This window comes from Psychrobacter sp. L7 (genome assembly GCF_002810365.1).
Taxonomy (GTDB): Bacteria; Pseudomonadota; Gammaproteobacteria; order Pseudomonadales; family Moraxellaceae; genus Psychrobacter; species Psychrobacter celer.
The window spans coordinates 519,045-576,715 of sequence record NZ_NEXR01000001.1 but is presented as its reverse complement, the minus strand read 5'-3'; the positions used below and the strand labels follow the sequence as shown (position 1 = coordinate 576,715).

Genomic DNA, 57,671 nt, shown 5'->3' with positions numbered 1-57,671 from the left:
TAAATTGTCGACGTGAGTGCGCTGCAACTGCAAGCGCAGCTCATAAATCGGTGCGATCCAGCGTTTTGAGTAAATGTTTAAACTCAACAGCAAAATCAGGATGGTAAACAACCCCGTAATCACCAGCGCCATGGCGATGCGATAACGCGCGATATAAAGCGGCTCGTTGTCCATATCGACGAGCAACCACAGCCGCTGCCCTTCAAACTCACCAAGCACGCTGCCATAAGCGGTGCCGATCGGTGTGGGCTTTTGCGAGATAAATTGCGCTGAAGCATCAATCATTGGCCAAGGCTCATTGAGCCCATAACCGACCGTGGCCAGCACCTTATTGTCTTCATTAACAATCGCGATGCGCTGCACGTGCTGCTCGGATTGCATGCGGCCTAACCTGTCACGAATGCCCTCTAGGGTCGAGACGGCAGCCTTGGAGGCACTGCCCGCCTGCTGGCGCTCTTGCTCTAACAGCTCAGGAATCAGATCTGCAATCTCTGGGGTATAACGAATCAGCACCGCCTCGGCCAACACTTCTTGCTCAGAGTCGCTGGCACGCATGGTCTCATGAAACACCAAAATACCGCCGACAGCGGCCAATATACATATCGGCAAAAACACCAATATGATCAGCTGACCATAGGCGCTACTGGTATCAAAACGTTTTTTGTGTGCCATGCAAGCTCGCTCTCATCTCAATGTTTTGCTAGGGCGTGTCCTCATTTTAAAATAATGATAAAAACAAGATAAGATGACTATCAATTGAATGGAGGACATACGCTAGATTTATCACAGCGACTTTGCGCCATCGCGTCCTGTACTATAGCGCTATCGTTATCACTTGGCTATAGCTATCAGTCGTTGGGTATCAGTCATGGCGATAAGTGTGGTGGCTGCATCATAACGCCTCTGAATCATACAAGTATTTTAACAGTATTTGTCTCAACTACCATTTATAAGCACCATTCATTTACCAAAATCTCTGCATGCATTCAGCGTAGGCAAAAACAAAATGATATAATGGCGCAGCTTTTTACTTGCCGCTATTTTTGCGCGCTGTGTCACGCTTTGCAAGTGCATAAATCAGGTTTGAACATTCATATTAACAATAAGGGTATCTTATGTCAGCTACGGCCACGTCAAACGCCACCTTCATCTCTCAAGTTACCGCCCTTGCCGATTGCGTCGGGCAGACACCCTTGGTGAAATTGCAGCGCCTGCCTGAGCAAGAGCAGATTGCGGGTGGCACGGCGGTCTTGGCCAAGCTAGAAGGCAATAACCCAGCAGGCTCGGTAAAAGATCGCCCAGCATTTAATATGATTTATCAAGCAGAGCGGCGCGGTGATATCAAACCAGGTGATATGCTGATTGAGGCCACCAGCGGCAATACGGGCATCGCGCTCGCCATGGTTGCCGCCATGCGCGGCTATCCGATGACGCTACTCATGCCGACCAACTCAACCCAAGAGCGCAAAGACGCAATGACGGCTTATGGTGCCACCCTCATCGAGGTCGATGAAGGCATGGAAGCGGCGCGCGACTTGGCTCTGCAGATGCAAGCCGATGGCAAAGGGATTGTGCTGGACCAGTTCAACAACCCTGACAATAGCCAAGCGCATTATCTCACCACAGGCCCTGAGCTTTGGACACAAACAGACGGTAAAATCACTCACTTTATCAGCTCTATGGGGACCACAGGCACGATCACTGGAGTGTCTCGCTATCTAAAAGAGCAAAACCCAGATATCAAAGTGATTGGTCTACAGCCTGATGAAGACGCCTCTATCGCAGGCATCCGCCGCTGGCCTGCTGAGTATATGCCGGGTATCTTTGAGGCTGATTTGGTCGATGAGGTGATGGATGTCGATCAACGTATCGCCGAAGTCTATATGCGCAAACTGGCCAAAACCGAAGGCATTTTCGCTGGGGTGTCATCTGGGGCAGCAGCATGGGCGGCGCTACAAGTCGCCAAAGCCAATCCAGACGCCGTCATCGCCTTTATCGTCTGCGACCGCGGTGATCGTTATTTATCGACTGGCTTATACAATGTAGATGACGACAAGGTTAATGACGACAATGTTAATGACAACAATGTCGTTAAAGGTACAGAAAACGCCGCACAATAAGCTAACAATTAATTAGGTTTACCTATGTCACAAGCCTTACCATCCGACCCGATACTGGTCTTCGATATCGAGACCGTTGCCGATACTGATGCGGCGCGCCGTATCTATCCACAGTTGGCTGAGCTTAACGATGCCGATGCCCTCAGCGCACTGACAGCGATACGCACACAAGAAGCAGGACATGATTTTATGCGTCTGCCGCTGCAGCGTATCGTCTGTATATCAGCGCTGTATATCAAAGACGGTCAGTTTTCTTTGTTTTCTTTGACGGCGGACAAATTTAGCGAAAAAGACATTCTTGCTAAGTTTTTTCGGGCATTTAATGATCTTGAAAAACTGCCGCAACTGATCAGTTGGAACGGCTCTGGCTTTGATATTCCGGTGCTTATTTATCGCGCCATGCAGTATGACTTGGCAGCGCCGTGGCTATTTGAAGAAGGCGAGCGTATCAAAAACATGCGTTTTGATAATTATGTCAATCGCTTTCATACTCGCCATCTAGACTTGATGGATAGATTTAGCCAGTATGGTGCCAGTCGCCGCGAAGCCATGGATGTGGTCGCAAGCCTCTACGGTCTGCCTGGCAAGACCAGTGTCGATGGTAGCATGGTGGGCGATCTGGTTAATGAGGCAGATTGGCAGACACTGTCGATATACTGCGAGTCTGATGTCATGAATACGTGGCTGATTTATTTGCGCTGGTTACGACTAACTGGACAGCTGTCTTTGCAGGATTTTGATATATGGCAGCAGCAGAGCCTGACTTATTTAAGACAATATACCCAAGCAGATGGTCGCCCACGTCATCATGAGTTTATCGCTGATTGGTCGTCGGCACCCGACGCTTAAACCCTGTGATTGACCATCCGATATTACCGCAGTGCTATGAGCAGAGCTATACACAGTAGCACTCACCCTTATCTTATTTTTCGTTATTTATCATTTATTATTAAGGCAGGTTTATGCAGCCCACCGATTCAAAGACTTCTGCGGCACCCGAGGCGACGACGCCTGAGAGCGCTCGCCAAACAATCACCATTCCGCCCAACAAAAAAAAATCCAAACCCTCTTCAAAGACACGTCGACGGTTAAAAGAAGCCAAGCCGCTGCCTTTTTCGATTGATGGTCTATCACATGATGGTCGCGGCGTGGCGATATATGGTAATGGCTTTGGCGTAGATGACGGCCATATCGAAGACAAGCACGGCAAAAAAGTCTTTGTCAGCTTTGCCTTACCAGGTGAGAGCGCTTTAGTGAAGCTGACCAACAGTCGTGCCAGCTTTGAAGAAGGCGACGCTGTGAGTATTACGGCCAATCCAAATCCTGAGCGCGCGGTTCCGCCCTGCCCGCATTTCGGCGTCTGCGGCGGCTGTAGCTTGCAGCATTGGCAGCCAGATGGGCAAATCAATTTTAAACAGTCTGTACTGGCAGAGATGCTCATCCATCAGGCTAATGCCGAGCCTGATACTTGGCTGGCGCCTGTGGTCGGTGATCGCCTCGGCTATCGCACCAAAGCGCGCTTGGGCGTACGCTATGTCGCCAAAAAAGAAACAGCGTTGGTCGGATTTCGAGAGCGCTCTAGTAACTTTTTGGCGGAGCTAAATGAGTGTCATATTCTAGACCCGCGTATCGGTTTTGAGATTGAAAACCTAAAAGCGCTGATTAGTACTTTAGAGAGCCGTGACAAGATTGCCCAGCTTGAGCTGGCGATGGGTGAACAAATAGATGGACTACCAGACGGCAATCAGCCCGTTGCTTTGATCGTACGCAATTTAGCGCCGTTGTCAGAGGCGGATGTAGAAAAACTAAAGGCGTTTTTTGCAGCGCGCAGCTGGCAGTTGTATCTACAGCCCAAAGGTGCTGATAGCATTCAGCGTATCGCCTTGAGCGCTGATGATGATATGAGTCAGCAGTTTGGACGCTTGTATTATCAGCTACCCGAGTTTGACCTGACGTATGAATTTATTCCAACTGACTTTACGCAAGTGAACTTATCCGTCAACCGTCAAATGACCAAGCTTGCTTGCGACTTGTTGGATTTAAAAGCAGGCGAACGGGTACTGGATTTGTTTAGTGGACTGGGCAACTTTAGTCTGCCCTTAGCGCGGCTTGTCGGAGAGACAGGCTCGGTGGTTGGCGTAGAAGGCAGTGACGCAATGACCGCGCGCGCCGCAGACAACGCTCGCCGTAATGGCCTTAACAACACAGAATTTTATAGTCAGGATTTGACGCATGATTGCTCAGATCAGCCGTGGGCCAACCAAGGCTTTGATGCGCTCTTGATCGACCCACCACGCTCTGGCGCGTGGGAAATTATGCAGTATCTGCCCAAGTTCAACGCTGAGCGCATCGTTTATGTCTCTTGTAACCCAGCGACGCTCGCGCGCGACACCAAGGCTTTATTAGAGCAAGGCTATCGCCTGACGCATGCTGGGGTGATGGATATGTTTTGTCATACCGGTCATGTAGAGTCCATTGCCCGTTTTGAGAAGGTTGCGGTTTGATATTACCGGCGTGTCCTTATCAAAAAAGAACACGCTGTCTTTATTAAAACTATAGATAATATCGCGAGGCAAACCCGCTAGTTCAACCTATCAACAACAGACATTACATAGCCTCGCTTGATTTGTCGCCTCAAAATGAGATAATAATAAACAATCTTCCTATGTCTACTCTATCAGCACATGGCGAAGACTTGCACTCATAGCTTTATATATTTTACTTGCATTTTATAGCTGCTAAAAAAGGATTTTTTAGCAGTTGTATTGGTTTATAGCTGACACTTTGTGATCTCATCCAAAGTGCGTGCAGAGTAGATGAAGTTATAATCAATTCAAGATAGCTAAGAGGAGTCGGCTATGGTCAAAATTCGTGAAGGATTGCCGTTGGTGGATGGACAAACCACTCAAGCTGACAGTGCCACACTAGCGGCGCAACTGGTTGCGAGCCAGCGCTCTCACCAATCTGCCAATAGCTATGCCCAAATTCCTCTCGATATCAAATACCAACTGGCCACTCATAAGCTGCACACCACCTTTGATCGCTCCGCCGATCATGCGCTGCATACACATGACCCAAAACTTGCCAATGAGTATGCAAACAATCTGCTTTTGGACAAAAACAACACTTTAACCAAAAAAGAGCTGGAGGCGATTAATCTAGATCAAGTCAACATCGACGTCCCAACGTGGCTGGACAATGTCGCCAAACGTATCGGCCAAGATGCGGTGCCCAATCTCAGCGCGGCTTGTGAGTTTATTCGCAGCCATATGAATACCAGTGAGTCCGAGCGCTCAGGCGCTTATGTCACAGGTATTGGCATGACCGATATTTTAACGTACCTGTATCAAGACGAAGATGCCTTGGTGGCAGCGATGCTTTATCGTAGCGCGCGCAAGTCTATCATTAGCCTGACAGATATCGAAAAAAACTTCGGAGCAGACATCGCCACCTTGGTCAAAGATACCTTGGCGATGGGTAAGCTGTCGGAGATCATCGAGAGCAACAAGCGTTTAGAAGACCACTTTGTCAACAACCAGCGTGACCAGCTCTCTAACATCTACAGCATGCTCATCTCGGTCACCAACGATGTCCGTGTTGTACTGATAAAGCTTGCCGAGCGTACCTTTGCCATGCGTGAGCTGACGTTTTCTAGTGAAGAGCGGCAAAATCGCGTGGCGCGAGAAGTCATGACCATCTATGCCCCACTAGCGCACCGATTGGGTATCGCTCAATTAAAGTGGGAGCTAGAAGACTTGGCTTTTCGCTATCTGGCACCTGAGCGCTACAAAGAAATCGCTAAGCTGCTGTCAGAAAAACGCAGTGAGCGCGAGTCTTATATCCAGCGCGTGCAAGACAAGCTCAATGAGGCGCTGGCAGACGCCGGTATCGAAGGAGAAGTGTCGGGACGCGTCAAACACATCTACTCGATTTATCGAAAAATGAAGCTCAAAGGCTTATCGTTTGATCAGCTTTATGATATTCGGGCGCTACGGGTTTTGGTCACCAGCCCCTCAGATTGCTATCACGTACTTGGGCTCGTCCATGGCTTATGGCGTTATATTCCTGAGCAGTTTGACGACTATATCACCAACCCGAAGTCCAACGGCTATCGCTCGCTGCATACTGCCGTCATTGCCGAAAACAAATCGCTGGAAGTACAGATTCGAACGCACGAGATGCACTTTGAGGCCGAGCTTGGCATGTGCGCGCATGTCAATTATAAAGAAGGCCTAAAAAACAAAAAAGACAACTACCTCAATCAAAGAATCAGCTCGCTGCGGCAGCTTTTGTCCATTAATAACGAAACCCGCAATCAGCCGCGCTCGGCAGTTTTAGCAGGCGAAGAAATAGAAGAGCTGGAGCTTGATGAAGAAGAACAGTTAGTCGATTTCGATGAGCTGGAGCGCATTTATATCTTTAGTCGTGATGGCGATATCACCGAGCTGCCAAAAGGCGCGACCGTCCTTGATTTTGCCTATTATGTCCATACGCAGGTGGGCAACCGCGCACAGGCAGCGCGGGTCAATCAGCGCTATGTGCCGCTGACCTACCAGCTCAAAACGGGCGAGCAAGTAGAGATCATCACCAAAGCCTCACGTGAGCCTAATCGTGATTGGCTGGTGGCCTCGCTTGGTTATATCCATACCAACCGTGCACGCTCAAAACTACGCCAATGGTTTAACAAGCAAGACCGTGACAAAAACATCGAGATTGGGCGGCAAATGCTCAGCAAAGAGCTTGAGCGCTTGTCCGTACATCCCAACAGCATCGATCTCAATGACTATACCCAGTATTTTAATGTCAATAATACCGATGATATCATCGTCGGATTGGTCACCGGTGACATCGGCTTAAATCAGCTCACCAGTCATATCTCGCGTCAGCTACAGCTAGAGCCGGAGCGACCGCCAGAGGATTTTGTACCCAGCATCGATACCAAAGACACAAGCAAGCTCGATGCCTATAAGATACGAATCGATGGACTGGATAATATCGAGATTAACTTGGCGGGCTGCTGTCACCCTATCCATGGCGAACCCATCGCCGGCTATATCACCTTGTCACGCGGTGTCAGTGTCCACAATCGTGGCTGTCCAGAATACCTGCGTCTCATCGAGCGTGATCCTGAGCGCGAGGTAGAGGCCAGCTGGCGCGTCCAACCTGGTCGCTATCAACCAGTCGATATACATGTAGAGGCCTATGACAGACGAGGGTTATTACGCGATTTGACACAGATTATTGACAAAGAAAACGTCAATATTCGCCAAGTTGAGACGTTAAGTAATGACGACAATATCGCTTTTTTGAAGTTCCATATCGAAGTATCAGGACTGGCGCACTTGTCTAAACTATTGGCCAAGCTCGAACAGCAGCATGGTATCTTGCATGCCAGACGTGCCGTCGCATAAGGCGCGTATTTTTATAGCCTGTCCCTTGACCGGAGCTTACAAACTTACCTTAATCATAGAGTTATCATAAAACATCATGCCAGAATTGCCTGAAGTAGAAACCACCAAGACCAGCCTAAGCCCCTTACATGGTCAGCAAGTCATTGACATACAAGTGTTTCAGCCAAAACTGCGCTGGGCTATGCCAGATGATTTGGGAAGTTTGATTCATCATACCTTAGTCAGTGTGGAGCGCCGCGCCAAATACTTGATCCTAAACTTCTCACCCTCTACTTCTGATGATGGCTCTCAGCACGCTCATATAAAGGAGCCAAAAAAGCTATTGGTGCATTTGGGTATGTCAGGCAGCCTGCAACAACACGAGCATACGACCGAAAAACGCAAACACGATCATCTGGTGATCACATTTCGCGATACTGACAACAACAAAACCCAGCTGCACTACTATGACCCTAGACGGTTTGGCTCGGTGCTCTGGTATCGAGACTATCGCACCAAGCTGCTTGATCACTTAGGCCCTGAGCCTTTGTCAGAGGCGTTCACCGCTGACTATCTGTACCATCTGATTCAGCGGACAACTGCACCTAACGACAGCAATGATACAGCGGCTGCCAGTACCAGCAAATCAAAGAAACAGCCGATTGCCCGCGCAATTAAATCAGTGATTATGGAGCAGCAGGTCGTCGTTGGTGTGGGCAATATCTATGCGACAGAAAGCCTATATTTATCAGGTATTCACCCTGCCACCCCAGCCCATCAGCTCTCCCATGAGCAGCTATTGGTTTTAGTCGCTCATATCAAAGATATTTTATTAAAAGCCATAGAGCTTGGTGGCTCGACTCTACGCGACTTTACGGTGGCAAGCGGCACCACGGGCTATTTTCAGCAAACACTCAATGTTTATGGCAGACAAGGAGAAGCTTGTCCACACTGCAATACACCCCTCAAAAACATCAAACTTAACGGCCGAGCAAGTGTCTATTGTGCCAACTGTCAGCCTCTAAATCCTTAAGTGGTACTCACCTGTTAGCAGCTCAGCTGACTGTTATCTCATAGGCTTTAAACAACCACTCATAATGCTCTACTGTTTATCGATAATACAATCGCCGTTTCTATTTCCGTCGCGCGATTGTACGCATTTTTGTTGCTTATTGACGCACATCTTGCTTTAATAGTGCTAGCACTTACATAAGTTGTGCAAATCATTCATCTATCTGTAATATTCAAGCTATCTATTATTGCGATAACTTTATAGAGACGCGGTTTCCTAGTTGCTTTAAAAGCACCAGCAAACCATATTAATCATGAGTTTTAGGATATCATTATGACTGTTAGAGCCAATAACCAACGCGCCGTTAAGCAGAAACTTTTTACAGCAGTCGCAAGCTTAGGTTTTATGGCGGCTAGCATGCAGCCTGCGTTGGCAGCGATAGAGATTGATGAAAGCGACTTTGGCCCCTCTTATGAAACCATGGTCGTGGATACCGTCGTAGGCAAGCCTTTGCAACTGGTCAATGCAGTTGCTGGCACTGCCGCTTATATCGTCAGTTTGCCATTTTCTATCATCGGGGGTAACCCAGATCAAGCGCAGCAAAAGCTGTTCGTTGAGCCGTGGAGTGCCATGGGTCGCTGCTTAGGCTGTACCGTCGCCGAGGATAACTATTATAAATCACAAGCCGTCAATGATAACGTCGTACGTATCGTCGTAGACCAGCCATCAGAGATCTTAATCAATACCAATGATTATGTGGTCGTAACCCCTTAGTCTTTGCTTCTTTGCTCTAATCCCCTTACCTTAGTCTTTGCTCTAAATCTCATTATCTTTGTCCTAACGCATATGCAAAAAAAATGGCTAACCCTAGGGTTAGCCATTTTTTTACTGAATTTTTAGCTTAAACAAACTTTCGTACTATATGTGAGCACTGAATGTTTAAGCTCTGGTTTGTCTTACCCTTTTTTGCTACGGCTGTGACGCTTACGATCACTTTCCGTCAAATAACGCTTACGGATACGAATGGCTTTTGGTGTCACCTCGACCAACTCATCATCTTGAATAAATTCAAGCGCTTGCTCAAGGGTGAACTTCACAGCTGGCGTCAATGTCAACGCTTCATCAGTACCACTAGCACGAACGTTGGTTAGCTGTTTTGCCGTCGTTGGGTTAACGGTCATATCATCACTACGTGAGTTTAGACCGACAATCATGCCTTCGTAGACTTCTAGCTGTGGCTCAGCAAATAGCTTACCGCGTTTTTGTAGGTTAAATAGTGCAAAACCTAGACATACGCCATTGGCCATAGACACCAATACACCATTAGCGCGGCCACCGACATCACCAATTTTTTGAGGACCATAGTGAGAAAAGCTCGATGTCATGATGCCCGTGCCTGAGGTTAGTGTTAAAAACTCAGAACGGAAACCAATCAAACCGCGCGCAGGCATCGTTGCCTCAATACGCATACGACCTTTACCATCAAGCTCCATATTGGTCATCTCGCCTTTACGTAGACCAACTTGCTCCATGATAGGGCCTTGATGCTCTTCTTCGATATCAAAAACCACGTTTTCATACGGTTCTTGTAGCTTACCATCGACTTCTTTTACGATAACTTCAGGACCTGATACCCCAAGCTCAAAACCTTCACGGCGCATGTTTTCGATCAATACTGAAAGGTGTAGCTCACCGCGACCTGATACTTTAAATTTATCAGGAGATTCTGTATCTTCTACGCGCAGGGCGACGTTATGAATCAGTTCGCGCTCTAGACGCTCACGAATATTACGTGACGTCACAAACTTACCATCACGACCAGCAAACGGTGAATTGTTTACTTGGAAGTTCATAGATACCGTTGGCTCATCAACCGTCAACGCTGGTAGTGCTTCTACATGGTTTGGATCACAGATGGTGTCTGAGATATTTAATGCATCGATACCCGTGATACAAACAATATCACCTGCTTGAGCATCTTCTACATCGATACGCTCAAGACCGTGGTAACCCATGATTTTTAAAATACGGCCGTTACGTGTTTTGCCGTTTTTATCAATAATCGTGACCTGTGTGTTGGTCTTTACTTTACCGCGCTGGATACGACCAACCCCGATAACACCAACAAAGCTGTTGTAATCAAGGCTTGAGATTTGCATACGGAATGGCGCATCTACATCTACTTGAGGTGGCTGTACCACATCAACGATGGTTTTAAACAGTGGCGTCATGTCTTCTGCCAAATCATCAGCATCTAAACCTGCAATACCGTTTAGCGCTGAAGCATATACTACTGGGAAGTCAAGCTGCTCATCGGTTGCACCCAAGTTATCAAATAGATCAAAAATTTGATCCATGACCCAGTCAGGACGCGCGCCTGGACGGTCGATTTTATTGATAACCACGATCGGCTTTAGACCTTGCTCAAATGCTTTTTGCGTCACAAAACGAGTTTGTGGCATTGGGCCATCAACCGCGTCCACTACCAACAATACACAGTCAACCATTGACATAACACGCTCGACTTCACCGCCAAAATCGGCGTGACCTGGGGTGTCTACAATGTTGATACGGTATTCGGTACCATCAGTCTGATCTGTCCAGCGGATGGCTGTGTTTTTAGCCAAAATAGTAATACCACGTTCTTGCTCAATATCACCTGAGTCCATCGCACGCTCAGCAATGTTTGCACGGTCGCCAAAAGTACCAGACTGATGTAATAACTTATCAACCAAAGTGGTTTTACCGTGGTCAACGTGGGCAATAATTGCAATGTTACGCAGGTGTTTGATATCGTTCGCCATATAAAATGCTCGTTTCGTCTTAAAAAAATGCAGTAGCAATAAGCGCCGCTGGATAAACTTTTATCATCAATCAGACAGGTATTTAATACTGATTTAAAAAGTCGTCCAATAAGTACCGACTTTCTAATTATTTCAAGAGAATCAAATATCTACACTGATAAATTCATCATACAGATAGCTATGCTAATGTACACTCTGTCAATTTACAGAATGTTTGGGCTGCTAGTATAACATTATTGCCCGATAAATTTATGTAATTACTTGCTTTTCTCAATACATAAATAAAAAAAAGCCATCCTATGGGCGGCTTTTTTTGTAACTATATATGAGTGTTTTTCAATCAAGACTTAAGTCTATCAGTTATTATTTACTGAACAACCATGTCTTTAGTTTGCTCAACAGTCATTGTTTTGTCACCAGTGATGATGGCATAAACACGACGGTTCATAGCACGACCTTCTTCAGTATCGTTTGGCGCGATTGGGTTGTTGTAACCATAGCCAACAGTTGTTAGACGGTTTGGCGCGATACCAAATTCGTTAGTTAGCATAGATTTAACCGCAACGGCACGAGCTTCAGATAGACGTTGGTTATAACGTGCTGAAGGACCAGTCTTAGAAGCATGACCTTCTACGCGAGCGGTAGAATTAGGATACTCACGCATCTTCTCAGCCACTTTAGCGATTTCTGGCTTGTACTGGTTTTTGATCGTTGACTTGTCGTTGTCAAAGAATACGCGTAGTTCCATTTTTAGCTCATCAGTAATATCTACTGGAACTGGGCAACCACGCTCGTCAACGACAACGTTCATTGGAGTGCCTGGGCAAGCGTCGATGCTATCAGGTACACCATCACCATCAGAATCAAGGTCATCAACAACCACGACTGGCGTGTTGTCAACTACTGGCTCTTGCATAGGTGGTACTGCTACTGTAGGTGCTAAATGGCCACCAAGTACAACTTCTAGGCCGGCCAATGCCATGCCTTCCCACCAGTTGTTGTCAAAGTTGTGAATCGCACGAGCTTCACCACGTAGGCTTAGTGCATCGTTGATACGATACATAGCACCTAGACCTAGGTTACCAATAGTGTCTTTAGAGTTTGCTACTTCAGTACCAGCTTCTACAGTTCCACCAGCAGTAGTACCTTGAGCATCAGCTGTTGCTACATATTGCTCTTGGTTTTCTACTTTGATTTTAGATTGACCGGCACCAACCAATACATATGGTTTGAATGCGCTGTCAGTGTAACCCGTGAACTCTTCAGTACCGATCAAGAAGTTACCAGAAAGCATGGTTTGTTCTACGTCGAAACGGTTTACGCCAGCATCTGCTGATCTTTCTGAAGCTTCGCCATTGGTATTAGTAACACCATACTCAACTTGGAACTGCGTAGAAGGTGTCAATTCGATACCAAGAGCAGCACCAGTATAAAGACCGCTTTCTTGCGCTACGCCACCGTTAAGGTTACCATTGCGACCATCGATTGGCTGCGAAGGGGTTTGACCATCCATATATAGGTCTTTACCAGTTCTTAGGATATCACGTTGCTTATCACTAGTATCACTGAACTCTTCAGTCATGTGATAACCAAGTAATAGCGGGCTAATTGTTACGCCAGCATTTGCTGCTAAAGGCGCAGCTGCTACAGCAACCAGAGCTAGAGCAATTTTATTCAATTTCATGGACTTCCTCCAAAGGATAATTTTAGTGATGCGTTAAGCAAAACCGCTTCTCAAGACGCTCTAAAATAGACATCTCTTACGAATTTTAAGTTACAAAGCAAAACCAATTAAGGAGTAGCTTAGCGATTATCAATTCAGTTTACAACTTTTTTCGTTAACGAGCTACACATTATTACACGATAATGTCGTAACTAAAACACAATAACCAGCTTAAGTTACCTAGAACTAACACACCTTACGCTTTTTATCTTTTGTATGTCAGTTCGCAATAGATAGTTCACTTAACAATACCTACTGTCTGAGCGTATTTTAATACAGTTAGTAATTTTTCTCTATTGCTAAAACCCAGCATTCACCAATTGAAACATTTTTTGACAGTAGACATATATTTTGTTTAAACTACATAAGTCGACATTTATTCACTGTAGATTATAGTGTATTTACACAGTTTTGTGTAAAGCAAAATAATGGCACTTTGATAAAAAACTAGCAATATATTTGAAAATACAAATATACAATGAAGTAACAAGGAAATAAGTGAGACCCCGTTATTAGATTCCTTCACTTAGTATAGGTTACACGCCTCATGAACTGGCTACTTAGGATAGAGCTACTTAGAATTTGCCGCGTTGGTTGCGCTGGTAAAGTAACGTTGGTCTTGGGTGCACTGTTATTTGACAAAGCAAGACGTTACTTGCTTTATAAGAGAGGTAAAGATAAGAGAGGTAAAGACTATATAGCCTGGTCGCCCCGCTTACCGTATCCAATCACTTCATTAGATAAACCCAAGATCACGAATTGTCCGCACGTATATAAAAGTTGTCAGGGTTTTACCTTAATTCAGCTTATTATCACTGTGGCGATAATGGCTATTATAGCGATGATGGCGGCACCAGCCATACAGACGCAGCTGGCGCGGATGGAAGCTGAACGCGTCAAAAACCAATTAGAGGATACACTTGCTTTAGCCAAGGCTGAAAGTTTTATCAGAAGACAAAACGTGTTGCTGTGCTTATCAAACGCAGGTGGCCGCTGTCATAGAAACAGTGACAAAACCCTTTTATTATTTATCGATAAAAATAACAACAAGCACTTCGATACGCAGGTTGATCAGCTATTGGTGCAGCAGTCACTGAAGCTAAAACACAGTAAGGTCATGTTACGCGTAGGCGGCAGACGCCACTATACTAAGTTTTGGGGAGATAGTGGCAAACCGCGTGGGCACTTTGGTCATATAAAATACTGCCCAACGGCCACTTATAATAAAGCCATGTATCTCATCTCTTTCAACCAAGGCGGCATTGTTAAGCAAAAGCTTAATGAAAACCACCCCACTCAATGTGATAAATGAGCCTTATTTATTATGGTCTCTAAATAGGCAACCTCTAATTAACTAGCTACGCAGGTTTTTTAGCTTTCTTTATACATCGCGTCTTTCATCATCACGACGGCCTGTTCTAGTCCGGCAAATACGGCATCTGCGATGAGCGCATGGCCGATGTTTAACTCATAAATCCCTTCTATCTGTGCAATGGCATGGACATTGTCACGTGTGAGGCCATGACCTGCATTGACCAGTAGCTGGTTATTGAGACGTTGCGCAGTCGCAACCGCCGCTTTGATGCGCGCAAGCTCATTTTGCTGGGCACCTGTATCACCGGCCAAACCTGCTTCGGCATAAGCACCGGTATGTAGCTCGATGGCATCCGTGCCGCACTCGATGGCTGCTGCGACTTGTTTGTCGTCAGGGTCAATAAACAGTGACACTTTAATGCCCGCAGCTTGTAGCTTACCGATATAATCAGTCAACCAAGCCAGTTGCCCTGCGACATCAAGACCGCCTTCTGTGGTTAGCTCAGCACGCTTTTCAGGTACCAGACATACCCAGTATGGCTTGACCTCACTGGCAATTTTTAGCATCTCCTCTGTTGCAGCGATTTCTAAATTCATTCTCGTCGTCAGCTGCTCCGCTATCTCATAGACATCAGCATCTTGAATATGGCGACGATCTTCACGTAGGTGTATCGTGATACCGTCGGCGCCCGCCTTTTCACATAATAAGGCCGCTGCCAAAGGACTTGGATAATTGACACCGCGTGCTTGACGCAATGTCGCTACATGGTCAATATTGACGCCTAACAAAGGTTTTTGCAAAGTACCATGAGCGGTGGATAATGAAGAAGTGGTCATAAGACATCCTTTTAATAACGAGACCTAATAGACAGGCATGACTATTGATAGACGTAACGATTGATTGATAAACGTGACTACTACTAGACGTAATCATTGATAGCGCCGCTGCTGCTGCCACAACAATCGACTTTGCAGGGGCTGATACTCTAATAAATGATCAATCAGATGACGATGTAGTTTTGACCAGTCGTCTAGCGTCGTGGTAGTGATGCCTGACTGCGCCATTGTTATGATATCTGCACCCGAAAACACCGCATAGCCACTGGCACTTGTTAAACGCTCAGACTCTATGGTGTCACGCGATATGGCCAAAAACCCAGCATCTGGCAAAAACCGATATAGTCCCTCAGGCACAATCGCGTCTTGCATACTGTCATGACTGAGAGTCAGGGTAAAACCAAGTTCATCAAATAGGTACTTTTCAAATTGACGCAAGCATAGACGCAGCTGCTGCTGGGTTAAAGGCTGTTTGAGTTGGTATAGGCTGTTTTGGTAGTGCTGCCACAGTGTCGGCATTGGATCTTCGGTTGGCAAAAGACGCCACAATATCTCGTTGAGATACAATGCCGAATACTGCTGCTGACCCGTGATTGTCTCATAAGGCATGGCAGCAAGCGTGTGAGCGTCATCTACCGCTGCATTATCGGGATGAGCATCTAAAGAGGCTTTTCCATCTCTATTACTGTGTACAGCGATGTTGATTTGACTAAACGTCTTTAAATCACGCTTGCCACTGGCAAATAGCTGCAAAGGCATAAATAGCGGTGCGCCTTTTTTGCCAACCCCATGTATAACCCCATGCTGCTGAGAAAAAAGACAATATAATGCGCGCTTTTCTTGATAAGGACGCTGATGCAATAAGTAACCTGTCAACGCTTCGTTACGCATGTCTATTACCTCAGCACCCATGCTTATCAGGTGGCTTAAAAACGGCTATACCTATCGGTATCGCTGCTTATCAATAGCCCAAACTGGTCAAGGCTCGTTCGTCATCAGACCAGCCACGTTTGACTTTTACCCATAAGGTCAGCATGATTTTTTTGTCAAACAGTTGCTCCATATCCTTGCGAGCGTCCATGCCGACTTGCTTGATACGCTGGCCCTTATCTCCGATGACGATGGCTTTTTGTCCGCTACGCTCCACATAGATGGTCGCATCAATAAAGGTACAAGCTTTGCGTGGACGGCCAGTTTTGGCATCTGTATGCGCAGGCTCGTCTTTAAACTCATCAATTTGCACGGTCAAATCATAGGGCACTTCATCGCCTGCACTGCGCATGATCTTTTCGCGAATGATTTCACTGGCCAAAAAACGCTCTGAACGGTCGGTGATTTGCTCGGTGTCATAAATAGGCGACGCCACTGGTAAGTGTGAGGCAATCACCTCTTGTAAGCGATCTAGGTTTTGGTTTTTTAGCGCAGACACAGGAACGATATCAGCAAAGTCAAAGCTTTCGTGGAACGTTTCGATCAGGGGCAAGAGCGTACCTTTATCCTTTAAGGTATCGGCTTTGTTGATGACCAATACCACGGTCAGATCTGTCTCACCAAGTTTTTGCAAGGTAAGCAGATCATCATCACGCCATTGATCCGAATCGACCACAAACAGCACCAAATCAACATCGACCAAGGCTGAAACCGCGGCTTTGTTCATACGCTCATTGATCGCCCGTACTTCGTTACGATGGATACCCGGCGTATCGACAAACACCGCTTGCATCTCATGGTTTGACAAAATACCGTGGATACGATGTCTGGTGGTTTGCGGCTTGCGCGAGGTAATAGACAGTTTTTGCCCAAGCAAGTGGTTCATCAGCGTCGATTTACCCACGTTTGGACGACCAACAATCGCCACATAGCCCGACTTGAAATCTTCCGCGATACGCGTCTGGCTACTCGGGGCAAAAAACGCCTCAATGGCGGCATCGTTTTCTAATGAGACATCTTCTGACTGATTGATCTCGTCTGTGCTCATTGCTACCTGATTTTGGTCTGCGGGCATGGGGGTGTTTTCAGTCATATTGTCAGTATTATCTGCATTGTGTGATGGCAAATCAGAATGATTGCTCATAAGGTAATCCTGTAGGGTTTATCACCAGCCAAACGGTGTTTGATAAAAAATCACTAGGCGTTAAATGGTGCATTATCACCAGTATTAAAACATCCATTGCGTTATGGGCTAATAAATCGGTGAACTTTTATAATATATGCGGTCAAGACGAGTAAAATCAATGTGGACAAACTGCCTTGCAATAACCATATTACTTGCAATAACCATATTATATGTAAGGCTGTGGGTTTATCACTTGCTATAAGCGTTTTTTGGCAGAGTTTGGCAGCTTGTGCAACTGATTAATCATCAGCTCGGCCGCTTTTTGCTCAGCGATACGGCGACTCTCACCAGACTCAGTAATGTCAGGGCATTCATTGATATTAACATGGCAGCGCACCACAAATATCTGATGCGGCGCATTCCCTCGAGTCTCTAATAGCTCATAATGTGGTAAATCAAATTGCTTGGACTGTAGCCACTCTTGCAAACGGCTTTTGGCATCTTTTAAGGCTTTTTGATCGTTGACATTGTCGATCAAATCCCCATACCACGACAGTACGCACTGGCGCGTGATGTCCATGTCTTGGCTATCTAGGTAAATCGCCCCAATCAAAGACTCTACAGCATCGGCCAAGATAGAAGCGCGATTGCGTCCGCCACCTTTACGCTCGCCCACGCCTAAAATCAAATGGTTGGAAAGCTCAAGATTTTGCGCGATGATTACCAGCGACTCTTGACGTACTAAAGTGGCTCGCATACGCGTCAATCGCCCTTCATTTTGCGTCGGATAACGATGGTACAAAGCTTCTCCGACGATCATCCCTAGCAGGGCGTCACCCAAAAACTCTAAACGCTCGTAGTTTTTTTTGCTGTCAAAAGAGCGGTGCGTCAGCGCAAGCTTTGGCAAGCTCAAATCGTTGAACACATAGCCTAATTTGCGCGTCAAAACCGCTAATCGTTGGATAAACTCTGTACTCACAACGTGGTTGTCGACAGACGTGCTATTTTTTTTGGGAGTAGTAACCGCTTGGGAATGCTGCGAAGTTGGTTTCATGCGTGGCTTATGGTTATCCCTTCTGTTTTTACTGAGGTGGTGAATGGTTGGAATGATAAATGCGTTATAAAAATCATCGGCAGCTCGGCTGCACTACTCTGCGCTATTCATATCGATATCGGCCTCAAAACGATTGACGATATCGACATTGCCAAAGAAATTATTGGTGACCGCATACTGCTTATGAATCGCCAGTTGACCCGTTTTTTTATTGGTAAAGGTAAAGACGTCCTCTGCTTTGGTGTCATAATCAGCATTGATAGATAGCTGCCGATTGACACGTTCGACGTACTGTCTGGCGGTTTCATTATTCTTATTCGACTCTTTTAGCTGGGCATTCAAAGTCTTATTTAACTGGTAATCACCGATGTGAGCGGGTACGATAGCAACGATGAGTTTGGCAGCAACACCCAAAACCATAATGACTAAAACGATACTGGTCACACTTGCACCGCGCTGCGTTGCCAAGCCAGATATCTGCTGCATGATCCTTTTCCTCTACTGGTCCATATTGATAAATCACTATTTTTAACCGCCGCCTACCTATGAGGCGATTGTTGATTAGATAGTAACAATATTAGCACAAAACTATTATCGATAAAAAAACCAATAGCGGCGCTGCTGCTTTTTATCAGCAGACATATCATGCTTGTACGCGCTGCCTCAAACCAAACCCTAAGTGAAGAGACGCTCTAGTCAGCCTTTACGGTTAGTGAATCGTACCGTTACGTGCAAAAGTGGGCAGGTTTAGGCCTGGTGGCTTATGCATCCAGATGTAGACCGCTTTGCCCGCTAGGTTTTGTTCGGGCACAAAACCCCAAAACCGGCCGTCAGCACTGCGATCACGGTTATCACCCATCACAAAATACTGACCTTCTGGTACCTGGATACGCCACTGTGTACCCTCAGAGCTGACCACTTCTGGCGCTTGTTGCTGCAAAAAAGGCGCATATTGCGCACTATTCATATCAGTCAAATAGCGCACAAGATGCGTCGTATCCCCTTGAGTTTCGGCAAAATACTGCGCTTCACGCTCTTCTTGCTGGCCCATGGCAGCAGCGCTCTCTTCGGTGAGTATTTGACCGGGGGCAATCTGTCCTGGCAAATAAAGCTGAGACGTCAGATCTGTATTGGCCGTAAAGCTGACAGGCTTGGTTTTTACTGGTACGTCATTGATCGCAAGCGTCCCGTTATCATAGCTCACCGTATCCCCTGGCAGACCAATCACACGCTTTATGTAGTAAATACTTGGATTTTCTGGATAGCGAAACACGGCCACGTCGCCATGCTCAGGCTCGCCTGTGTCCAATACTTTATTGTACGTTAAAGGCAGACGCACACCATACGCATACTTATTGACCGCGATAAAGTCGCCTGTGTACAGCGTAGGCACCATCGATGACGAGGGAATATTAAAAGGTTCAATCAAAAATGAACGTACCACTAACACCACCGCCAACACTGGGAAAAAATCATATGCCCAACGGACCAATAAGCTCTCCTTGCCGCGTCCGCGAGTCTTACGCTGTTTGAGGGTCAACTTATCTAATAGCCAAATGATACCTAAGCCGATGGTTAATGGCACTAAAATTAAATTAAAATCAAAATCCATAATAACTTGCCTATTAACGAGCGGCTTATCTTATTGCAGCATCGATAAGATCAAACCATATGTGACGTATTTTTTATCAAACCTTTACCAAAGCAGCATGTACTCTTAGCTATCCACTTGCAGCACGGCTAAGAAGGCTTCTTGTGGAATCTCGACGCTACCCACCTGCTTCATACGTTTTTTACCCGCTTTTTGCTTAGACAACAGCTTTTTCTTACGTGATACGTCACCGCCATAACATTTGGCTAGGACATCTTTACGCATGGCTTTGACCGTACTACGACCGATGATCTGGCTACCAATCGCCGCTTGAATCGCCACATCAAACATCTGACGCGGAATCAGCTCTTTCATCTTGGTCACTAGCTGATTGCCACGGAAGCGTGCTTGGTCCTGATGGACAATCATCGCTAGCGCATCAACTCGATCACCATTGATGAGTACATCCACTTTCACCAGCTTATCGACTTGATAACGCTCAAAGTTATAATCCAATGAGGCAAAGCCGCGCGAGACTGATTTTAGACGGTCAAAGAAGTCCATGACCACCTCACCCATCGGAATATCAAAGATCAGCTGGACTTGCTTGCCCATAAAGCGCATATCGACCTGTACGCCGCGGCGCTCGATACACAAAGTCATGACGTTGCCCAAGTAATCTTGCGGTACTAAAATCTGACAACGAGCAATCGGCTCGCGGAACTCTTCGATGTTGTTTGGCTCAGGCAATCTCGATGGGTTATCGACATAGATAATCTCACCGTCTTTTTTGACAATCTCATAAATCACCGATGGTGCAGTGGTGATCAAATCCAAGTCATACTCGCGCTCTAAGCGCTCTTGGATAATCTCCATATGCAGCATGCCCAAAAAGCCACAGCGGAAACCAAACCCTAACGCATCCGAGGTGTCTGGCTCAAAGAAAAGCGAGGCGTCATTGATTTGTAGTTTTTGTAAGGCTTCACGGAATTTTTCAAAATCATTGGCATCGACAGGGAACATGCCTGCATAGACCTGCGGAGTGATTTGCTGAAAACCTGGGATACGCTCAACGTCAGGCGTGCTGGCATGCGTGATGGTATCACCCACCGGCGCGCCTGCGATGTCCTTGATACCAGCGATGACAAAACCCACTTCCCCTGCTTCTAGGACGCCGGTGTCGACAGGTTTTGGCGTAAAGACACCGATAGAGCTGACAGGGTGAGACTCTTTGGTCGATTTGATATAAATCTTATCGCCTTTTTTCACCGTCCCTTCACGGACACGGACCAACGATACCACGCCCAAATAGCTGTCAAACCAAGAGTCAATGATAAGGGCTTGTAGCGGGGCTTCGCGGTCGCCTGTTGGCGCAGGGATAACATCTACTAACGTTTCTAATAGCTTATCGACGCCTAGACCTGATTTGGCAGAGACACGCGGCGCATCAATGGCTTCAATCCCGATGATGTCTTCAATCTCTTGAATCACGCGCTCAGGCTCTACTTGTGGCAAATCAATCTTATTTAAGACTGCCATAACCTCCAAACCTTGATCGACCGCGGTGTAGCAGTTGGCCACCGACTGTGCTTCGACGCCTTGCGCGGCGTCCACCACCAGCAGCGCCCCTTCACAGGCAGCAAGTGAGCGCGACACTTCATAAGAAAAGTCGACGTGGCCTGGCGTGTCAATAAAATTAAGCTGATAGCGCTCGCCATTTGGATGGTCATAAAACAAAGTGACCGACTGCGCCTTAATCGTGATACCGCGCTCACGCTCGATATCCATAGAGTCGAGTACCTGCGCTTGCATCTCGCGATCTTGCAAGGCACCACACATCTGGATAAAACGATCGGCAAGCGTCGACTTGCCATGATCGATGTGGGCAATGATTGAAAAGTTACGAATATTTGCTAATGCAGTCACAAAGCGCCTACTAAATTAAGGGTGATAGAATAAAAGATTCGAGCAAATGCTGTCAGGCGCATGTCACACGGTCGCTATCTAAAAAGTCGCTATCTAAAAACTGGCAGCCCATAAATGAGCCATAAAGATCCAGACATTATCAGACCGACATCCGGTATCACTGTCTTTAATCAACCACTGAAGACGCCAACCGTTATGCGCAAACATAAAAGCGTATTCTAGCAGTTTTCCACTATAAAGTAAGGCGATTTTATTCGTTGGCAGAGGATTTACCAGTGACGTTACAAGCCGATAACGCTACAGAAAAAAAGAAGGCAACAGATTGTTGGCTAATTTGTTTATCGCGTCTGTGTCTTTTGCGATATTTCACGTTTATCCCCGTTATTTTTAGGGCATCTTACTCTCAGAAAATGCTGAATCGGCAGTGTCTTTTGTCGCGCTTAGATACTTATATATCCATGGCGACTTGCCATAAAAAGCACCATTTAGCTGGGTTTGCTCTATCAGATACTCACGAAAGCGCAGATAAAACTCGTTGTCGGGGCCCTTTGGTTGCTGCCAGAATTTATCAAGTGGTTTTTGATCCGTCAGTTTGGGAGTGTCATAGATAGCGCGGCCCATGACCTTGGTCGGTTTTTTATGATATACCGATTGTAGACCCGTGGTGCTATTGATGGTCACCATTCCGATACTGTGCTTCATCAAGGTGGGCAGATGCATATCACAGCCATAAAACACCCGATTTGCGACTTGGTAGCGCGCTGCCAAACTTGCTACCAACTCACGATAATCCCGATGACCTCGGTCTAGCGGATGATGCTTAAATACCAGCAGCTGCGCAGCATCGGCATGATGGGCAAAGCTTGCGATGGCCTCGTCAATAAACTGCACCACATCACGATAGTCACTGTGATGAGTGATTTGCGAGTCATTATGCACCTGTAAGCTAATCAAAAAATAATTGTTGCTGTCTTGCCGCGTTAGCCGCTGTTGTAAGCGCTTGTCAGGTAAGTAGCCACGCAGCTTGCGCCACGGCGCTTTTAGCCAAGCGATTGCCTCTTGCCAGGCGGTCATACCACGATAATGGGAATAATGCGGGTAGCGGCTTTTATACAGCCAAGTGGCCGCATAGTAAACGATGGCCGCGACGCTCAAGCGATAAAAGCGATTATGCGTATAGAGCGGCTGGTCGTTGGCTTTTTTCAGCGCCTTGATATCAGCCGTATTAAGGCGTGAGTAGCCATTGATGCCATGCTCCTGCAAAGTAATGTAATCAGGGCGCAAATAGCCTTCTTCAAATACGAAAAATGAGGTGCCTAGCTGCTCACCGACCCGCGCCGCTTGAGTATGGTGCGGACGGCAGTCGCCAAAGCAGACGATGGCATCAACCCCTTGCTCTTGAATAAAAGCAGACAACCACGACGAAAACTGCGCCAATGTGCCTGTGTATTCGTAAGTATTGGGATGATGATAAAACAGCGCATCGCCAGCATTAAAGTTAATCTTGCTGACCTTGATATCTTGCGTTTGCAAAAAACTTGAGAAACGATGAAAAAAACCGCCCATTTTTCCTTGTAATAGCAAGACATGTCGATGAGTAAGCAGATGAGACATCGAAGCTGTCATAGTATCAAATTACCATTAATCAAAGAAAAAGAAAGTCGCATCAAAACAGGCTAGTATACAAAAAAACCGCATAAACGACAGGCAATTATACCTAAAAAAGGCATGACTGTCGCAGGGGATTTACGTTGATTGTTGAGATAAGGTTAGTGCGGTTTATTGCTGAGACGCTGTTGCCACTGATGGCGATACTGCATAAAACGCGTCGCGGCGCGGCGTTTTAATTGGGTAGGCGTTGGTAATAAAGCGCGCATAGGGCTCTTGGTGCTGGGAGTAATAGAAGTCTCTGGACTGACCATCAAAGCATCGTCATCAGGCGGGTACAAATAGTCGATGACCTGCTCCACTTGCGCCAGCCCATGGCCATCTGGCAGACGATATAACGGGTAGCGAATCAGAGTACAATACAGTAGCTGCTCAAGCGATAAAGGAGTGCCGCGATTACGTCTGGCCAGATACTGAGATTTTGGCGGCAGCTGCGCGTCGATATCTGTGGTCAGCCCCCACCCTGCATAAAATGGCAGACCATAACACGTCACACTCAAACTGCGAAGCAGCGCCTCAAAGCCTGTCAACGAGCTGATGGTGTGCACCGCATCGACCCCTTCTAGGCAATCAGGCATCGCGGTATCATAAGCGACCGCATCTACCAGCTGTAAGCCATCAGCGCCTACCTTGCCAGCGCGCAGTCCTGCCTCCACATCGGGATGCGGTTTATAAATGAGATATGCATCAGGATTGTCTTGCCTAACGCGCGCGATCAAATCACGGTTTTTTTTGATCATTGACCCGCAGTGCTGTACAGAGAGATCATCTTCTACTTGTCCAACGATGAGGAGGCGACGCTTGCCAGACTGCTTTGCCTGTATGAGCCAGCTGCCATCACGACTTGCCTGACGACTGATGCTCGCACCCACATTGTATTTACTGACTCGCTGGGTGAGCAGTTTGGTTTGTAGGTTTTGGACGCGCTGACGCTGCGGCTGACTTAGCGGCTGACAGTAGCGTAGCAGCGTCTCCAAATCCGAGGGCTCGGTGGCGTCGTAATAAATGCCTTGTTTATCTATCACCACAGATAAAGGCGCCAGTAGCGTTGCGCCCAGACCGTTGGAGCGGATAAAACCATCTTCCATACAGTAGATAGCTGGGCTATCTGCGCCAAAACCCACCTGCTTGCGCTGGCGTTTTTGTTGTATCTGCTGCCGCTTTGCTAAGCCCCAAACCAGTAACGGCTGCTGATAATCCACCCGTAAATGATCAGGATGCAGCAGGTTTTTTAGACGAGGTTTTGGTTTGATAAATAAATCAGTACGCGGCAAATCCAAAAAAGCCTTAACAAATGGCAGCTTCCAGCGGCTAAATTCATAAACCGTCAAACGACCTGCCAGCTGCGCTTGCCAGTGACGGTTGGTCACCAGCCACTCAATCGCCGCCTCTATGTCGCACGATTTTCTGCTCGCAGGATCAACATAGTGACTATAATCGACATAAGCACTATAAAACAGTACCTCTAAAGTTGCGCTCACGTTTCTTGTCACATTAGCTTTAGAGGTCGTTTGAGAAAAAGCTGGTGGAAATAAGGCTAAATTAGGCTGAGGGTTTGACGGCGGCAAACTCATCGCAAAGCTTTGACGACGTTGCATGACCGTATGGTACAAGCGTTTGGGCGCACCGCTATCATCTGTCAGCCCCCAGCCGCTATACCAATTGACCCCAAAACAATGCACCTGCTTGCCGAGCATCAGCGCCTCAAAACCCATATGCGAGCTGACTGTATACACATGATCGACCTGCGCCAGTAAGGCGATAGGATTGAGCACCTGTGTCAACACTTGCACGTTTTTGGGTAGTTTGAGACCAGTCAGATAACCTGTGCGGGCGGCAGGGTGTGCTTTTATCCAAATATGGGCATTCGGATGATTGCGGCAAGCAGCTTTTAGCATACGCCTAAACTGACGTTTATCTGCACCAGCCCCTTTGACAGAGGCATCGCCTGCGACTTGATCGATTAATAAGATATGTGGCGGCCGAGGAGTGCTTGCGGTATTGGCGACTTTTCGCTTTGCCGCTTTACTGTTTGCCAACTCATTGAGTGAGGGGCAAGTCGTCACCGCATTATATTTACTCAGCTTTTCTGCACAGATGCGTGACATCAGCTGCTGGGCACGACGGTGATGCAGCGCATGATGCCCAGCACTGTCACGATTGTTATGATTGTCAAAGCTGGCGCGGGCAACGATAAGCTGCTCTAAGCGCGAGCTTTGGGTCAAATCAAAATAAATACCCACATCATCGACGACCACACTGACAGCGTGGCGGCTACTGATGCCAGAGTCTAATGAGCGCAAAAAGCCGTCTTCGATACTCAGCGCAGCACAGCTTTGTTTGCTGGCGGCTTTGCGCGCGCGCTGAAAGCTTTTTTTGCGTCCCCAACCGATAAAAGCCTCAGGCTGAGGCTTCGATATGGTTTTGACCTGATTTTTGATATGGTTTGGTAAGGGCAGCCTAGACAGCAGTGAGGCAGCAGTGGCCATGACACCTTGTTGCCCTGCTGACCACGGATGCCAGCGCTGAATATCAGCACGCAACACCTGTGGCAGCAAACGATTATTACGCTGCATACCTTTGCCAATTACCGCCAGTTGCATCGGCTGCAAGCGCTGGGTTAAGGGCAAAAACAGCGTATCATCAAAGGCCGATATAGAGGCGATTTTGCCTTCATCTGTGACGCTGTTTGCCATTATTTCCCCTTGTCAATCAGTGATTTACCAATCACTGATATTTTAGTATAAACACCTTATCCTATAAAACGCCTATCAGTCGTTATAGATCCAGCACCACTTTTGCAGCGATGGCCAACTGATAGAAAATCTGCGACAGTCCGCGCGCAATCTCTACTCGCTTGGTTTTAACCTTTGGCAACACCATAATCTCATCGCCTTGCTGGATACGATAAGCGGTATTCACCACTTCGCTGGCGCCATTTTGGTGGATAACCAAAATCTCTTTGGTATCTGCATTATCACCGAAGCCGCCTGAATTGGCCACATAATCGCCGACGGTATAATCCGGGTTAAAGGTCAACGCCCCTTGCGCGCGTACCTGTCCATTGACCGTAATCACAGACGTCTGCGCGGGGATCTCGATGACATCGCCTTGCTGAAGGATAATGTCTTGCCATGAGTTTGGTACCACAACGATCTGACCATCTGGCTGTACATTCCGCGCTTTTGCCACAAACTGTTTGACCAAAGCGGCATCATCTTGACGCAGTGCTGCCTCTTCACGGGTCGTTGACTGCGTGGCAAGTGTCAGCTCTTCTAGGCGATCAAGCGACTCATTGATCATGCGTTTTTGCTGCTCAGCGACTGACTGACGATAAATGGTCAAATGCGTCAACTTAGCCAGCGGGCTTGGCTGCAATTGCGGCACGATGTCTTTGAGACGGGCGCCATAGGGCACCACCATCGCGCCATTGCCCGTATGTGCTCCTTTTACCTGCACTGCGATCGTCCCAGCATAGCGATCTGAGGTCACCACCATCTGATCGCCATTATAGACAGGCACGTTTTGCGCCTCTGCCAGTGAGTAGTACTCCGCCGTCTGGGCGCGGCCTGCACTGCGGGTAATACTGACGTTGGTGGCGTTGGCGGCAGGATTGGCCACTTGCAAGACATCACCGATGGTCAGGTCGTTGACATCAAACTCAAAGGTATATTCGTTTTGTACTTGACCACTGACCTCAAAGGTTTTTTTCTGCGGGGCCACTGTAATCACATCACCATCACGAAAGGCAAAAGGCTGCAACTTACCGGCCAATAAAAAATCATAAAGATTGACTTGCTGGAGCATTTGGCCATTGCGTTTGATCTGAATGTCGATAAAGCTGCCGCGTGTCGGGTCGACGCCGCCCGCCCTATCGAGATAAGACAGCACCGAGTCCGCCGCCAGCCCGCCATAATAACCAGGCTGCTTGACAAAACCGGTGACAAATACTTTGACCGGCTGTGCTTGCTCTAAAGAAGCATAGACGCCGACGTTTGAGCGATAAATACGATTGACCGCGCTTTTGACCACGTTTTGTAAGTTGCCGTTTTGAACCCCAGCGATACGTACCGGACCGACGTTTGGCAAGAAAATATTGCCTTGTGGATCGACTGTCATGGTGGAGGCAAATTGATAAGCGCCCCACATGCGTACTTGGACATTGTCGCCTGGGTTGATCACATAGCTGTCGTTAAAGGTCGAGCCGGAGGTGGTCGAAAAAGCCCCGCGAAATAGCTGCTCACCAAACATCATGTCTTGGGTGTTGATGTCTTGGTAAGGGCGGGTGGTGTTAATAACCGACTGACTGGGCAAGCTGGCGGCATTCACCGCTTCTTGGGTGGTGGCCTGCCCGGGTACACCGCCAGCAAACGCTTGGGTTGAGACATTGATATTATTGCGATTTTGATCTTGGCTGGCATTATTGGCGCTTGTACCAAAGCTAGAGCCTGCCATTTGCTCGGCATAACTGACGGCGTTTGCTGACATGCTCATAGCAGCCATCGCCACACTTATCATCATCACGATCGCACGTGGTTTCGTATTCATGAATTAACTTCCTTTACTGATCTGTCGATCATTAGTGATATCTGGTCGGTCAAAGCTGGCAGACCGCAAAACTAGCTACGATGATCGCGGACAACGGCCATCACCAAACGCACAAAACCGTAGAATATCAATAACAATATAAGTGATGTCCAAATAATATAAGCGCGGCGTGGATACAACGCCTCTTCGGCCTCATAAGGGGTTGAGATCACAATCAGGTTTTTCATCTTTTTAAAGGCTTCTAGGCGCGCCTTTTCAAGTGATGATAGCGATAGCTTATACAGCTCTGTGGCAAAGTCCACATCCGCTTTGATGGTCTCAAACTGCACCGCTTGACGGTTTAGCTTGGTGGTATTTGGCGAGGTCAGCTTGGTTTGCTCTTGACGAATTTGCGCTTCAATCGCTTTAATTTGGCTTCTGATCGACACCACTTGCGGCGCATCAGGATTGAGATAGCTAAGCAGTTGCCGCTCCTCAGTACGTAGAGAGCTCAGCTGTCCTTGTAGGCTGCCAATCAGCTGATTGATAATCTGGGCGTTGGCCTGCGGGTCATAAATCTCATTGGTGTTTTGATAATTGAGTAGTTTTTCTTTGGCGTCGTTTAGGCGATCTTGTGACTCTTCTAATTGGGTTTCGGCAAACACCAACTGATCACGCGCAACTTCTTGTGAGATACGGTTTACGAATTTCTCAGACTCGTTCAAGATGGTTTTGTTTAGCTCATACGCGTAGCGTGAATCAAAGGCTTCTGTCGCCACCGACAGCACATAGCTTTGCTCATCTAGGTTGATGTGTACCCGCTTTTTGAAGTAATCGAGTAGCTCTTCTTGCGTGGCATCCGGATCAATCTCATAGATGGGGTCTGAACCATCGACATAATAAGCCTCGCGAAACTTAAACTTATCATCAAGGCGCTTGACCATATCATTCGATAAGATGTACTCGGTCAGATAGGTGGCGTCTTCTTTGCTGGTGCTATTGACACCCAGTAGCGCAGATAGCCCACCACCGGACGGCACACTTGACTCGCTGACTTGCTTTACCACCACATCAGCGGTCGATATATAACGCGGATGAGCCAGCGTCATGACATAAAATATCACGAGCACCCAAGGCAGTATGACTAAGCCGATAAATAACGAGAGGTTAATTATCTTACTTTTTTGCTTTGTGGATATGCTTTTCATAAACCTCAATCGCTTCTGTTGTATCTTCAAAGACGTGTGCTGTCTGATCCATTAATACAATACCAATATCGCAGTTACGCTTAATATCACCGATATTATGCGACACTATCAAAAACCCTGCTTGCTCACGGCGGGCGGCCAAAATCTCTTCGCTGCGCTTACGAAAAGCCGCGTCACCCACCGCCCCAGCCTCATCGAGCATATAATAATCAAAATCAAACGCCAGACTCAGCCCAAAGGTCAAACGAGCCTTCATACCAGATGAGTAGCTTTTGACCGGCATATCAAAATAGTTACCAATATCTGCAAACTCTTCGACAAAACGAATTTTTTCATCGATATAGGCCCCGCTAGAATACAGCCGGCACACAAAGCGGACGTTTTGCCGACCCGTCAAACTGCCTTGAAAGCCCCCTGCCACACCGACTGGCCATGAGATGGTAGAGTCGGTGATGATCTCACCATGGTCTGGCTCATCAAGTCCGCAGATGATACGCAGCAAGGTTGACTTACCCGCGCCATTACGCCCGAGCAAGCCAACACTTTGCTTATCACCAATGGTCAGATTGAGATCTTTAAAAAGATAATGCCGACCTTTTTTTGTCATAAATGACTTAGAAATGTTTTTAACTTCAATCATTTATTTGCCTTTTCTATATATCTTAACGCTTGCTCTAACGAGAACGAATCATGTCACGTTCTGCATACTTATAAAGCAGTAGTCCCAAAAAATTCACCACAAACATCCATTTCAAAAAGTACCCCATATCAATATGATATACTGGATAGTTAGGGGCAAAAGCATGCCTGATCAGCTCGATATTATGAATAAAAGGATTATAAAGCAGGTAGCTAAAATATGGCTCTGGAATGATGTGAATCGGGTAAATAATGCCAGAAGCAAAGTACAAGATGGTAAATATAATGGTAATCACCTTGCTAATCTCACCACCATAATAACCAACAACCATCATAATCAAAGCCACACCAAAGCTAAAGATAAATAGCGTGATCCAGCAAAATAGCACGATATGTAGACTCTCTAAGCTGGCATAGATATTAAAAAAAGCCAAACCTAACAGCAATAAGATCGAAGTAAAGAAATAAATAATCAGCTCTAAAAATGAGCGCGCAATAATCACATCAATATGTTTGATAGATCTATACATCAATAAGCCTTTATTGGCTTCTACCGCTCCCAATGCTCTCGTCGCTATCCTTTGAAACATGCGAAAAGGTACCATGCCCGCGACTAAAAACAGGGAAAAGTCCATTCCTGGAACCAAGCGCTCACGAATAGCCCCAAAAATAACCAAAAAGATAAGCACTTGAAACAAGACTTCAAGTGGTGCCCATAGATAGCCCAGACGATAGCCACCAAAGCGCGTCTGTAGCTCACGCATCAGCAACGCATGAAATGCCGCACCCATGACTTTAAGGCCACTACGGTGCTTGATGGGACGATAAGGAGGCAATTGTACAGACATGGCGTTACAGGACTTTACCGAAAACAGCCCCTATGATAAGTAAGCAGGACATAAGTTACAAGAATTAATCTGTGAGTAAACCGATAAACCAATGATATAGCAAGAAATCCGTAAGCTTAATGGCTGTTTTATAAGCGGCTTCATGATAAAAAGCCCTCAGCCTGATAGATTTTTTAAATTATTTTAGGCAAAAAAAAACCAATCATGAAAGATTGGCTTTTTAAAACTGATTAGGTTTTATGATATATGGTGGCGATGGAGAGACTTGAACTCTCGACCTCACGATTATGAGTCGTGCGCTCTAACCAGCTGAGCTACATCGCCATTTAAGGCTCGGTATAATACCTATAGAGGTGGGTATCGTCAACCCCTAATTGGCTTTTTTTGCAAAAAAAATGAATTTTATTCAAATTAAGCGCAAAAACATCACTGCTAACTATACAAACGAAGTGTAAAAACAATGCTTAAACACAACGCTTAAAAAACGAAGCATAAAAAAGTTGGTAGACCGATAAGCCGGGTTCTGTCGTGGACGATCATTCCTCTAGGCGCATCATCGCTGATACGCTCAAGCAACCTACCCGCATCGAACGCGGGCCGCGCCATGCCGATGCCTATTTGGTCTTGCTACGCGTGGAGTTTACCATGCCGTGCACCATTGCTGGCCACGCGGTGCGCTCTTACCGCACCCTTTCACCCTTACCTCGCTTACGCGGGGCGGTCTCCTCTCTGCTGCACTGGTCGTCAGGTTACCCTGCCCAGCCGTTAGCTGGCACGCTGCCCTATGTAGCCCGGACTTTCCTCCCCTGCGCATCTGTTGCCAGTGTGCAGCGGCGATCGCCTAGTCTACCAAGGGCGCTAGTATAGCAAACCCAAGGCTCATCTGGGAATATCTTTTGTGACTAATTTCGCCTCGTCAAATAATCGCTTGTAGCCGTCTCAGATAAAACCATTTGGCAAATAAAAATCTGGCAGAGTGTGGCGTTGCTTATCTTGCTTTATATAGGGCAGGGTCAGCCAGTACGTGGCCGGATAGTACTGCTGCAGATGGTGCTGTAAAAACGCCATGGTACTCGTCGCAATCTCAGTATCTGTCTGAGCTGCATTATCATGAATGGGATTATAAATCACGCTATGCAGCGTTAAACCGCGCGCCTTGATGGCCTCAAGACTAAGCAAAGTATGATTGATACTGCCAAGGCGACCTGAGGTCACCAAAACCACTGGATAGCCTTGGGTGGCAATATAATCTAGCGTCAGTAATTGCTCGGTTATGGGTACGAGCAAACCGCCTGCCCCTTCTAGCAACACCACATCGTAGTTTACTTGCAATTGCCGCGTCGCCTGAGTGATGACATCAGGGTCTAACACATCATCGGCTAGCTTGACCGCCAGATGCGGCGACGCAGGTTTTTTATAACGATAAGGGCATGTGGTGTGAGCGAGGTCACACGGCTGTAGCGGCACACCCATCAACTGGCGATGAGTGACAATGTCATCAGCAATATTCATCTCGTCACTGGCCAAATCAACCCCAACGCCCGTCTGTACCAGCTTTTGGGTGATGATATTTATGCCCTGCTGCATCAAGGCCTTAGCCAGCATGCCGGTGGCGTAAGTTTTGCCAATGTCGGTATCGATACCGGAGATAAACAGCACACTCATATAGTAGCTCTATTGGTGGCACAAGTTTGATTTAAATAAGAGGTAACGACAGTCAGTAGCGCTCGGCATAACGTCACCAGCTCATCATCCGTCATGACAAAGGGAGGCATGATATAGACCAATTTACCAAAGGGTCTAACCCAAATGCCATTTTTAATCAGTAAGGATTGAAAAACGGGCATATCGACCGCTTCATCCAATTCAATGACAGCGACCGCGCCCAAACAACGTACCTCTTTGACACCATCCAATGTCGCTGCAGGCGCAAGCTGCGACTCCATAACGGCTTGCATCTCTGCCGTACGCCTCTCGATATCGTAAGACAAAATCAAATCAATCGACGCACAAGCGACCGCGCAAGCCAGCGGATTACCCATAAAGGTAGGCCCATGCATCAGTGCAGGATAGTCGCTGTGATGAATGGTATCGGCAATATGGCGGGTGCATAAGGTGGCCGCAAAGGTCATATAGCCGCCCGTTAGCGCCTTACCCACGGTCATGATATCGGGGCTGATATCGGCATGCTCACAGGCAAACAGCTTACCACTACGGCCAAAGCCTGTGGCGATCTCATCGGTAATCAACAGCACATCATGCGCGTTACATAACTGCTGCAGTAATTGCAAATACTCCGGATTATAAAAGCGCATGCCGCCTGCGCCCTGAATGACAGGCTCGATAATGAATCCGGCAAGCTGAGCGCTATGTTTAGCAAAAAACTGGGTTAATTCATCGCGCACGTCTTGCGTTAATTTATGTTCAAATCCCATAAGCGGCGCAGAAACAAAATGCTGCACCGGCAGCTGCTTACCGTATAAGCTATGCATGCCATTGATAGGATCGCAGACGCTCATCGCATGCCAGGTATCGCCATAATAGCCTGAATGCGTCGAGGCAAACTGGCACTTTTTCGGACGCTTGGCAGCAATCTGATACTGTAGCGCCATCTTTAATGCCACTTCCACCGCGATACTACCACTATCAGCATAAAAAACAGCATCGAGGCCTGTTGGTACGATGGAGAGCAGTTTTTCACCCAAGTCTATCGCCGGCTGATGGGTCAAGCCCCCAAACATCACATGCGCCATTTTGCCGAGCTGATGAGTCATTGCCGCATTGAGCACCGGATGGTTATAGCCATGCACGCTTGCCCACCATGACGACATGCCATCTATGAGGCGCGTGCCATCTTGAGTGACGATATAGATACCTTCGGCATGGTCAATAATGATATTTGGATAAGTGGGCGGCAAGCTGGCATAGGGATGCCACAAGTGCTGGTGGTCGAAGTCGCTGGTAGGCATACTCATCGTCCGCTCGCAAACGAAAAGTATGTATGTTGAAAAAAGTGTATGGGCAATTGAATATCCGTATTCATCATATTATTCCTAGGCTTTGTTGGGCAGTAGCATCTCAGCGCATTATTGACCAGTGATACGCTTGTATTTGGCCAATAAATCGCTTTCGGTTTCGACATGATCGGGGTCTTTTGGAATACAGTCGACAGGACAGATGACCACGCACTGCGGCTCATCGAAGTGACCGACACACTCTGTACACAGGTCAGGGTCGATCACATATATATCATCGCCCTCAGAGATGGCTTCGTTTGGACAAGCAGGCTCGCAGACATCACAGTTGATGCATTCGTCAGTGATTAACAATGCCATAAACTGCTCCTTATGTATGACTAATAACAAGCGCGGCAGATTACTCTGGCGAGTTTGGTGAAGGATAAAATAACTGTCAGCAGATAAACGGTGACGGCTAGTTAAGCGTGAGCTTTTTGGCAAAAGCTTGCGAGACACAAGGCGGCACAAATTTATTGACATCGCCGCCAAGCTTGGCAATCTCACGAATCATCGTCGATGAGATAAACGAGTAGTTTTGCGATGGCGTCAAAAACACCGCCTCAAAATTTTCATCGAGCTCGCGGTTCATATTGGCCAGCTGAAACTCATACTCAAAATCCGACATCGCACGCAGGCCACGCAAGACGGCAGTGGCACCTTGCAGGCGCATAAAATCCACAAGCAGACCTTCAAAACCCACCACCGACACTTGCGGCAAATCTGCAAACACCGTCTCGACCAAGGCCACCCGCTCCTCAAAACTAAACAGCGGTTTTTTGTGGTGCCCTGATGCCACGGCAATGACCACCTCATCAAACAATTTGGTCGCGCGCGTCACCAAATCGACATGGCCATTGGTAATGGGGTCAAAGGTGCCAGGGTATAAAATCTTGGTCTGAAGCTTTGAAGCATGGGCGACATTTGCTGAATTCATAGCAGTGCTAATCTGGTCGTTAATGATACTGCACATGCTAGCAAATTTTGCCTACATTTAATACTTATCTGCTACATTTGTCCTAACAGCCGATTTACCTTTTGCCCCTTTGCTTTGCTACAATAAGCGCTTCGACTCATCTCACATAGTAGGCCCGCCGATGGTCTTGGATGAGGAATGGTAAGACAAGGATGCAGTACACTGACATCCTGATGGAGAGTTTATGTCAAAAAAAGCAAAAAAACCAGACAATCAAATCTGCGCCAATAAAAAAGCGCGGCACGAGTATTTTATCGAAGAAACCTTTGAGGCAGGCTTGTCATTGCAAGGCTGGGAAGTCAAGGCCATTCGTGCAGGTAAAATGTCCATCACCGAGGCTTATATTACCTTTCGTAATGGTGAGGCTTTCTTGTTTGGTGCTCATATCCAGCCCCTGCTATCTAGCTCGACGCACATTAGCCCTGATAGCATCCGTACCCGTAAGCTGCTGCTCAACCGCCGCGAGATCGACAAATTATATGGCGCGGTCAATCAAAAAGGCTATGCTTGTGTGCCGCTGTCTTGCTACTGGAAGCGCTCGATGGTCAAGTGTCAGATCGCCCTTGCCGTCGGTAAAAAGCAACACGATAAACGTAAAACCCTGAAAGACCGTGACTGGGAGCGCGATAAGCAGCGCGGCTTTAAGCAGCATTTGGATTAAATGCTCTGGCAAGCTCTGCTCCTATCGAGCTGATAAACAGGACGATTTACCACCGCGTAAATCGTCCTGTTTTATTATAAATATCACCCCAGCGTACGTACATGCGTTAAGCGGCAGCTTTTGTACCTAACGTCTCGTTTTTAGCACCGCGCAGCTGACGGATACCATGGAGCAGTAAACACACAATACCGAGCCAGATCAGCCCATAGCTATATATCATCGCCGACTCAAATGGATTGCCCAAGACCGTGATTGCCAAAATAAACAGCAACGCAGGCTCCAGATAGCTCATCATGCCATAGACATTGACAGGCAGGACAATCGGTGCCAACAGCACTGTCATTTTTCGCCGCAAAACCTCTATTGGCAGTAGCAAAGTATTGGATAAACAAGGTAGGATATCTACAGAAAACCACCGTCACCTCCCCACAACAATATCGCAAACAAGGAAGTGCGACCATGACCCCATCAAAATCCTCACTCTCTCATAAGCTGCAAACTCATAAACTGCAAAGCATGAGCGCGGCCGTATATCTAAACGTATACCTAAACAGGTATCTAAAAGCCAGCTGGATAGGGCTATCGCTTGCAGCGCTACTCGCCAGCTCAGGCTGTGCTACCAGCGCACTGCTAGAAAATGATCGTCATGTCAGCAGCCAAACCAGCAAAGAGATATTGTCCGAAGATCAGATCGTCGCTTTTGGTCGCCCAGCTCAAGCGTTACCCAAAACGCCCAATGCTACCATGGTCATCGTCGGCGAAAAAAACAGCTATGTGTTGACGCAGGGCGGGACAGAGATGATCAGCTTACTGAGCACCCTGACACCCAAAAACATCCACGTCGATAATGACATGAGCTTTTATGTACCCGATAACGCTGGCGTTTTTCAAGGAGAGATGAAGCTGTCTTATGCCAAATTAAAAGACGAGTTTCAGCGCTCAGACTATCAGTTCTTTTTGCAAAATAATGGCCGTGACTGCACCACCACTAGCGACCAGCGCATCGATGCACAGCGCTTTTGCTTTAGCGTTCCTGTCAAAGGCGCTATCTATCCGCAAGTCAGCAATTTACGTTTGATTCAGTCTAATTACCGCTCACTGACCAAACCTTATACCGTCAGCTTTTATACACAAACAGAGCCCGAGCAGGTCACTCGCCGCGGCCCTAATAGCGCCCAAAAACTGGTGTTACTGCCTTTTGCCTTAGCATTTGATGTGGTGACTTTTCCACTGCAAGTATTGGGCGATTAGCTTGTGTCTTTGACTAAAGCAGTCATGATTTTAAAAACATGGTACAAGCCAGCGGTTTGGTGTCCGCCTTTACGCTCAATATTCTCTTACGCTATCAATAACTTACCCTTCACTCATTAAAACGGCTTTATGACATCCTGAAGACAATTCATGTTAAAATGAGCGTTTTTTAATAAGCCGTTATTATTATTGATAAATAACGGCTTATTTTTTAGTGTCACTTTTTATTTAACAGGTCCGCCCATGTCTGCCGATACCATCGCCCGCACCGCCTTTAAACAAGGCATCAAACCGCTTTATGATTATGACAAACACTGGGCGAGCTGCTACGAGCCTGCGCCCTATCTACCGATGAGCCGTGCTGAGATGGACGCGCTTGGCTGGGATGCCTGTGATGTCATTATCATCTCAGGCGACGCTTATGTCGATCACCCAAGCTTTGGTATGGCGATTATCGGTCGCTTATTAGAAGCGCAGGGCTTTCGCGTCGGTATCATCGCCCAGCCTGACTGGAAGAGCAAAGACGCTTTTATGGCACTTGGCAAGCCGGTCTATGCGTACGGCGTGACCGCAGGCAATATGGACAGTATGATCAACCGCTATACCGCCGATCGCAAGATTCGTAGCGATGATGCGTACTCGCCGGGCAACGTGGCAAACAAACGCCCCGACCGCGCCGCGATCGTCTATAGCCAGCGCTGCCGTGAGGCCTATCCCGATGTGCCAATTATCCTCGGCGGTATCGAGGGCAGCCTTCGCCGTATCGCCCACTACGACTACTGGTCAGATAAAGTGCGCCGTAGCGTCTTGCTCGACGCCCGCGCTGATGTATTACTGTACGGCAATGCCGAGCGCGCCATCGTCGATGTGGTACATGGTCTGTCTAAAGGCTATACGTTTGAGCAGATGAGTAAGCTGCGAGGCACAGCGTACCTACTCTCGCCGAGTCGTCGCCATTGGCAAGCGGATATGACTGAGGTCGCCAGCAACGATGTCGATACCATCGGCCGCGTCGATCCAATCATCAACCCGTACGTGATGACCGAGGACGTTGATAGCTGTAAAATCGAACAAGAAAAACCATCGGACTCGCCAGTTGGGCAAGCCATAACAGGAATGTCTGCCCAATATGCTGGCTTCGTCGCCGAGCCCGTCACCAACAAAGTCTTAAATGCTGATCAAGTCGATACCGACACGCAAGTGGTACAGATGCGCGGGTTTGATAAAATAAAAACAAACAAGCCGATGACCGCGCGGAAGCATAAGCTAAAAATGCCGCCACGTGATAAGACAGTGATTCGCCTGCCTGACTATGAGCACGTCAAATCAGACCCTGTGCTCTACGCGCATGCCAACCGCATCCTGCATTTAGAGACCAATCCCGGTAACGCTCGGGCGCTGGTGCAACGACACAACAGCGGCGGTGGTAACTCACACAGTGCCATCGATGTATGGCTAAACCCGCCACCGATTCCGCTGTCCACCGAAGAGATGGATTATGTGTTTGACCTGCCTTATGCCCGCTTGCCGCATCCGAGCTATGGTGACGCACGCATCCCAGCTTATGACATGATTAAGTTTTCGGTCAATATCATGCGCGGCTGCTTTGGTGGTTGTACGTTTTGCTCTATCACTGAGCACGAAGGCCGCATCATTCAAAACCGCTCAGAGGACTCCATCCTACGTGAAGTCGAAGCCATCCGCGATACTGCGCCTAACTTCACAGGTGTCATCTCCGATCTTGGTGGCCCTACTGCCAACATGTACCGCCTCAACTGCAAAGATGAGACCATTGAGAAAAACTGCCGCAAGCCGTCTTGTGTCTATCCTGATGTCTGTGAAAACCTCATTACCGATCACAGCAACCTCACCCAGCTATATCGTAAAGCCCGTGATATCAAAGGTGTAAAAAAAATCCTAATCGCCTCAGGCTTGCGTTATGACTTGGCGGTCAAAGACCCTGAGTATGTCAAAGAGCTGGTCAGCCATCATGTCGGCGGCTATCTAAAAATCGCCCCAGAGCATTCAGAAGAAGGCGTACTGTCCAAGATGATGAAACCTGGCATGGGCAGCTATGACGAATTTAAAGCCATGTTTGAGCGCTTCAGCGCCGAGGCTGGCAAAGAGCAGTATCTGATTCCTTACTTTATCGCCGCTCACCCTGGCACCAAAGATGAGGACATGATGAACCTTGCGCTGTGGCTAAAGCGTAACGGCTACCGCGCCGACCAAGTGCAGGCGTTTTATCCTAGCCCCATGGCGACCGCGACCACCATGTACCATACCCACAAAGACCCGCTACACAAGGTCAGCCGTGAGGGTGGTGATATGGACATCGTCAAATCAGGCAAGCAGCGCAAATTGCACAAAGCCTTTCTTCGCTACCATGACCCAAAAAACTGGGCACTACTGCGTAAAGCGCTACAAGACATGGGCCGCAGCGACTTGATCGGTAAAAATCGCGGCTGCCTGATACCGCCATATAACGCCCATCTAGAAGGCCGTGATGCGGTGCAAGACAGCTACCAGTCTGCACGCAAAAAGAACAGCCGCGTCGGCAACGATTCGCTCAAACGCAGCAACCGCGCCTCTGAGCGCCCAACGACCAATAAAGCTGGGAACAAAAATAGCAAAAAGCGCGTCAGTAAAGGCAACTTTCAGACGCAGCATACTGGCCTGCCGCCGCGCAAGACTAAATAGTCTTGGCTATGGTTAGAGTGACTATCCCAAGCGCTGTTTAAGCAAAACGCCTATCGACCAACGGTCGGCAGGCGTTTTTTGGTGATTGTAGGGTGTTATATCAAATTAACTATCAAATGTGGCACTGGCGGCGAGCTGGCTATCACTAACGACTGTCCCGTAGCGTTACATTAATCAGTGTTTACGTAACTTAATGAACATGTAACAAACAATTTCTAACACTCATCAAAGTCAGTTTTCGTTACCATAGGCACTATATACTTATGCCTATGTTTAATGCATTTTTGGCTTAATGCATTGTTAATAATAAATACATGATAATTTTTATAAACGTCTTAAGACCTCTTATAATTTTGTTAAATATTTGGAGAATACTATGAACACCCTAACCAAAATCGCCACTGCCTTACCTGCCCTTGCATTGCTAAGCGCTTGTGCCACGACCGCACCGACCACGTCAAACGCTACAAACACGCCAGCATCAGAGAGTGTCACGGATGCCGCTTACGACCGTATGGCACCAGCACCTTATACCTGTACTGATGACAGCCAAATCATGGCAAAACAGTCTATCAATAAAAAACAAGTCATGCTAAGCGCCACCATGCCTAAAGTAAAATGGGCAGAGCAGCCAATTATCCTAAACGGCGGCGTACAAGGTGACGTAGCCAGCTATATCAATGACTCAAACCCAGAAGCAGTCTATGCTTGGCATATGAAAGGCGACAAAGGTATCTTTGCTATCAAATGGGCAAACGGTAAAGAATATCAAGTAAACTGCCAGATCGGTAGATAATGTTTAAGGTTTAGTCGTTAACCTTTTACGTTTAGACGACAGAAAGTCAAAAAGCCAAACCAATAAAGTACGTCAAAAGCAGTCATCAAAAGATGGCTGTTTTTTTATGCGTGTTAATAGTCTCTGTCAGTGCCATGGTTGAAGGTTCAACACGCCCTAATCAAACAACGAAAATAGCGCAGGTAATATCGAGGTATTAGAAAATGTGGAGGACACACCCTAGAGAAGCCAAGCAAAAGCTGGCAAAATAGCACAACGGGTAATCATAACGACCAATCATAACGAGCAATAACAAAGAGGATACATCGATGGGAATGCGCTTAACGAGTATATTACTAATGGCTACTGCTGGTTGGGCGCTAGTAGGTTGTGACCAGCCAACTGAGGTGGCCGAACCTGAGACTGAGCAAGCAGCAGTGTCAAGCGATGGCACTGCACAAACCTCAGCGCCTGCCGCCTACACCATCGATTGGTCGTCGGTCGCGAGCGGCGAAAAGCCTGCTGAGCGCAGTACCTATGAGTACCCCTTTGCCATCGATAGCCAAAACGTCCTCGATTATGCCGAGTATTTTGATATGGATACTGCTACTGCCCAGCACAACCTCACGGTGAGCATGGCGAGCAACGAAGCACTTTCAAAAGTGCTAGATCAGCTGAGCGAGCGCTATACCTCACACGAGATTATCGATAGTGAAGAGATAAAACTTGTCATTCATACCACGCCTGACGTGGCGGCCAGCCGTTATGATTATGTATTGACGGATGACTTTGCAAAAGGGTTGGTCTTGCCTATCGTCATTCAGCCAGATGGTAAAAAAAGTGAGGCAAAGGCGCATGGGGAAATGGCGGAGTAGAAGTTAATAGCGTGTGTTTTGAGTCTTATCACACACGCTACGAAGAAATATTAAGTCTGACGATATGGGTTGTTTGAAAGTTCAATTTTAACTTCGGTGTCACAAAGTGACTTTGCTAAGTAGGGCTGAAATTGACCAGCAGCAGGAGCGATATATATTTTATCTAAGTTATCTTTTACATTTATTTCATAATTAACATATAGAAACCTCCCAAAATTCATTTGTACTTTTGGGTCTTTAAGCGATGTTATGTATATCATTCGACATTCCTGCTCTTCCTGAAAGGCTGAATGCTTTATAATATAATTTAAAGGCAGCAATATATCTTCGACTAGCTCTAAATTTTCTATATAATCTTCCCTAAAGTTTCTCTTTGTATTTTTATAACATTTTCTTAATGATTCTAATAACTTCGAAATTTTATCATTTTTATCATCAATTATCTTTTTATACTCTACCCACTTTTGTTCAGGACTATCTTCTTCTTCAAATTCACGATAAAAAGTAATTCGACTGCGATGGGCTATCTGAACAAACCCAGATTTCGGATCTATATAAATACATCTTATAGCTTTAAACCTACTAATTTCACTATCTATATCCTTGGTACTGAAATTCTCTTCTTTATTATTAATTTGAGAAGATAATATTTCCTCGTAACTTAAATCTTCCTCAGTTTGAAAAAATCTTTTGGAAAAGACTAAACTAAGACCTGAAGCTTCCTTATTATCTGTTTTTCCATATAATCTAAATTGATTGAGGCTATCGTGATTAAAAGTAAAACAGCCAATAAAGGCATGCAAATTATCATCTAATTTTAAATTGTAAGGAGATTCTTGGTCGTAATTACTTAAATACCTACGCAAAACCTGTCCTTCACTTGGGTCATTAACGTTACTAATCGTATTTAACCGAAAGCTGCTTGGTGAAGTTTCTTCAAGGCTATCATTCATTAACTTATTACAAGTATCCATACTTGTATAATGTGCTAACTTTCGTTCTAATGACTTCAAATTATTTACTTTAGTGTCAAACTCGATTTTCAGCAAAGTTATGATGTCTCTTGTATAGCAAAATAGCTCAGTCAATTTTACTCCAAAGCTTAACGTATCCTCGTTCATCAATAATCTACAAATGCTTATGAAACATAAAGACTCATAAGGAATTCCTTTCTTTGACAATTGAAAATAGTTTTCTGCTTCTTCATATTCTTCTAATTCAAAATACAATTTTCCCAACAAATAATCTGCTTTGATACGTATATCATCTTCTGTTTTCTCACTAAGGCTACTTAATACAGTAATTGCTTCTTTATATTCATTAAATTTATACGCTTTTATATTAGCTATATTTAAAACTGCTAAATTATAAAAACTTAAGGAATCATCTTTATTTATTTTATTAAGATACTCTAACGCCATCATATAATTATCTTTTTTTGTTTCATATACTTTAGCTATATGGTATTGAGCAGCCGCAAAGCCTTCTTTAGCATCTTCTATTCTTATGTTGCCCCATAATTTCAAAGCATCTTCAAAATTATTATAAATATAATTAAGTATAATTCCTTTTTGATAAGAAGCCGCTGCAAAATATAGTTTGCTATATTTTTTATCTATCTCTTCAAAACTATCTATTGCCCGCTGATACAAGTTTTTCTTTTTATACTCTAAGCCAATATTAAACTTTGCTTTAGCATATAATTCTGCGCTATCAGCTAATTTTATACTATTCCAATAATTAACAGCCTTTTTATTATATTTATTTCTTAATAACAACCCTCCAATTACAGTCTGTGCTTGAGCATAATTTTCACCGCTAGAATTTTCGCGTGTAACTTGCAATAGTTCTTCTATTTGTTCTATATCAGTGTTACTTAATTTTAGTTTTTTAAAATCATCCATATTCATACCCTACTCCCCAACCATCGCCAAAAATGCTGCCTCATCTACTATCTGTACGCCAAGCTTTTCTGCTTTGGTTAGTTTAGAGCCAGCTTTATCACCTGCCAGTAGCGCGGTGGTCTTGGCTGAGATACTACCGGATACTTTGGCACCGAGCGCTTGCAGTTTGGCTTTGGCTTCATCACGTGCCATGCTATCGAGCGCACCGGTGATGACCCACGTCTGCCCATCGAGTGGTAGCCCTTCTGCTGCGAGCTGCTCGACTTTGTCCCAATGCACGCCCGCCTCGCGTAGCGCGGTGATGACCTCGATATTGTGCGGTGCGCGGAAAAACTCATAAATCAGCTCGGCGGTGATCGCACCGACATCAGGTGTTTGTAGCAATGTCTCGATATCCGCTGCCATCAAACTATCAAGCTCGCCAAACTGCAGGGCGAGGTTTTGCGCGGTCGTCTCACCCACGCCGCGAATACCCAGCGCGTAGATAAAACGTGCAAGTGTCGTCTGCTTGCTGGCATCGATAGCACTGATGAGGTTTTGTACCGACTTTTCGCCCAGTTTCTCAAAAGTGATCAACTCGTCGGTATGGTTGTGTAAGTCATAGATATCAGCGACGGTTTTGATAAGGCCATGCTCAAAAAAACTCATCAGCCAGCGCTCGCCCAGCCCATCGATATCCATCGCCCGCCGTGAGACAAAGTGGATAAGCGCCTCGACTTGCTGCGCAGGACAAAACAAACCGCCGCTACAGCGCGCCAAAGCTTCACCCTCTGGCAGCACCACAGGCGAGTCACACACGGGGCAAGCCGATGGTAGCTCGACTGGCTTTGCGTCCTCTGGACGCTGGTCGTGCCAGACACGCGTGACTTTGGGGATGACGTCGCCGGCACGATGCACACTGACCATATCGCCTGCGCGCACATCCAAGCGCTGAATTTCGCCAAAGTTATGCAAGGTGACATTGCTGACCGTCACGCCGCCGACTTGCACCGGCTCAAGCTTACCCACAGGGGTGATCTGCCCGGTGCGCCCCACTTGCCATTCGATATCGTTTAAGCGCGTCATCACCGTCTCGGCAGGGAATTTGTAGGCCGTCGCCCAGCGCGGCTCACGCGACAAAAACCCAAGCTGCTGCTGCAATGCCAAACGGTTGACCTTAATCACTGTGCCATCAATTTCAAACGGTAGCGCGTCACGGCTCTTGATCACCGATTCATAGTAGGCTTGCGCTTCGCGTGGATTCTGTACTACCTCGACGGCACTCACGGTAAAGCCAAGCTCTTTTAACCAAGCAAGTGCATCGGACTGGGTTTCAATCGCCGCCGGCAGACCTTGATTGACCGAATACGCATAAAACGCCAACGGGCGGCTGGCGGCGATAGCAGGGTCGAGTTGGCGCAGGCTACCGGCGGCAGCATTGCGCGGGTTGGCAAAGGTTTTGTCGCCGCTTTCTTCTGCCAAACGGTTTAAACGTAAAAACCCCGCCTTTGGCATCAGCACCTCGCCGCGCACTTCTAATAGCGGGATGTCTTTTGCCTCACAAAGATACAGCGGCAAATTCCGAATGGTTTTGGCGTTTTGGGTGATGTCCTCGCCTGTCTGCCCATCACCGCGCGTCACCGCTTGCACAAATTGCCCAGACTCGTATTTGAGTGACACCGCTAGGCCATCTAGCTTTAGCTCCATCTCGTACTCAGGGTTTTGCTGGGCATCGCTCAGGCGATCATTGACGCGGCGCATAAAGCCGTGCAGCTCGTCATAATCAAAGACGTTGCCAAGCGATAGCATAGGGATGTCATGGGTCACCTGCGTAAACGCCGACAGCGGTATGTCGCCGACTTGGTTGATGGGGCTATCGGACTGCACCAAATCTGGATATTCTTTTTCGATCTCAAGCAATGCGCGGCGCAACTGATCGTATTCGCTATCGTCCAAAATAGGATTGTCGAGTACATAATAGGCATAATTGTGTTTTTTGATGGCGGCAATCAGCGTGCGCATCTGTGCCACGATGTCATCAGGTGTGGCGGGTTGTTGGGTTTTTTGTGCCGTGGCAGGCGATAAGTGCAGGTCGGTCATAGTCAGCGTCTTGATTATTCTAGATGCTGATATCATAACAAGTTTGGCTAATATTGTGATAAACCGCTCATAAAAAAAGCAAAAAACATCACACTATCATGATGTTTTTTGCCTTTTGGTTTTGCCTTTAATTTCTATTGATTTATTTAGCGCTGGCGCTTAGGCTTCATAGTCACGGACTTGGTTGCGTAGCTGCTGCTTGTATTCGGGCGTGATCGGTTCGTTATTTTCATCAAGTAAGATGGCGTCCAAATCGCTTGCCATCATATAAGCGATGCTCATCATACTATCAAAGCTGCGCAGCGCTTGCGGATGTGGCAATGACAAAAACACCACCACACCGTTATAGACATTGGTCGCGACGCTATGCGGATCAAAAGGGGCGATACCGCTTTCGGTGATACCCATCATACTAAACCATAGCATGCCTGTGCCGTCTTTTTTTTCATAGCGGTGAAACATGTTCATCGCCCCATAGCGCAGGCCATATTTGTCAATCAGTGCCAGCAAATCACGGCCACGAATAATCGCCGTTGGGCGATCACGATACTGGGTTGGTAAAATAGTGATATTGATATTGTCTTGGGCGTTGATAAGCGGCGCGTTTTGCGCTTCATCGACCGGCTCTGAGAGGTGCTGATCTAGTATGGGGCTGTTGCTATCAAAGCTTGGCTCTTCTGCCGTATCAATCGACGGCATCAAGCTATCAGTCGCCGATACCAAACTTGAGAACGCATCGAGCTCTTGCTCACTGTCCATCTGCGCCGCTGTGTCCGCAAACTCTGCATCATCACGGCGCAGCTCGGCTTCTTGCCAGCGCATATAGTCTTCATCATTGCTATCAGGCGTATCATTGGCCGAGCTTTGCGCCGTGGCTGACGGGGTCGCAGCATTGTGAGGCGCAGCCACAGGCTCTTGCTCAACCACCGTATCTAAGTAACTGCGATCAGGGCCGATACTGGTCTCGCCGGCGACAGTATCTTCTAAATCTGGCTGGTCGACGATGCTGCGCTCGTGACGCGGTATGATCGGGATGCCGTTTTTGTCATAATTGACGACAGGAGCGTCAGCGCTGCTACGACGCTTAAAGCTACGAATGACCATATACAGTCCTGCGAGCACGATAAACGCAGCAATGGCAATCAAGATAAACTGAATAGCGGTCATGAGAGATACATCCTAATATATGACAAAAGGGAATACACAAGAAACAATAAATGGCAATAGTCTAGCATGGCTTATGAATATCGTCATCATATAGTCATCGTTTATCATCAGCCTGACACAGTTGTGTGACGTTGCTGGCGTGCTATTTACTATACCATTGCTCGCCGCTTGCTGTTATTACTATTTTATTGCTCCGTGATTTGTTTTGTCTAGCGCCTGTCCTCATGCTCCTTATTATTCACTAATATAGCGCGCCGCCTCATCGAGCGAGACGCTTACCAAACGAGAAACCCCAGCGCTTGGCATGGTGATGCCTTTGAGCTCATCGGCGATCTGCATGGCCAGCTTATTATGACTGATAAAGATAAACTGCAAGTCATCTGCCAGCTCATGAATGAGGCTAGTAAAACGCCCGACATTAGCATCATCGAGCGGCGCATCGACCTCGTCAAGCACACAAAACGGCGCAGGATGCTGCTTAAAAATGGCAAAAATAAGACTGAGCGCTGTTAGGGTTTTTTCGCCGCCTGAGAGTACCGCAAGGCGGCTATTACGCTTGCCTTTTGGCTGCGCCATCAAGGTCAGCCCTGCCCGCCACTGCTCTGATTTGGGCGTGTTTGCTGGTAGATCCTCTAAGTTTAAAGTCAAGCTTGCCTGACCGCCGCCAAAGACTTTGGCAAACAAATTGGCAAGCTCGGTATTCACCGCCTCTAAGGTCTCGATAAACAAGGTCTTGGTGGTCTCGTCGATAGCGGCTATCGCCTCGCTCAATGTCTCCATACTGGCGGTGATGTCAGTGGTCTGCTGCGCGAGCGGTTCTAGGCGTTCATTGACCTCAGCCAGCTCTGCCACGGCGGCCAGATTGACCGCGCCAATCTTGCTGATTTGCTGCTCAAGCTTGGCTTTTTCGCGCTCAAGCTCGGCGATTTTATCAGGGCGCACGCGGCGATCATGGGCGATAAAATCCGCCAACAAGCCCGAGACACTCATCAATTGCGCGGTGTCACCCTGTTCGCTGGTACGGTGATACTCGGCCATGGCTTCTTCAGCATAGCGACTCGCCCCATCTAAACGCGCGGCGCTCAATGCCAGCTCAGTGGCAAGTGCGGCCTGCTCGCTTTGCTGCGTCTGTAGCGTCTGCTGTAGCGCGTCTAAAGTCGCCTGCTGCTGATTGTAGGTCTCTTTTAGCGCGGTCAATGCCGCCGCGCGCTCTGCCAAGAGCGCCTGCTGCTCATCGCGCGTTTGTTGCAGTGCCTGCAAGGCGGTCTGCAGCGCTGGCAGTTTGTTTTGCTGCTGCTCATGCTGCGTTTTTAGGCTTTTCTCGTTTTGTTGCGCCTTATCATATTGCGCATTTGCGCGTTTTAGGCTACTGCTACTGTGCTCAAGGCGCATCTGGCTTTGTTGTACACGCAGCTGCAGAGCTTGCCAAGCGTCGTCATCTGCTTGCTGACGGCGCTGCTGCTCACGGCGCTCAGCTTGCAATTGCTGCATAGTCGCCTGCGCCTCAGTGATTTGCGGCGCAAGGGCTGCCAGCTCGCTTGCGATATGCTGCTGCTCATGCGCAAGCGCCTGCTGCTCGTGCGCCAGTTCCTGCTGCTCTTGCTCAAGGGCTGCTTTGTCGGCAGTTAGGCGCTGGCTATCTGCTTGCAGGCGCTCAGCGGCAGCGCGCTGGGTTGTCAGCTGCTCCTGATATTTATATTTATCACGCGTCAGCTGCTCAGCTTGCGCCCGCGCCTCCTCTAAGCCAATCGCCAACGCATCATAGCTTCGCTGATTATTAGCAATGGCTTTGCGCTGCTCTTCTATTTTACTCTCAAGTCCATCAAGTAGCTCTTCTAAGATCTGCAGACGCTCGCGCTGCTGTAAACGCTGCGTCAAAAATTGACTATTGCTGTCGTTTTGACCATCTTGCGCGCCAATAAGCTTGCCAAGATTTATCGTACCTTGACGACTGATAAGCCAGCCATCAGACGTTAGCAAAATCGCTGACGGTGGGAGAGCTTTTAATATATCTGCCAGCACATCGAGGATCTGATGACTGTTTGTTGTAAGGTCTGCGATATATAGATAGCACTGCTGCCAAAGCGCTAATTTAGGTGCAGCTACCAGCTGTGATAAAGGCAGTACTTTATCAGTCAAAGTATTTGGCAATGCGCCAACAAATGGCTTTTCGTTTACATCATTTTCCTTAGCAGATAGCCACAAGCTATGACCCGTTTCTATTGACGAATTGTCCTGTTTATTAGTCTGCGCGTTTTGCGTATTCTGATAAGTAAACAAATCCCTTAAGTTATACTCAAGCGCGTGCCATAAGCTATTCGCTTTTTGCACCTTGCCGTTAACTTTTTCATTACTTGCTTGTTTAGAAGCCAGCACATGACTATCAAGCCATAGTGCTAGCACCTTATCGAGCAGCTCAGCATGCTGCTTGCCGGCGGCGCTCAGCTCAATCTGCTCGCGCAAGGTGGTAATGGCTAAGTCGTTATCGTTATTTACTAGTTGATTTGCTAAATCAGTTGTTACTGCATCGGGGGTTTTGACCTTAGCAGCCTGCTGTGATTTTGGCTTGGGTGTTGGATGCAGTATCTGATGCAAGGTGTCGTATTCACTGGTCAACGCTGCATGACGTTTTTCTTCCTCGCTCAGCGCGCGCTGCTGCTTATATAACAGCTGCTGCAAGTCATGCGCGCGCGGCTGTAGCTCGGAGAGTCGCTCATCGACGCTATCTTGTTGGCGCTCAATCTGTTGTAGCTGTTTATTCAGCTCAGCAATGTGCGACGCTAAGGTCGGATTTTGTCCATCTGCGCTATGTATATTGGCCGCATTTACTTTGGCAGACAGTGACTGCTGTAGCTGCTGCCAGAGGTTTTGCCAGTTTTGCTGGCGACGCTGCCATTTTTCATGGCTTTGCTGCTGGCGTTTTTGTGCTTGGCTATTAATCGCTTGCTGCTGCTCTAGCACACGATGATTGTCTTGTAGCCGTGACAGCTGGTTTTGTGCGTCATGATAGGCGCGCTGTAGCGGCCGCTCGTCACGTTGATGCGTCTTGCGTTTACTCGCTATCTCATCGAGCTGCGGGCGCAATTTTTCTAGCACGTTTTGCTGCTCGGCTTGCTCGGTGGTGATGCGTTCAATCTCATTGACGGCCTGCTCGCGCTGCTGCGCCAAGCTGGTCATCTGCTGCACCAAACTGGCAAGCTGCGATTTGGCATCGTTTAGCGCGTGCTCGGCATTTTGATAATTGAGCTGCTGCTGATAATGGCGGCTTTGTGCATCGTCTTTGAGCCATTGCTCTTGATTGATATGGGCTGTCAGCTTATCTTGCTTGGCTTTTAGATCCTCATACTGTGCTTGCAGGCGAGCGGTTTCAGCACAGCTTTGCTCATGGGCGCGTTTTTGCTGCTGCTGGCTATGCTTGGCCTGATACAGCTGCTGAATGGCCAGTTGCTGCTTGATGTCCGCCAGTGTCAGTGCCAGCGCTTTATAACGCTCAGCGCTAGCGGCTTGCTTGGACAGGCGTTTTTGTTGGCTTGCCAGCTCGCTTTGCATGTCATGCAGACGCGCCAGATTATCTTGGGTTTTCTCAAGTTTTTTTTGTGTCTCTATTCTGCGTGCCTGATAGCGCGATACCCCAGCCGCCTCTTCGATAAACTCACGCAGCTGCATCGGGCTTGACTCGACAATACGCCCAATCATGCCCTGCTCAATGACTGCATAACTGCGTGCGCCAAGTCCAGTACCCAAAAACACATCAACCACATCACGGCGGCGCGCGCGCGTGCCATTGATAAAGTAATCCGAGCGTCCCTCTTTATTGACCTGACGGCGCACAGAGAGCTCATGGTACAGATTCAATTCATGGCGAATGCCAGTTTGCTCATCTTGAGTATGCTCAAAGGTCAGCTCGACACTGGCGACACTTTTGGCCGCTTTGTCTTGGGTACCGGCAAAGATAACATCGCTCATCGCCCCGCCGCGTAACTGCTTGGCGGAGGTCTCACCCAGCACCCAGCGAATGGCATCGATGACGTTGGATTTGCCGCAGCCGTTTGGCCCGACGATGGCGGTGATGCCATGACGAAAGGTAAAGGTCGTAGGATTGGCAAAGGATTTAAATCCTGCCAGCTTAAGAGATTTTAGACGCATGAAGGATCGACAAACTTAACAAAAACAGGCGGCTATTCTACCGCAAATGATGACGAGTTTTTAGACTTTGTACGGGATGCTATAATAAGGCTTAAAATAATAATGATTCCTCTAAACACTAAAAGTTAAGGGCATTAAAATGACTGATTATAATCCGCAAGAATTACAACAAAAATATGAGCAGTGGTGCAAGCTATACCGCCAGCAACTAGAGGCGCAAGAACAGTTCGCACAAGCAGCAGCGCTGCTAAATGACCTAAAGACCTACTATCTGGATCCACAGTGGATGAAAGATCGTGAAGCAGATCTGCCCATCGAGCACTCGGGTGAAGCACACTCTATCTTTAGCGAAGATGCGTTATGGAGTATGCTCACCGACCATGACGAGCTGGCCATAAAATGGATGCGCTTGGGCCTCGATGCGCTTGAAAAAAGATAAGTCATATCACCCCAATCGCACTCAGCAGCAACTGCCCGCCGGCAAACAATAACAACACGCCAAACGCGCGCTTAAGCGTGGCGGCTGGCAACACATGGGCAAGCTTAGCACCGACCTTTGCCATCATAAAGCTGGCGATGGATATGCATAAAAACCCTGTGATATGGACAAAACCGAGCGTACCCTCAGGCAAATTGACCACGTCTTGACCAAACCATGCAAATCCTACCGCGCCTGCCACCGCAATCGGTAAGCCACACGCGGCCGAGGTGCCAACCGCTTGCTTCATTGGCAGTCCTGCCCAGTTTAAAAACGGTACGGTCAAGCTACCACCGCCGATACCAAAGATAGAGGACGCCATACCAATCCCTGTGCCCGCGCCAAACTGCACGCCAGCGGGCGGCAAAGGCTTGCCGAGCTGCTCTTTGTTAGACAAAAACAGCATCTTTAGCGCGACCAATAACGCACCAACACCGATGATGGCTTGCAAGACTTTTCCATCGATCATATCGGCGATGCCGGCACCGACAAGGCCTCCGATGACCAAGCCCAGCGCCATCTTGCGCCAGACTTCCCAGCGCACACCGCCGCGTTTATTATGTGCTGTCAATGAGCTAATAGAGGTGACAATGATGGTCGCAAGCGAGGTACCGATCGCCAGATGGGTGATGACATCAGGCGAAAAATCATAGGCGGTAAATATCCATACCAAGGCGGGCACAATAATCATACCGCCGCCTACCCCAAACAAGCCTGCACTGACCCCAGCAAACGCCCCTGCAATCACAAACCACACATATAACATCATTAGCTCAGCCTTTTATTTTGGGGTTTTAGAGTTTTTGGGAGTATTTTTAGCGCATCTACGCATTTGTAGGTCGTAGGCACATCACGCAAGGAAAACTTATACTAGTAGCACGTTTAAATTTATATAACCGTTTTATTTGCAATTGACTATATATTCCATTTGCCAAACCTGCAGCCGATCTTTATGCTATTTGATTACCGCCACTAAGCCGCGTCACTATGATTATTCATGCTCGTTCGCGCTTATTCATACCAAGCCGTGACCCGCGCTCAGTATAGCAAAGATTGTTCCTACGACCTTAACCACATCGACGAAACTTATGCCGCCATCAGCCTCTTTATCTGCCGCTTCTTTTGACGCGCCTTTTAACCCTTTAGCCGAGGCCTCTACGCCAATTACGTCAGATACATCGCCAACGCTTGTACATTTGCCTGAGCTCAACCATCAGCACCTCGCTAGTAGCGCCTCGACCAATAGCGAGCTGATCACAGCGGTACAAGATGGCACGCTTGATGCCGCACAGATGCATCTGCTGACTGCCGACACCCAAATCGCTGGTCGCGGGCAGCACGGACGCTCTTGGCAGTCGCCACCTGGTAATGTTTACTTGTCGTTATATTACCCTGTGCATCAGCCGATTAGCGGTTTGTTGTCTTTGGTCATCGGTGTCGAGCTGGCAAAAATGCCTGTCATTCAAGCGCTCAATGAGCAACTGCACGCGCGCCAGCTGACGCCTATCGGGGTAAAATGGGCCAATGACTTGGGCTTTTATGCTGCCATATCCAAGCCGGCGCTGACACCCTCTGAGCCAGCAACACAAACTCAGCCGTTCTCAAAGCTTGCGGGTATCTTGATAGAGCCTGTCACCATAGCAGGCAAGTTGGTCGGTGTGGTGATGGGTGTGGGGCTAAATGTACAAGCGGCACCAGCGCTGACCGCGCAGACTTGCGAAGGTATGAGCTATCAGGCGATCAGTCTACAAGATATCTGTCAGATGCTGCCTGACGCAGCGACGATACGCTTGCCAAATCTCAAAACACTCTATCAGCAAATGAGCAAAGCGCTGATGGCAGCGATGACGCGTTTTGAATATTTTAGTTTAGAAAAACCCACCGGTCATACCTACTATCTGGATCGTTTTTTAGAGCAGTTTGATGGCGTCGATGCCCTCGCAGGACGACGCCTACGCGTCACTCAAGAGCACCATGGCAATAGCACTGTAGTGACAGGATATGCCTGCGGTATCGATACACATGGGTGTTTGCAATTGCGCCAAGATAACGGTAATATTTCTGCGCTTTTTACTGGACGCATTGACGTGATTCATCAGGCCTAACGCATAGAGCCTGCGGGCGCTATCGCCCTTATGGCATAAAAGTCTCTGGGTTTATTGACAAGCTTCATCTACAAGCTTTGCCATAACATTTTTTAGTGAATTGACTATATAAAGGGATTTTTATGCTCTGGTTAGATCTTGGCAATACCCGCTTAAAATACTGGCTCACCGATGATATCGGTCAGATCGTCGACCATGATGCCAAGCAGCATTTGCAAGCGCCTGCCGAATTACTCATGGGTCTCACCGATCGCTTTGAGCGATATGCGCCCGATTTTATCGGCATCTCATCTGTGCTCGGCGAAGCGCTCAATATAAAAGTCACCGAAACCCTCAGCCGTCTAAATATCCCGTTTGAGTTTGTCCATGTCGATGCCGCGCACCCATTGATGCGTAGCGACTATAACGATCAGCAGCTCGGCTGTGATCGCTGGCTACAGATGCTGGGCGCAGTCGATAAAAAAAAGCGCCAGTGCGTGATAGGTTGCGGGACCGCGGTGACGATTGACTTGATTGACCATGCGACACATTTGGGCGGCTATATTTTTCCCAGTATTTATTTACAGCGTGAGTCGCTATTTTCTGGTACCAAGCAAATCACCATCTCTAACGGTGCCTTTGATAGCGTCGGTCAGGGCATGACCACCCAAGACGCGGTGCATCGCGGTATACTGCTCTCTATCGTTGGTGCCATCAATGAGATCAGCCATCGTCATCCCAACTTCGAAGTCATCATGACGGGTGGCGATGCCGCCATCATCGCCCAGCATGTCAATCGCCCTGTACGACTACGTGATGATTTACTATTAAATGGTCTGGCACGCTATTTTGACCATAGTAAACAGACATAACATTTTTGATCTAAGATTTTTATAAGACATAAAATAAACATAAAAAAAGCAGGACGTTTTAAGCGACCTGCTTTTTTGGTTTAATATGAAAGTAAGTGTTTCTACTTAGTCTCGTTAAATAACTCACGCCCAACTAGCATACGACGTATCTCACTGGTACCCGCGCCGATTTCATAGAGCTTGGCATCACGCCAAAAGCGACCCAGCGGATACTCGTTGGTATAACCATTTCCGCCGAAAATTTGAATGCCCTCGCCTGCCATCCACGTGGCTTTTTCGGCGCACCACAAGATCACACTGGCACAGTCTTTGCGCACTTCTCGGCTATGACCCGCGCCGCGCGCGTCTAACATATCGAGGTTTTTACCAACGGTGTATAAAAAGCTGCGTCCCGCCTGCAAGATGGTATACATATCCGCGACTTTACCTTGGATCAGCTGAAACTCACCAATCGCTTGACCGAACTGCTTACGGTCGTGGATATAAGGCACGACATTATCCATCACCGCTTGCATGATACCGATAGGACCTGCGGCAAGTACCGCACGCTCATAGTCAAGACCGCTCATTAGCACCTTGACGCCATTGCCGACGCCGCCTAAGATATTATCTTTGGGGACTTCGACATTATCAAAGATCATCTCACCGGTATGGCTGCCGCGCATGCCGAGCTTGTCGAGCTTTTGTGCGGTGCCAAAGCCCTTCATGCCTTTTTCTACGATAAATGCGGTCATGCCTTTGGCACCCAGCTCTGGATTGGTCTTGGCATACACCACCATCACGTCGGCGTCTGGGCCATTGGTGATCCACATTTTGCTGCCATTTAATACATAATGGCCGTCTTTTTCTTCGGCTTTGAGCTTCATACTGACCACATCTGAGCCAGCGCCGGTTTCACTCATCGCGAGCGCACCGATGAATTCACCACTGATGAGCTTAGGCAAATATTTTTGTTTTTGCGCCTCATTACCATTGCGTTTAATTTGGTTGATACATAGGTTTGAGTGCGCGCCATAGCTTAGTGCTACAGAGGCAGAAGCGCGGCTGATCTCTTCCATTGCGACCATATGAGCCACATAGCCCATGTCCGAGCCGCCGTACGCTTCAGGAACAGTAATGCCATGCAGACCTAGGTCGCCCATCTTTTGCCATAGATCCATTGGGAACTCATCGCTGCTGTCGATTTCGCTGGCGCGCGGAGCGATTTCATTAGCCGCAAACTGCTGTACCACATCACGCAGTGCGTCAATATCTTCGCCAAGCTGGAAATTCAATCCGGGTAAACTCATAACCATTCCTTGTATTTTGATGTTTAATTTCTTAAAAATTTAGATCCATTTAAAAAGAGACCATATAGCTGGTACAAATTTTTATCGCTTGCTGTGCGACTGCGTCACTCCAGAGGCTTCAAAAAATTTATACCAGCTATCTATTCATTTACTTCTATTCATTTACTTCTATTCATTTAGCTTATGACTCGCTTTATTTTTTCGTTAAGACTGACGCTTATTAATCAGCGCACGCGCCACGCTTGAGCCATTGCGGCGACCCAAGAATTCACTGATACGCTCACCAGCGACGACCAGTTTATCCAAATCTATGCCTGTGTTGATACCCATACCATGCAGCATGTAGACGACATCTTCGGTGGCGACATTACCCGTTGCACCTTTGGCATACGGACAGCCACCAAGACCCGCAACCGAGGTATCAAATTCGCTGACACCCATCTGTAAGGCGGCCAAGGTATTACTGACGGCTTGACCATAAGTATCATGAAAATGCCCTGATAGCATGCTGATATCAGCATATTCTAAAGCAGCTTGTAGGGCGCGCTGCACTTTCAGCGGCGTACCAACACCAATCGTATCAGCAATACCAATCTGCTCAGCACCAATCTCTACCAAACGTTTGGTGACATACGCCACTTGGCTTGGGTCAATCTCGCCTTCATAAGGACAACCAACCGTGCAAGAGATGACGCCGCGTACCTTTATGTTCTGCGCTTTTGCCGCAGCGGCAACGGGTGCAAAACGTTCAATACTTTCATCAATACTGCAATTGATGTTTTTTTGACTAAAGGTTTCACTGGCTGAACCAAAGATAACGATTTCATCAGGGCGATGTGCAATCGCATTATCAAAGCCGCGCATATTGGGCACCAGTACCGAATAAATGACGTCATCACGCCTACTATCTGCCAGCGCGGTCATCAGCTCACTGTTGTCGCCCATTTGTGGTACCCACTTTGGCGAGACAAAACTGGTTGCTTCCAGCTTTTTGACGCCTGCTGCGATTAAATCGTTGATAAGCGTTTGCTTAACCGCCTTCGGTACCGTCATGGCTTCGTTTTGCAAGCCATCACGTGGGCTGACATCTACGATGGTGACGTGCTCTGGATACGAATGGCTCATGGTTATTATCCTTTTACTGTCCTTAAACTTCACTAGCTTCGGTATCGATACGGAGCAGCTCATCACCATCGGCCACCGAATCGCCCGCTGCAAATAACAACTCTCCTACCACGCCATCGGTGGGTGCAGTAATGGTGTGCTCGATTTTCATCGCTTCGATGACGGCGAGTGGCTCGCCTTTTTTTACACTATCGCCGACAGCCACTTTAAAGGCAACGACTTGCCCTGGCATCGGTGACTTCAAACTACCGACTGCCGCAGACTCTTCGCCTACATGCGCCATCACATCGACAAGTGTAATTTCATCACGGCCTCGATCGGTGAACACATAGACGGTTTCATGGTTCACCCAGCTCTGCGCATTGATACGTGCGTCATCGAGCCACAATGTATGATTGTGCGCGTCATCGCTGGCGTAGCTGACCTCACTTTCATATACCGTTTCGGTTGGCGCGGCGACATTGGCATTGGTTTTCTCTTCGTCACTCGCAATTTCTTTTTCAATCACTAGGGTAAAGCTGCTGCTATTTTCAGCCCCTTTTTTACTTTCCGAACTATCTGCATTGTGCCAGTTGCTAATACGTGCTTGGTACACTTGCTCATCATAAACCAAGCTAAACGAGCGCGTGTAATCGTTATAAGCACGGAAACCAGTCGGCTTACTAAATGGATCGGCGTCTTGCGCCATGCCTTCACTAGCCAACTGCTGGGCAATGGCCGTCACAACCAGCGTCGATAAATCAAGCGGATGCTGATCAAATAACTCGTCCGCCTCGCGCTCGATAAGCGCCGTATCGAGATTGGCTTGGCTAAACGACTCAGTATTTAAGATATAGCGCAAAAACGCCACGTTATTTGGCAAACCAACGATACGCGTTTGAGCGAGTGCGCGGTCGAGTTTCGCTAACGCTTGCTCGCGGGTCGGCGCATGGACGATAAGCTTGGCAATCATAGAGTCATAAAACGGACTAATCACATCGCCTTCGCGTACGCCATCGTCGATACGTACATCGGCAACATCAAAGGTGCGGTGCTCAGGCTTTTGATACGTAAAGAGTGTACCCGTCGCTGGCAAAAAATCATTGTCAGGGTTTTCCGCACAAATACGCGCTTCAATCGCATGGCCATTAATCGCCAAATCATCTTGCGACTTTGGCAATGGCTGACCGGAGGCGACCAAGAGCTGCCACTCGACCAAATCAACACCGGTAATGGCTTCACTGACTGGATGCTCAACTTGTAGGCGGGTATTCATCTCCATAAAATAAAAGCTCATCTCGCCTTCGCGCTGCTCAACGATGAACTCAACCGTCCCTGCACCGACATAGCTGACCGCACGCGCCGCCTCAATCGCCGCTGTCCCCATCGCTTCACGCATCGCTGCATCGACGCCTGGCGCTGGCGCTTCTTCTAGCACTTTTTGATGGCGGCGCTGCACTGAGCAATCGCGCTCAAACAGATGCACATAGTTGCCATGCGTATCACCAAATACTTGGATTTCGATATGGCGCGGCTTTAGCGCGTATTTTTCGATGAGTACCTGATCATTACCAAAGCT

Annotated in this window: 44 protein-coding genes, 1 tRNA gene and 1 other RNA gene (2 of these 46 cut by a window edge); 15 read left to right on the top strand and 31 right to left on the bottom strand. The window is 47.5% G+C overall.

Features of this window, described 5'->3' with window-relative positions; all coding sequences use genetic code 11:
* Positions 1 to 672, bottom strand: the 5' end (the start) of a protein-coding gene (locus tag CAP50_RS02430) for an ATP-binding protein (RefSeq protein ID WP_100748917.1). It extends 2,754 nt beyond the left edge of the window; the window shows 672 of its 3,426 coding nt (coding positions 1-672); its start codon is at positions 670 to 672; its stop codon lies beyond the left edge, outside the window.
* Positions 673 to 1,115: 443 nt separating this feature from the next.
* Here CAP50_RS02430 and cysM point away from each other — a divergent pair, with 443 nt between their 5' ends.
* From cysM to CAP50_RS02400, 6 genes are all read left to right on the top strand, one after another.
* Positions 1,116 to 2,120, top strand: coding sequence for a cysteine synthase CysM (gene cysM / locus CAP50_RS02425; protein WP_241900611.1), 1,005 nt, complete (start codon positions 1,116 to 1,118; stop codon positions 2,118 to 2,120).
* Positions 2,121 to 2,144: 24 nt separating this feature from the next.
* Complete coding sequence (locus CAP50_RS02420) at positions 2,145 to 2,969, top strand: 3'-5' exonuclease (RefSeq protein ID WP_100748916.1); 825 nt, start codon at positions 2,145 to 2,147, stop codon at positions 2,967 to 2,969.
* A gap of 113 nt (positions 2,970 to 3,082) precedes the next feature.
* Positions 3,083 to 4,624 carry a 23S rRNA (uracil(1939)-C(5))-methyltransferase RlmD gene (gene rlmD, locus CAP50_RS02415; RefSeq protein ID WP_100748915.1) on the top strand — a complete coding sequence of 514 codons (1,542 nt, stop codon included), beginning with the start codon at positions 3,083 to 3,085 and terminating at the stop codon, positions 4,622 to 4,624.
* A gap of 354 nt (positions 4,625 to 4,978) precedes the next feature.
* Positions 4,979 to 7,531 (top strand): RelA/SpoT family protein, encoded by a 2,553-nt coding sequence (locus CAP50_RS02410; RefSeq protein ID WP_100748914.1) that lies wholly within the window; start codon positions 4,979 to 4,981, stop codon positions 7,529 to 7,531.
* A gap of 76 nt (positions 7,532 to 7,607) precedes the next feature.
* Positions 7,608 to 8,543 carry a bifunctional DNA-formamidopyrimidine glycosylase/DNA-(apurinic or apyrimidinic site) lyase gene (gene mutM / locus CAP50_RS02405; protein WP_100748913.1) on the top strand — a complete coding sequence of 312 codons (936 nt, stop codon included), beginning with the start codon at positions 7,608 to 7,610 and terminating at the stop codon, positions 8,541 to 8,543.
* Positions 8,544 to 8,855: 312 nt separating this feature from the next.
* Entirely contained in the window at positions 8,856 to 9,296 is a 441-nt protein-coding gene (locus tag CAP50_RS02400; protein ID WP_100748912.1) for a hypothetical protein, read from the top strand.
* A 182-nt stretch (positions 9,297 to 9,478) separates the two neighbouring features.
* Here the strand turns inward: CAP50_RS02400 and typA are convergent, their stop codons facing one another.
* Together typA and CAP50_RS02390 are read right to left on the bottom strand one after the other, a co-directional pair.
* Positions 9,479 to 11,326: a translational GTPase TypA gene (gene typA / locus CAP50_RS02395; protein ID WP_100748911.1), complete on the bottom strand. Its 1,848-nt coding sequence runs from the start codon at positions 11,324 to 11,326 to the stop codon at positions 9,479 to 9,481.
* Between the two features lie 367 nt (positions 11,327 to 11,693).
* Positions 11,694 to 13,010 (bottom strand): OmpA family protein, encoded by a 1,317-nt coding sequence (locus CAP50_RS02390; RefSeq protein ID WP_100748910.1) that lies wholly within the window; start codon positions 13,008 to 13,010, stop codon positions 11,694 to 11,696.
* 766 nt (positions 13,011 to 13,776) lie between these two features.
* Here CAP50_RS02390 and CAP50_RS12790 point away from each other — a divergent pair.
* Positions 13,777 to 14,361 (top strand): GspH/FimT family protein, encoded by a 585-nt coding sequence (locus tag CAP50_RS12790; protein ID WP_372046629.1) that lies wholly within the window; start codon positions 13,777 to 13,779, stop codon positions 14,359 to 14,361.
* Positions 14,362 to 14,420: 59 nt separating this feature from the next.
* Here CAP50_RS12790 and CAP50_RS02380 read toward each other — a convergent pair whose 3' ends face one another.
* The 19 genes from CAP50_RS02380 to coaD form a co-directional block, all read right to left on the bottom strand.
* The gene (locus tag CAP50_RS02380) at positions 14,421 to 15,200 is read right to left on the bottom strand and encodes a pyridoxine 5'-phosphate synthase (protein ID WP_198411584.1); all 780 of its coding nucleotides are present in this window, start codon (positions 15,198 to 15,200) and stop codon (positions 14,421 to 14,423) included.
* Positions 15,201 to 15,293: 93 nt separating this feature from the next.
* Entirely contained in the window at positions 15,294 to 16,091 is a 798-nt protein-coding gene (recO, locus tag CAP50_RS02375) for a DNA repair protein RecO (protein WP_100748909.1), read from the bottom strand.
* Between the two features lie 70 nt (positions 16,092 to 16,161).
* Positions 16,162 to 17,178 (bottom strand): GTPase Era, encoded by a 1,017-nt coding sequence (gene era, locus CAP50_RS02370; RefSeq protein WP_075102064.1) that lies wholly within the window; start codon positions 17,176 to 17,178, stop codon positions 16,162 to 16,164.
* 334 nt (positions 17,179 to 17,512) lie between these two features.
* Entirely contained in the window at positions 17,513 to 18,310 is a 798-nt protein-coding gene (rnc, locus tag CAP50_RS02365) for a ribonuclease III (protein WP_100748908.1), read from the bottom strand.
* Between the two features lie 93 nt (positions 18,311 to 18,403).
* Positions 18,404 to 18,796: a DUF4845 domain-containing protein gene (locus CAP50_RS02360; protein ID WP_241900609.1), complete on the bottom strand. Its 393-nt coding sequence runs from the start codon at positions 18,794 to 18,796 to the stop codon at positions 18,404 to 18,406.
* A gap of 223 nt (positions 18,797 to 19,019) precedes the next feature.
* The gene (gene lepB / locus CAP50_RS02355; protein WP_075102008.1) at positions 19,020 to 19,922 is read right to left on the bottom strand and encodes a signal peptidase I; all 903 of its coding nucleotides are present in this window, start codon (positions 19,920 to 19,922) and stop codon (positions 19,020 to 19,022) included.
* Between the two features lie 105 nt (positions 19,923 to 20,027).
* Entirely contained in the window at positions 20,028 to 21,827 is a 1,800-nt protein-coding gene (gene lepA / locus CAP50_RS02350) for a translation elongation factor 4 (RefSeq protein ID WP_100748906.1), read from the bottom strand.
* A 387-nt stretch (positions 21,828 to 22,214) separates the two neighbouring features.
* Positions 22,215 to 23,441 (bottom strand): capsule biosynthesis protein, encoded by a 1,227-nt coding sequence (locus CAP50_RS02345; protein WP_241900608.1) that lies wholly within the window; start codon positions 23,439 to 23,441, stop codon positions 22,215 to 22,217.
* 155 nt (positions 23,442 to 23,596) lie between these two features.
* Complete coding sequence (locus tag CAP50_RS02340) at positions 23,597 to 26,191, bottom strand: capsular polysaccharide biosynthesis protein (protein WP_100748904.1); 2,595 nt, start codon at positions 26,189 to 26,191, stop codon at positions 23,597 to 23,599.
* A gap of 82 nt (positions 26,192 to 26,273) precedes the next feature.
* Complete coding sequence (locus CAP50_RS02335; protein ID WP_100748903.1) at positions 26,274 to 28,043, bottom strand: polysaccharide biosynthesis/export family protein; 1,770 nt, start codon at positions 28,041 to 28,043, stop codon at positions 26,274 to 26,276.
* A 71-nt stretch (positions 28,044 to 28,114) separates the two neighbouring features.
* Complete coding sequence (locus tag CAP50_RS02330) at positions 28,115 to 29,230, bottom strand: capsule biosynthesis protein (protein WP_100748902.1); 1,116 nt, start codon at positions 29,228 to 29,230, stop codon at positions 28,115 to 28,117.
* Positions 29,199 to 29,870, bottom strand: coding sequence for an ABC transporter ATP-binding protein (locus CAP50_RS02325; protein ID WP_075102002.1), 672 nt, complete (start codon positions 29,868 to 29,870; stop codon positions 29,199 to 29,201). Before CAP50_RS02325 ends, CAP50_RS02330 begins: the two co-directional genes overlap by 32 nt.
* 34 nt (positions 29,871 to 29,904) lie before the next feature.
* Positions 29,905 to 30,717 (bottom strand): ABC transporter permease, encoded by an 813-nt coding sequence (locus tag CAP50_RS02320; protein WP_100748901.1) that lies wholly within the window; start codon positions 30,715 to 30,717, stop codon positions 29,905 to 29,907.
* Between the two features lie 247 nt (positions 30,718 to 30,964).
* Positions 30,965 to 31,041, bottom strand: a tRNA-Met gene (locus tag CAP50_RS02315).
* 172 nt (positions 31,042 to 31,213) lie between these two features.
* An RNA gene (gene rnpB, locus CAP50_RS02310) (RNase P RNA component class A) lies at positions 31,214 to 31,570 on the bottom strand.
* A gap of 86 nt (positions 31,571 to 31,656) precedes the next feature.
* Positions 31,657 to 32,382, bottom strand: a complete 726-nt coding sequence (bioD, locus tag CAP50_RS02305; protein ID WP_100748900.1) for a dethiobiotin synthase — start codon at positions 32,380 to 32,382, stop codon at positions 31,657 to 31,659.
* Positions 32,379 to 33,692, bottom strand: coding sequence for an adenosylmethionine--8-amino-7-oxononanoate transaminase (gene bioA, locus CAP50_RS02300; RefSeq protein WP_100748899.1), 1,314 nt, complete (start codon positions 33,690 to 33,692; stop codon positions 32,379 to 32,381). The genes bioD and bioA overlap by 4 nt, the downstream gene beginning before the upstream one ends.
* A 111-nt stretch (positions 33,693 to 33,803) precedes the next feature.
* Entirely contained in the window at positions 33,804 to 34,052 is a 249-nt protein-coding gene (locus CAP50_RS02295; RefSeq protein ID WP_100748898.1) for a YfhL family 4Fe-4S dicluster ferredoxin, read from the bottom strand.
* Between the two features lie 97 nt (positions 34,053 to 34,149).
* The gene (coaD, locus tag CAP50_RS02290; RefSeq protein WP_075102063.1) at positions 34,150 to 34,668 is read right to left on the bottom strand and encodes a pantetheine-phosphate adenylyltransferase; all 519 of its coding nucleotides are present in this window, start codon (positions 34,666 to 34,668) and stop codon (positions 34,150 to 34,152) included.
* 223 nt (positions 34,669 to 34,891) lie between these two features.
* Here coaD and smpB point away from each other — a divergent pair, with 223 nt between their 5' ends.
* Positions 34,892 to 35,368, top strand: coding sequence for an SsrA-binding protein SmpB (gene smpB, locus CAP50_RS02285; protein ID WP_075101997.1), 477 nt, complete (start codon positions 34,892 to 34,894; stop codon positions 35,366 to 35,368).
* Positions 35,369 to 35,474: 106 nt separating this feature from the next.
* On the opposite strand, the gene CAP50_RS02280 is transcribed toward smpB, so the two are convergent.
* A complete protein-coding gene (locus tag CAP50_RS02280) occupies positions 35,475 to 35,711 on the bottom strand; it encodes a hypothetical protein (protein ID WP_241900607.1) in 237 nt (78 codons plus the stop codon).
* 116 nt (positions 35,712 to 35,827) lie between these two features.
* On the opposite strand from CAP50_RS02280, the gene CAP50_RS02275 reads away from it, so the two are divergent.
* From CAP50_RS02275 to CAP50_RS02260, 4 genes are all read left to right on the top strand, one after another.
* A complete protein-coding gene (locus CAP50_RS02275) occupies positions 35,828 to 36,619 on the top strand; it encodes a hypothetical protein (RefSeq protein WP_241900606.1) in 792 nt (263 codons plus the stop codon).
* A gap of 243 nt (positions 36,620 to 36,862) precedes the next feature.
* Positions 36,863 to 39,319 carry a YgiQ family radical SAM protein gene (locus CAP50_RS02270; protein ID WP_100748897.1) on the top strand — a complete coding sequence of 819 codons (2,457 nt, stop codon included), beginning with the start codon at positions 36,863 to 36,865 and terminating at the stop codon, positions 39,317 to 39,319.
* 376 nt (positions 39,320 to 39,695) lie between these two features.
* On the top strand, positions 39,696 to 40,115 hold the full coding sequence (locus CAP50_RS02265) for a hypothetical protein (protein ID WP_100748896.1): 420 nt from the start codon (positions 39,696 to 39,698) through the stop codon (positions 40,113 to 40,115).
* A 338-nt stretch (positions 40,116 to 40,453) separates the two neighbouring features.
* Positions 40,454 to 40,969, top strand: coding sequence for a hypothetical protein (locus CAP50_RS02260; RefSeq protein WP_241900605.1), 516 nt, complete (start codon positions 40,454 to 40,456; stop codon positions 40,967 to 40,969).
* A 50-nt stretch (positions 40,970 to 41,019) separates the two neighbouring features.
* Here the strand turns inward: CAP50_RS02260 and CAP50_RS02255 are convergent, their stop codons facing one another.
* From CAP50_RS02255 to CAP50_RS02240, 4 genes are all read right to left on the bottom strand, one after another.
* A complete protein-coding gene (locus CAP50_RS02255; protein ID WP_100748894.1) occupies positions 41,020 to 42,879 on the bottom strand; it encodes a tetratricopeptide repeat protein in 1,860 nt (619 codons plus the stop codon).
* Positions 42,880 to 42,882: 3 nt separating this feature from the next.
* Positions 42,883 to 44,952, bottom strand: coding sequence for an NAD-dependent DNA ligase LigA (gene ligA / locus CAP50_RS02250; protein WP_100748893.1), 2,070 nt, complete (start codon positions 44,950 to 44,952; stop codon positions 42,883 to 42,885).
* A 159-nt stretch (positions 44,953 to 45,111) separates the two neighbouring features.
* Positions 45,112 to 46,119, bottom strand: coding sequence for a cell division protein ZipA C-terminal FtsZ-binding domain-containing protein (locus CAP50_RS02245; RefSeq protein ID WP_100748892.1), 1,008 nt, complete (start codon positions 46,117 to 46,119; stop codon positions 45,112 to 45,114).
* A 234-nt stretch (positions 46,120 to 46,353) separates the two neighbouring features.
* A complete protein-coding gene (locus tag CAP50_RS02240; RefSeq protein WP_100748891.1) occupies positions 46,354 to 50,265 on the bottom strand; it encodes an AAA family ATPase in 3,912 nt (1,303 codons plus the stop codon).
* A gap of 139 nt (positions 50,266 to 50,404) precedes the next feature.
* Between CAP50_RS02240 and CAP50_RS02235 the strand changes: the two genes are divergently transcribed.
* Positions 50,405 to 50,704, top strand: coding sequence for a DUF4298 domain-containing protein (locus CAP50_RS02235; protein WP_100748890.1), 300 nt, complete (start codon positions 50,405 to 50,407; stop codon positions 50,702 to 50,704).
* A 1-nt stretch (position 50,705) separates the two neighbouring features.
* On the opposite strand, the gene CAP50_RS02230 is transcribed toward CAP50_RS02235, so the two are convergent.
* Positions 50,706 to 51,509 carry a sulfite exporter TauE/SafE family protein gene (locus tag CAP50_RS02230; protein WP_172953046.1) on the bottom strand — a complete coding sequence of 268 codons (804 nt, stop codon included), beginning with the start codon at positions 51,507 to 51,509 and terminating at the stop codon, positions 50,706 to 50,708.
* A 322-nt stretch (positions 51,510 to 51,831) separates the two neighbouring features.
* On the opposite strand from CAP50_RS02230, the gene CAP50_RS02225 reads away from it, so the two are divergent.
* Both CAP50_RS02225 and CAP50_RS02220 read left to right on the top strand, forming a co-directional pair.
* Entirely contained in the window at positions 51,832 to 52,848 is a 1,017-nt protein-coding gene (locus CAP50_RS02225; RefSeq protein WP_100748888.1) for a biotin--[acetyl-CoA-carboxylase] ligase, read from the top strand.
* 122 nt (positions 52,849 to 52,970) lie between these two features.
* Positions 52,971 to 53,699, top strand: a complete 729-nt coding sequence (locus CAP50_RS02220) for a pantothenate kinase (RefSeq protein ID WP_075101988.1) — start codon at positions 52,971 to 52,973, stop codon at positions 53,697 to 53,699.
* 101 nt (positions 53,700 to 53,800) lie between these two features.
* Here the strand turns inward: CAP50_RS02220 and CAP50_RS02215 are convergent, their stop codons facing one another.
* From CAP50_RS02215 to CAP50_RS02205, 3 genes are all read right to left on the bottom strand, one after another.
* A complete protein-coding gene (locus tag CAP50_RS02215) occupies positions 53,801 to 54,988 on the bottom strand; it encodes an isovaleryl-CoA dehydrogenase (protein ID WP_100748887.1) in 1,188 nt (395 codons plus the stop codon).
* A 204-nt stretch (positions 54,989 to 55,192) separates the two neighbouring features.
* Positions 55,193 to 56,113: a hydroxymethylglutaryl-CoA lyase gene (locus CAP50_RS02210; RefSeq protein WP_100748886.1), complete on the bottom strand. Its 921-nt coding sequence runs from the start codon at positions 56,111 to 56,113 to the stop codon at positions 55,193 to 55,195.
* A 22-nt stretch (positions 56,114 to 56,135) separates the two neighbouring features.
* On the bottom strand, positions 56,136 to 57,671 hold the 3' portion of the coding sequence (locus tag CAP50_RS02205) for an acetyl/propionyl/methylcrotonyl-CoA carboxylase subunit alpha (protein ID WP_100748885.1). It continues 570 nt past the right edge of the window; only the last 1,536 of its 2,106 coding nucleotides appear in the window; its start codon lies beyond the right edge, outside the window — the gene reads right to left on this strand; the stop codon is at positions 56,136 to 56,138.

What these genes read in the sequence shown, in the direction of transcription:
- CAP50_RS02335 (WP_100748903.1), bottom strand. Translation starts at nt 28,043, where the DNA reads ATGAATACGAAACCACGTGCGATCGTGATGATGATAAGTGTGGCGATG.
- bioA (WP_100748899.1), bottom strand. Translation starts at nt 33,692, where the DNA reads ATGAGTATGCCTACCAGCGACTTCGACCACCAGCACTTGTGGCATCCC.
- CAP50_RS02275 (WP_241900606.1), top strand. Translation starts at nt 35,828, where the DNA reads ATGACCCCATCAAAATCCTCACTCTCTCATAAGCTGCAAACTCATAAA.
- CAP50_RS02225 (WP_100748888.1), top strand. Translation starts at nt 51,832, where the DNA reads ATGCCGCCATCAGCCTCTTTATCTGCCGCTTCTTTTGACGCGCCTTTT.
- rlmD (WP_100748915.1), top strand. Translation starts at nt 3,083, where the DNA reads ATGCAGCCCACCGATTCAAAGACTTCTGCGGCACCCGAGGCGACGACG.
- CAP50_RS02390 (WP_100748910.1), bottom strand. Translation starts at nt 13,010, where the DNA reads ATGAAATTGAATAAAATTGCTCTAGCTCTGGTTGCTGTAGCAGCTGCG.
- era (WP_075102064.1), bottom strand. Translation starts at nt 17,178, where the DNA reads ATGAGCACAGACGAGATCAATCAGTCAGAAGATGTCTCATTAGAAAAC.
- rnc (WP_100748908.1), bottom strand. Translation starts at nt 18,310, where the DNA reads ATGAAACCAACTTCGCAGCATTCCCAAGCGGTTACTACTCCCAAAAAA.
- CAP50_RS02215 (WP_100748887.1), bottom strand. Translation starts at nt 54,988, where the DNA reads ATGAGTTTACCCGGATTGAATTTCCAGCTTGGCGAAGATATTGACGCA.
- CAP50_RS02235 (WP_100748890.1), top strand. Translation starts at nt 50,405, where the DNA reads ATGACTGATTATAATCCGCAAGAATTACAACAAAAATATGAGCAGTGG.
- ligA (WP_100748893.1), bottom strand. Translation starts at nt 44,952, where the DNA reads ATGACCGACCTGCACTTATCGCCTGCCACGGCACAAAAAACCCAACAA.
- CAP50_RS02360 (WP_241900609.1), bottom strand. Translation starts at nt 18,796, where the DNA reads ATGCAGCAGATATCTGGCTTGGCAACGCAGCGCGGTGCAAGTGTGACC.
- cysM (WP_241900611.1), top strand. Translation starts at nt 1,116, where the DNA reads ATGTCAGCTACGGCCACGTCAAACGCCACCTTCATCTCTCAAGTTACC.
- CAP50_RS02230 (WP_172953046.1), bottom strand. Translation starts at nt 51,509, where the DNA reads ATGTTATATGTGTGGTTTGTGATTGCAGGGGCGTTTGCTGGGGTCAGT.
- lepB (WP_075102008.1), bottom strand. Translation starts at nt 19,922, where the DNA reads ATGGATTTTGATTTTAATTTAATTTTAGTGCCATTAACCATCGGCTTA.
- bioD (WP_100748900.1), bottom strand. Translation starts at nt 32,382, where the DNA reads ATGAGTGTGCTGTTTATCTCCGGTATCGATACCGACATTGGCAAAACT.
- CAP50_RS02265 (WP_100748896.1), top strand. Translation starts at nt 39,696, where the DNA reads ATGAACACCCTAACCAAAATCGCCACTGCCTTACCTGCCCTTGCATTG.
- CAP50_RS02320 (WP_100748901.1), bottom strand. Translation starts at nt 30,717, where the DNA reads ATGTCTGTACAATTGCCTCCTTATCGTCCCATCAAGCACCGTAGTGGC.
- CAP50_RS02410 (WP_100748914.1), top strand. Translation starts at nt 4,979, where the DNA reads ATGGTCAAAATTCGTGAAGGATTGCCGTTGGTGGATGGACAAACCACT.
- CAP50_RS02270 (WP_100748897.1), top strand. Translation starts at nt 36,863, where the DNA reads ATGTCTGCCGATACCATCGCCCGCACCGCCTTTAAACAAGGCATCAAA.
- CAP50_RS02340 (WP_100748904.1), bottom strand. Translation starts at nt 26,191, where the DNA reads ATGGCAAACAGCGTCACAGATGAAGGCAAAATCGCCTCTATATCGGCC.
- smpB (WP_075101997.1), top strand. Translation starts at nt 34,892, where the DNA reads ATGTCAAAAAAAGCAAAAAAACCAGACAATCAAATCTGCGCCAATAAA.
- CAP50_RS02400 (WP_100748912.1), top strand. Translation starts at nt 8,856, where the DNA reads ATGACTGTTAGAGCCAATAACCAACGCGCCGTTAAGCAGAAACTTTTT.
- CAP50_RS02210 (WP_100748886.1), bottom strand. Translation starts at nt 56,113, where the DNA reads ATGAGCCATTCGTATCCAGAGCACGTCACCATCGTAGATGTCAGCCCA.
- CAP50_RS02245 (WP_100748892.1), bottom strand. Translation starts at nt 46,119, where the DNA reads ATGACCGCTATTCAGTTTATCTTGATTGCCATTGCTGCGTTTATCGTG.
- CAP50_RS02295 (WP_100748898.1), bottom strand. Translation starts at nt 34,052, where the DNA reads ATGGCATTGTTAATCACTGACGAATGCATCAACTGTGATGTCTGCGAG.
- CAP50_RS02240 (WP_100748891.1), bottom strand. Translation starts at nt 50,265, where the DNA reads ATGCGTCTAAAATCTCTTAAGCTGGCAGGATTTAAATCCTTTGCCAAT.
- coaD (WP_075102063.1), bottom strand. Translation starts at nt 34,668, where the DNA reads ATGAATTCAGCAAATGTCGCCCATGCTTCAAAGCTTCAGACCAAGATT.
- CAP50_RS02345 (WP_241900608.1), bottom strand. Translation starts at nt 23,441, where the DNA reads ATGTCTCATCTGCTTACTCATCGACATGTCTTGCTATTACAAGGAAAA.
- typA (WP_100748911.1), bottom strand. Translation starts at nt 11,326, where the DNA reads ATGGCGAACGATATCAAACACCTGCGTAACATTGCAATTATTGCCCAC.
- CAP50_RS02255 (WP_100748894.1), bottom strand. Translation starts at nt 42,879, where the DNA reads ATGAATATGGATGATTTTAAAAAACTAAAATTAAGTAACACTGATATA.
- mutM (WP_100748913.1), top strand. Translation starts at nt 7,608, where the DNA reads ATGCCAGAATTGCCTGAAGTAGAAACCACCAAGACCAGCCTAAGCCCC.
- CAP50_RS02330 (WP_100748902.1), bottom strand. Translation starts at nt 29,230, where the DNA reads ATGAAAAGCATATCCACAAAGCAAAAAAGTAAGATAATTAACCTCTCG.
- CAP50_RS02260 (WP_241900605.1), top strand. Translation starts at nt 40,454, where the DNA reads ATGGCTACTGCTGGTTGGGCGCTAGTAGGTTGTGACCAGCCAACTGAG.
- CAP50_RS02280 (WP_241900607.1), bottom strand. Translation starts at nt 35,711, where the DNA reads ATGACAGTGCTGTTGGCACCGATTGTCCTGCCTGTCAATGTCTATGGC.
- CAP50_RS02325 (WP_075102002.1), bottom strand. Translation starts at nt 29,870, where the DNA reads ATGATTGAAGTTAAAAACATTTCTAAGTCATTTATGACAAAAAAAGGT.
- CAP50_RS02380 (WP_198411584.1), bottom strand. Translation starts at nt 15,200, where the DNA reads ATGACCACTTCTTCATTATCCACCGCTCATGGTACTTTGCAAAAACCT.
- CAP50_RS02420 (WP_100748916.1), top strand. Translation starts at nt 2,145, where the DNA reads ATGTCACAAGCCTTACCATCCGACCCGATACTGGTCTTCGATATCGAG.
- recO (WP_100748909.1), bottom strand. Translation starts at nt 16,091, where the DNA reads ATGCGTAACGAAGCGTTGACAGGTTACTTATTGCATCAGCGTCCTTAT.
- CAP50_RS02220 (WP_075101988.1), top strand. Translation starts at nt 52,971, where the DNA reads ATGCTCTGGTTAGATCTTGGCAATACCCGCTTAAAATACTGGCTCACC.